The sequence below is a fragment of the Streptomyces sp. Edi2 genome (assembly GCF_040253635.1).
Classification (GTDB): Bacteria; Actinomycetota; Actinomycetes; order Streptomycetales; family Streptomycetaceae; genus Streptomyces.
Genome location: NZ_JBEJGX010000003.1, coordinates 7,389,033 through 7,446,703 on the forward strand (window position 1 = coordinate 7,389,033; position 57,671 = coordinate 7,446,703).

The window sequence follows — 57,671 nt, forward strand, 5'->3', positions numbered from 1 at the left end:
CTGGGGGGCTTGCGGCAAGGCCCCGGCCGTGGGGCAGAATCGCGGGCCGAGGTCAGAAACCTGAGGAAATGGGGGATACACGAAGTGCGTTTGTTTTTGTCGGTGTATGGGGTGTGCGGCGAGGTCGCGGCCCCGGACCGGAGCCGTTGAGATGAACCCTTTGACCACCAGCGCGTTCGACCTTCCCGACCGCCTTGCCGCCAAGGCCGATCCGGCGCTGACCGACGGCGACGAGCGGCACTTCGCGGCCCTCTCCGAGAGCCTTGACCAGGCGATCGCCGAACTCTCCGATCGCCTCGACGCCGCGCGCAGGGCACCTGGCGGCCTCGGCCGGGGCGCGATGGACCGGGACGCGGAGATCCACCGGCTGACCGGCCGGCTGCGTGCGCTGCGCCGCTTCGGACTGGACCTGTGCCTGGGCCATTTCGTCCGCACGGACCACCCCGAGCCCGTGTACATCGGACGTCTCGGCCTCACCGACAGCGCGGGGCGGCGGCTGCTGCTCGACTGGCGCTCCCCGGCGGCCGAGCCGTTCTTCGCGGCGACCCACGCCCGCCCGATGGGCCTGGCGAGCCGCCGCAGGTACCGCTGGACCCGTGGCCGGATCAGCGACTACTGGGACGAGGTGTTCACCACCGACGGGCGCGAGGGGCACGCCGCGCTCGACGACCAGTCCGCGTTCATCGCCGCCCTGGGCAGCAGCCGGTCGGCCCGGATGCGCGATGTGCTCGCCACCCTCCAGGCCGACCAGGACGCCGTGATCCGCACGGGGTCCCGCGGCGCTCTCGTCGTCGACGGCGGCCCGGGGACGGGCAAGACCGTCGTCGCGCTGCACCGCGCCGCCCACCTCCTCTACTCCGACCCCCGCCTCGGTCACCGTCGCGGCGGTGTGCTGTTCGTCGGTCCGAGCCGGCCCTACCTGTCCTACGTCGCCGATGTCCTGCCCAGCCTCGGCGAGGAGGGCGTGCAGACCTGCACCCTGCGCGACCTCGTCACCGAGGGCGCCGCAGCGGCGAGTGAAGCCGATCCGGACGTGGCCCGGCTGAAGTCGTCCGCCGGCCTGGTGAAGGCGATCGAGCCGGCCGTCGGCATCTACGAGGAGCCGCCCACCGAGGGGATGACGGTCTCGACCCACTGGTCCGACATCTGGCTGAGCGCCGAGGACTGGGCGGCGGCGTTCGCAGCAGTGGAACCGGGCACCCCGCACAACGAGGCGCGCGACCAGATCCGGGAGGAACTGTTCACGATCCTGATCGACAAGGACGACAGCGATGCCCCGCCCGAGCTGTTGCGGAGGTCGCTGCTGCAGGACCGGGAGCTGATCCGGACCCTCCACCGCGCCTGGCCGATGCTCGACGCGAGTGACCTCGTCGGAGACCTGTGGTCGGTGCCCGCCTATCTGCGCAAGTGCGCGCCCTGGCTCGGTCCCGACGAGATCCGGCGGCTGCAGCGCACGGACGCCCGGGCCTGGACGGTGTCGGACCTGCCGCTCCTGGACGCGGCACGGCAGCGGCTCGGCGACCCGGAGGCGTCCGTACGCACGCGCCGGCACGCTGCGGCCGTCGCCGCCGAACGGGCGCGCCGGGCGGATGTCATCGACGGCATCCTGGCGGCCGATGACGACGGCGAGGGCGCGGTGACGATGCTGCGCGGACAGGACCTGCAGGACACCCTGATCGACGAGGGGGCGCTGCCCGGCGCCGAACCGGACCTGCTCGCCGGCCCGTTCGCCCACATCGTCGTGGACGAGGCCCAGGAACTGACCGACGCCGAGTGGCAGATGCTGCTGCTGCGCTGCCCGTCCCGGAGCTTCACCATCGTCGGTGACCGCGCCCAGGCCAGGCACGGGTTCACCGAGTCGTGGCAGGAACGGCTCGAAAGGGCCGGGCTCGACCGGATCTCCGTGGCCTCCCTGAACATCAACTACCGCACACCGGAAGAGATCATGGCGGAGGCCGAGCCGGTCATCCGCGCGGTCCTCCCGGACGCCAATGTGCCGGCCTCCCTCCGCAGCAGCGGCATCCCCGTCGTCCACGGATCCGTCGCGGACCGGGACGCGGTGCTCGATGCCTGGCTCGCCGCGCATGCCGACGGAATCGCCTGCGTCATCGGCGATCCCACGTTCCGGGCGACACCCCGCGTCCGGTCGCTGACACCGGAGCTGTCGAAGGGGCTCGAATTCGATCTGGTCGTCCTGATCGACCCGGAGACGTTCGGCAAGGGCATCGAAGGAGCCGTGGACCGCTATGTCGCGATGACCCGCGCGACCCGGCAACTCGTCATCCTCACCAGCCCCTGACGCCGGCCGCACTCCCGCCTCGGTGACCTCCGGGCGTCTTCGGGGCGGCTCTACCATGGCGTGCGTGACAAGCGATCCGGACAGTGCGCAGCGGCCCTCGAGTGCGCGGGCGCGCGGAGTGCAACAGCGGTGGGTGTCCACCCTCCGTCCCTTACGCGGGGAGCTCCTGGACTTCTCCTCCCGTCCGCTGCCGACTCTCCACCGGGCGCGCAACCGGGTGCTCCGCCAGCTCCCGCTCGTCCTCGCGGGGCTGTTCACGCTCTATCTCGTCGTGCCGGGAGCGGACGTGGTCGCCGAGCGGCTGCAGATGCCCTGGCCCGTACCGGTGCTGCTCGCGTGCCTCCAGGCGGCGTCCGTGCCGCTGAGCCTGGCCCGGCCGGTGGCCGCCTGGTGGCTGTCGCTCGTGGCCATGGTGCCGTTCCCGCTGCTGCTGGTGGCGCTCGGTGCCCCGCCCGCCCGGGACACGCCCTGGCCGTGGACGGAGCCGGGGTTCCTGGCGCACCTGGTCGTGACGCTGATCGTCGCCTGGCGGGTCAGCGCCCGGCTGTTCGTCACCCAGTGGCTGCTGACCCTGCTCGTCAGCGGCGTGCTCGCGGTGGTGCTGCGGCCCCAGGGCGCGGGGCAGGGGATGTACGCCTTCGGGATACTGTCCGGCGTCGGACTGCTGCTGCTGGCCGCCGTGCGCGGACGCAGGGAAGCGCAGCGGCAGCTGCGACGGCAGGAAAAGCTCACCGAGATCGAACGGTTCCGCCGGACGCTGCTGGAGGAACGGGCCCGCATCGCGCGGGAACTGCACGATGTCGTGGCGCACCACATGTCCGTCGTCGCCGTACAGGCGGAAGCCGCGCCGTATCTGGTCGCCGATCCGCCGGAGGCGATGCGCGAGAGCTTCGGCAGCATCCGGCACAATGCGCTGGCCGCCCTGACCGAACTCCGCCACATCCTGGGCATGATGCGGTCCGACGGCCCCGGTGCGCAGGGCGAGGACGGCAAATATGTGCCGCAGCCGACCCTGGACAACCTCGGCGAACTGGTCGGCAATGTACGGGCGGCCGGACTGACCGTCGAGACGGACATAACCGGCACCCCGCGGACCCTGCCCCACCACGTCGAACTCTCGGCGTTCCGGATCACTCAGGAAGCGCTGAGCAATGTGCTGCGCCACGCCCCGGGCGCACAGGTCAGGGTCGAGCTGACCTATGGGGACGCCGAGCTCGGGGTGCAGGTGACCAACAGCCCGGTCACCGTCACCGCGCAGCGCCAGAGCGGCACGGGACACGGTGTTCTCGGTATGCAGGAGCGGGCCTCCATGCTCGGCGGCACCCTGCATGTGGGGCGTACGAGGGACGGATGGTTCGAGGTACGGGCCTTGCTGCCCACCGGCCGGAGTGAGGACTCATGACGATTCGCGTGCTGATCGCCGACGACCAGGCGATGATCCGGGGGAGCTTCGCGATCCTGCTCAACGCGCAGCCGGACATCGAGGTCGTGGGGGAGGCGGACAACGGCGCGGAGGCCGTCCGTCAGGTGGCCGAACGCGCCCCGGACGTCGTGCTGATGGACATCCGGATGCCGGAGCTCGACGGCCTGGAGGCCACCCGCCGCATCACCGGCAGCGGCAGCCTCACCAAGATCCTCATGCTCACCACCTTCGATCTGGACGAGTATGTGTACGAGGCACTGCGCGCCGGGGCCAGCGGGTTCCTGCTCAAGGACTCCTCGGCCCACGAACTCGCCGCCGCCGTACGCACCATCGCCACCGGCGGCGCCCTGCTCGCCCCGACCGTCACCAAGCGGCTGATCGAGGAGTTCTCCAAGCGGGGCGCACCCCGCGCGCCCCGCCGGGACCGGGTGGCGGATCTGACCGAACGCGAGACCGAGGTGCTCCGCCTGATCGCCCAGGGACTGTCCAACGCCGAGCTCGCCGAGCAGCTGGTCATCGCCGAGCAGACCGTGAAGACCCATGTCGGGCGCATTCTGGTCAAGTTGCAGCTGCGTGACCGTACGCAGGCCGCGGTATACGCGTACGAAGCGGGGCTGGTGGTCGCCGGGGAGTGACCGCCCGGCCCCCCGCGGCCCTGCGGCGCGGCGCCTCCGGCGCCCCGCGAGGTCCCCCGGGGGCGGTCGTCGTCCCGTTCGTACGGCGCCGGGCGGAGCGATAACCCCGGGGTTCCAAACCAATATCTCGCCAATAATGCGGCGTCCTAGCGTCGTTACCGGCCATTGCACAGATGCTGAAGAACGTCCGGCCGGACGTTCGCGATGGAAGGTAACGCGAGTGAAGGTTCGGCAGGACGGGCAGCACAGCCGGCCCGCACCGGGGCACACGACTGCCGACCCGGTGACGGACCGGGAATTCTGGCAGCGGGTGCTCGCCGAGGGCGGCTACACGCCCATACCCCGGTGGGCCGGCGAGTACGCCGAACCGGGCGCCGTCGCCGAACACCGGACGGCCCTGCCGGCCGCGGCGGCACAGGCGGTGCGGCGGCAGGCGGACGACCTCGCCACGGACCCCGGCACCCTGCTCCTGGCCGCCTGCGCACGGGTGCTGGCCGCGCTGACCTCCGACTCCGCCGTCGTGGTCGGCTACCTGAGCGGCGACGGCCCGGCGCCGCAGGCGCTGCCCTGCCCGGTACCGGTGGCCGACGGCCCCTGGCGGGCCCTGCTGCACACCGCCGCCCGCGCCGCCGCGGCGGTGACCGGCCGGCCGGCCGCGGCCCTTGCGGAACTGCGCGCCGAGACCGAGGACCCCCAAGCCCTCTTCGACACGCTCGTGGTCGCGGGCCGGGCCCCGCGCGCGGACGACCTGGCCCCCGAGACCGTGCTCGCCGTGGGCCTGGACACGACCGGCCCGCAGCCGGAACTCGTCCTCGGCCACCGCCCGTGCGCGCTCGACGCCGACCAGGCCGGGCGGATCTCCGGCTATCTGCTGGCGGCCCTGGACGCGCTCGCCTGCCGGCCCGAGGAAGGCCACCACGACTGGAGCCCGGTCTCCAAGCAGGAGACCGCCCACCAGCTCGACGGGCTGGCCGGCCCGCAGCGCGACCTGCCCGACCGCCGGGTCCACCAGCTCTTCGAGGAGCAGGTCCGGCTGCGTCCGCAGGACATCGCCGCCGAGCAGGGCGAACGCTCCTGGACCTACCGCGAACTCAACGCCCGCGCCAACCGCATCGCCCACGCCCTGCGCGCCCAGGGCCTGCGCGACGAGAACGCCGTCGCCGTGGTCAGCGAGCGCACCCTGGAATGGCTCGCGGCCGTGCTCGGCGTCCTCAAGGCGGGCGGCGTCTACCTCCCGGTGGAGCCGCACTTCCCCGCGGGCCGGATCGCCGACATGCTCACCCGCAGCGAGTGCCGCCACGTACTCGCCGAGCGCGATGCCTGCGCCGGGCTGCCCGAGGCGTTGCGCGCCGCCCCCGGTGCCGTCGCGCACCACCTCGACGACGTGCTCGCCGCGGACCACCCCGACACCGACCCCGGACTGCCCGTCGCCGCCTCGCAGGGCGCGTACATCTACTTCACCTCCGGCTCCACCGGCAAGCCCAAGGGCGCCCTGTGCGAGCACGACGGATTCCTCAACCACCTCCTCGCCAAGATCGAGGACTTCGGGGTCCGCGAGGGCGGGGTGGTGGCGCAGAGCGCACCGCAGTGCTTCGACATCTCGCTGTGGCAGCTGGTCGCCGCCCTCGCCGTCGGCGGCCGCACCCGCATCATCGAGCAGACCGCCGTCCTGGACGTGGCGCGCTTCGTCGAGACGCTGGAGCGCGCCCGCGTCGAGGTCGTCCAGGTCGTCCCCTCCTACCTGGAGGTGGTGCTGACCGAACTGGAGCGCCACCCCCGCGAACTGCCCCACCTGCGCTGTGTCTCGGCGACCGGCGAGGCCCTGAAGAAGGATCTGGTGGCACGCTGGTTCGCCGCCTTCCCCGACGTCGCGCTGGCCAACGCCTACGGCCTGACCGAGACCTCCGACGACACCAACCACGAAGTCATGCGCGGGGTGCCCGAGCAGGCGTCGGTGCCGCTGGGCCGTCCGATCGCCGGCGTGCGGATCTACGTCGTCGACGAACTGCTGCGTCCGGTGCCGCTCGGCTCGTCCGGCGAGATCGTCTTCTCCGGCGTCTGCGTCGGCCGCGGCTATGTCAACGACGAGGAGCGCACCCGCGCCGCGTTCGTCCCCGACCCGCACCACCCCGGCGCCCGGATGTACCGCTCCGGTGACTTCGGCCGCTGGCTGCCGGACGGGCGGCTGGAGTTCCTGGGCCGCCGTGACGCCCAGGTGAAGATCAGCGGGTTCCGCATCGAGATCGGCGAGGTGGAAAACCAGCTGCTGCGGGTGTCCGGAGTGCGCGACAGCGCCGTCGTCATCACCGGCGAGGGCGAGCACAAGCAACTGGTGGCCTTCTACTCCGCCGCCCAGGAGCTGCCCGCGCAGACCGTCGGCAAGGAGCTGGGCACCGCCCTGCCCGCGTACATGGTCCCCGGCCGTATCCACTACCTGCCCGCCCTGCCGCTCACCGCCAACGGCAAGATCGACCGCAAGGCACTGACCCGTACGGCGGACGAACTCGGCGCTTCTGAAGGGGAGTTCCAGCAACCCCGCACGGACCACGAGCGCAAGCTCGCCGCGCTGTGGGCGGCCGCCCTCAAGCTCCCCGCCGGCACCGTCGGCAGGGACACCCACTTCTTCGAGGCCGGCGGCACCTCGCTGGCCCTGCTGCGGCTCGCGGTCGCCCTGGACCGCACGGTGACGCCCGCGGAGCTGATGAACCGGCCGGTGCTCGCCGACCTCGCCGCCCTGCTGGACGAGCGGGCCGCAGGGAACACCACCGTCGCCTGACACCACCGGGCGCCCGCCCCTCCCGTACCGGCCCCGGCGGCCGGACCCACCACCTCCTGCGTACCGGCGGCCCGCCCCTGCCCGTACGCCGCCAGACCGCCCAGAAAGGCAACCCGATGACGGTCACGACCGACAGCACCACGACCGGCGCGGCACTCCCCGACGGCCGCGAGCCGATCCTCGAAGCGGGCCGCACCCCCCTGCTGGAGGTCCCCGGCGCGGACTTCGGGACGCTGCCAGGACAGGCGGTCAGGGACCTGGTCGCCCGGCACGGTGCCCTGCTCGTGCGGGGTCTCGGCCTGGCCGCCCCCACGGACCTGGCGCGGGCCGCGCGGTGGCTCGGGGTGACCCCGATGACCGAGCGCGAGGGCTTCACCAGCCGCACCGACCACGGCGACGGCGTCTACTCCGCCTCCCAGTGGCCGGCCGACGAACCGATGTGCATGCACCACGAGTTGAGCTACGCCGTCGAGGTGCCCTCCCTCGCCCTGTTCGGCTGCCTGACCGCGCCCGTCTCCGGCGGCGCCACCGCGGTCGCCGACGCCCGGACGCTGCTGGGCACCCTGCCCGCCGACCTCGTCGAGCGCTTCGAGCGCGAGGGCTGGCTGCTGGACCGCGACTACCGCGAGGTGGGCGTCAGCCTGCTCGAATCCTTCGGCTCCGACGACCGTGTCGAGGCGGCCGCGTACTGCGCCGGCCACGCCATCGAGCACCAGTGGCCTGCGGACGGCGCGCTGCGCACCCGCCAGCGGCGAGCCGCGGTGGTGGCCCACCCCGTCACCGGCGAGCGACTGTGGTTCAACCAGATCGCCTTCCTCAACGAGCTGACCCTGGACCCGGCCGTCCGGGAGTACCTGACCTCCTTCTACGGCCCGGACTCGCTGCCCTTCAACACCCGCTTCGGCAAGGGCGACGCCATCACCGAGGACATCATCGAAACCATCAACGCCGCCTACACCGCGGCCACTTCGCGCGAACCCTGGCAGGACGGCGACCTTCTGGTTGTCGACAACCTGCGGATGGCGCACAGCCGCGAGGCCTACCAGGGCGACCGCGAGGTCGTGGCGCTCTTCGCCGATCCGGTGCGCCTCACCGGTCACGTACGCACCGATGTACCGGTCCGCCCCACGGGCGTCTGACCGTCCACCCCCGCACTTCTCCACGGAGCTCTTCATGTCCCAGCAACACCCGGCGCCCTCCTTTGCGGTGATCCCCGGAGCGCAGGTCAGTCAGGTTCTCGACGGCCGCGGCCAGGAGGTGGTGGACCTGATCGAGGCCGCCTACCGCCTGCACGGCGAGGGCGACACCGTCAACCCGCCCTCGTACTTCCTGCGCTTCCCCGAGAAGCCGTCCTCGCGGATCATCGCGCTGCCCGCCTCCATCGGCGGCCGGATCCGCACCGACGGAGTGAAGTGGATCTCCAGCTTCCCGGAGAACGTGGCGGCCGGCATCCCCCGGGCCTCCGCCGTCCTCATCCTCAACGACCACGAGACCGGGTACCCGTTCGCCTGCCTGGAGAGCTCCATCATCAGCGCGGTGCGCACCGCCGCCTCCGCCGCGCTGGCCGCCGACCGGATCGCTGCCACCCGCACCCGCCCGGCCCGGATCGGCTTCTTCGGCGTCGGCCTCATCGCCCGCTTCATCCACCGCCTGCTGCACGACACCGGCTGGCGGTTCGACGAGGTCGGCGTGCACGACCTGTCCGCCGAGCACGCGGCCGGTTTCACCGCGTACCTCGACCAGTCCGGTGAGACCGGCAGTGTCACCGTCCACGACACTCCCGAGGACCTGATCCGCTCCTCGGACCTCGTCGTCTTCGCCACCATCGCCGGCACCCCGCACGTCACCGACCCGGGCCTGTTCGCCCACAACCCGCTGGTGCTGCATGTCTCGTTGCGCGACCTGGCGCCCGAGGTCGTGCTGACCGGCACCAACATCGTCGACGACGTCGAGCACTGCCTGAAGGCCAACACCTCTCTCCACCTCGCCGAACAGCAGCTGGGGCACCGCGACTTCGTCCACGGCACGCTCCATGACGTGCTGACCGGGAAGCTGAGCCCGGCCGCCGACCGCCCGGTGTTCTTCTCCCCCTTCGGCCTGGGCGTCCTCGATCTCGCACTCGGCAAGCACGTCTACGACGCCGTCCGCGCCCTGGGACAGCTGAACGTCGTCGACGACTTCTTCCATGAGATGCAGCGCTACGGCTGACGCAGTCCACCGCATCAACGCCCGGCCAGGCAGGGAGGTCTCGTGCCGATCATTTCGGCGCCCCATGAGTTCAACGAGGAAGACCTGTACGTCGACCTCGACGCGGTGCTCGGCATCCCGCTGCACCTGAAGTGCGAGGGGTTCAACTTCACCGGCTCCGTCAAGCAGAAGGCCGCCGTCGCCATGGTGGAGGCCGCGGAGGAGTCGGGGCAGCTCGCCCCCGGATCGATCCTGGTGGAGTCCTCCTCGGGGAACCTGGGCGTCGCCCTCAGCGTCATCGCGGCAAGCAAGGGCTACGGCTTCGTCTGCGTCACCGACGCGCGGTGCAACCTCGCCGCCAAACGGCTGATGGAGGCCCTCGGCGCCGTGGTGCACACCATCACCGAACCGGCGCACGAGGGCGGATTCCTGGCCGCGCGGATCGCACACGTCCAGGCGCTGTGCGAGCAGGACGAGCGGTACGTCTGGCTCAACCAGTACACCAACCACGCCAACTGGCAGGCCCACCACCGCCGCACTGCGCCCGCCATCGCCCGCAGCCACCCCGGCCTGGACGTCCTGTTCGTCGGCGCGGGCACCACCGGAACGCTGATGGGCTGCGCCCGCTGGTTCAAGGAGCACCGCCCCGGCGTCCGCGTGGTGGCCGTGGACAGCGTCGGCTCGGTCACCTTCGGCCACCCGCCGGCCCCGCGCATGATCCCGGGCCTGGGCACCGGAGTGCGCCCGTCGCTGCTGGACGAGTCCTTCGTCGACGACGTGGTGATGGTGCCCGAACCCGACACCCTCCGGATGTGCCACCGGCTCGCCGCCCGCGGCTTCCTGTTCGGCGGCTCCACCGGAACGGTCGTCAGCGGAGCCGCCCGCTGGCTGGCCGAACACGCGGGCGGCGCGCGGCGCGAAGCCGTGGCGCTCGCCCCCGACCTGGGGGAGCGCTACCTGGACACCGTCTACCTCACCAACTGGGTGCAGGGCGTCTACGGGCCGGGCGTGCTCGGTGCCGGTGCGGATGCCGGTGCCGATTCCGGTGCCGGTGCAGACTCCGACATCGGTGCCGGTGCCGGTGCTGGTGCCGACCCCGCACCCCTCCCCTTGACCGCGCTGTCCTAGCGCCAGGGCCTGTCTTCAGACCCTGGCCGGGCCGCCGCCCACCCCACGACAGCCAAACCACCACCAAGAACCCGGAAAGAGGCGCACGACAATGAGCACCAACCCGTTCGAGGACAACGACGCCCGCTACCTCGCCCTCGTCAACGACGAGGGCCAGTACTCCCTGTGGCCCGTCTTCGCCGACGTGCCGGCCGGCTGGCGCCCCGCCCGTGAAGAGGGCAGCCGCGAGGACATCCTCGCTTTCATCTCCGAGCAGTGGACCGACATGCGCCCGCTGAGCCTGGTCCGCGCCATGGAGAGCGCCGGCTGACCGCGCGGCGCCGCCGCCGGCCCGTGACGGCAGCCGTCAGGGCCCGTACACCTACACGTTCCACCAGAAGGTGAAGCTCGATGACTGTGGTACTGGAGACCGGCGCACAGGCGACGGTCGTGACGATAGCGGGCGACGACGCCACGCAGACCGATGTGGTCGCCCGACGGTTGCACCGGGCCGCGGACGGCAAGGTCGACAGCCACGAGTGGGTCGACGCCGCCCGCCGGGAGTGGAACGAGCTCCCCGCCGGGCTGCGCGCGCCACTGGGCGAGTTCCGCAGGGACTCCGGCCCCAGCGGTGTCCTGCTGGTCCGCGGCCTGCCCGTGGGCGGCGCGACGCTGCCTGCCACCCCGTCCACCGCCCACTCGGTGCAGCAGGAGGCCAGCATCTCCGCGGCGGTGCTGATGATGGTCGCCTGCGGCCTCGGCGACCCCGCCGCGTTCCGCCCGGAGAAGACCGGCGCGCTGGTCCAGGACGTGGTTCCGGTCCCCGGCAAGGAGGACTTCCAGGGCAACGCCGGCTCGGTCCTGCTGACCTTCCACACCGAGAACGCCTTCCACCCGCACCGGCCCGACTACGTCATGCTGCTGTGCCTGCGCGCCGACCACGAAAGGGTCGCCGGCCTGCGCACCGCGGGCATCCGCGCGGCACTGCCGCTGCTGAGCGACCAGACCCAAGAGGTCCTGCGCAGCGCGGAGTTCCGTACCGCCCCGCCGCCCTCCTTCGGCGGTTCGGGCGGCGTCCCCACCGAGCCGCGGCCGGTCCTGAGCGGCGCGCCCGACGATCCCGACCTGTGCATCGACTTCGCCGCCACCGAGCCGCTCACCCCGCGAGCGGCCGACGCGATGGCCGAGCTCCAGGACGCGTTCGACCGGACCTCCCTGAGCACCGTGCTCGCCCCCGGCGACCTGGCGATCGTCGACAACCGCATCACCACGCACGGCCGTTCGGCCTTCATCCCGCGCTACGACGGCAAGGACCGCTGGCTGCAGCGCACCTTCGTCGTCAACGACCTGCGCCGCTCCCGCGGCATGCGGGTGCAGGACGGCTACGTCCTCGACTGAGCAGCCGCCCGGCACCGCCCGGCGCTGTTTTTCGCCGCCGCCCGGCACCGTCCGCCGCTGTCCGGCACCACCCGGCACTGCCCGCGGCCGTCCGCCGCGAGCGGCCGGCGCCGGGCGGCCGGCGCGAACCACTACGGAAAGAACCAGGACCTCATGACTCCTGCCCTCCTCATCGAGGATCTGGCCAAGAGCTACGGCGGCAATCCGGTGGTCAGGGGGGTGAGCCTCGAGGTACCCGCCGGCCACGTGCTCGGACTGCTCGGCCCCAACGGCGCGGGCAAGACCACGACGGTCAAAATGGTCTCCACCCTGATCAAGCCCGACAGCGGGCGGGCCCTGGTGTGCGGCTACGACGTGGTGCGCCAGGCCCGCGAGGTCCGCGCACTGATCGGGCTCACCGGCCAGTACGCCTCGGTGGACGAGGACATCTCCGGCCGGGAGAACCTTTACGTCATCTCCCGGCTGTTCAACCTCCCCCGCCGCACCGCCAGGGCGCGGGCCGACGAGATGCTGGAGCGCTTCGGCCTCACCGAAGCCGGTGCGCGGCCGGTCGGCGGCTACTCCGGCGGAATGCGCCGCCGCCTCGACCTGGCCGCCAGCCTGGTGGGCGAGCCCCGGGTGCTGTGCCTGGACGAGCCGACCACCGGACTCGACCCGCACAGCCGCAACGCCCTGTGGGCCGAGGTGCGCCGGCTGGCCGGCCAGGGCACCACCGTGCTGCTCACCACCCAGTACATGGAGGAGGCCGAGGCGCTGGCCGACTCGCTGGTCGTCATCGACCGTGGCCGGGTCATCGCCCGCGGCAGGACCGAGGAGCTGCGCTCGCGTCTGGGCGGCCAGGTGCTGTGCGTCCGGCCCGAGCAGGTGAGGGACGCGGCCGCGCTGCGGCGGGCCCTGGAGGTCCAAGGGCACCCCACCACCGCGCCCGACGAGGAGACCGGGCAGATTCAGCTGCCCCTGTCCGGCGACGGCGCCCAGCTGAGTGAGGTCGTCCGGACGGTCGGGCAGACCGGCATCCCGCTCGCCGGGCTGACGGTGCACATGCCCAGCCTGGACGAGGTATTCCTGACGCTGACCGGGGCCGACCGGGCCCCGCAGGCGCAGGCCGGAGCACTGTCGGCGAGGAGCGCGGCATGAGTTCACCGACCATGGCGCCGGGCGCCGCGACACGGACCTCCCAGGGGCGGGGAGTGCGCCCGCTGGTGCGTCACTCGCTGGCGCTCAGCCGCCGCAATCTGCGCAAGGCGGCGGCCAGCCCGGGCCAGATCATCGACGCCACCCTGATGCCGGTGACGCTGTCGCTGGTCTTCATCTACGGCTTCGGCGGCGCGATCGCCGGGGACAGCGCGCAGTACCGGCAGTACCTGATGCCCGGCATCATGGCGCTGACCCTCACCACCACCTGCCGTACCTCGGGCATCGCCCTCAACATGGACTTCGCCAGCGGGGTGATGGACCGCTACCGGTCGATGCCGGTGGCCCGTTCGGCGGTGCTCATCGGCCGTATCCTCGCCGACGCGGTCCGCGTCCTGGCCGGTCTGCTGATGGTGCTGGCCTTCGGGTTCCTCATCGGCTTCCGGGTGCACACCTCCGTCGCCGCCACGGTCGCGGCAGTCGGGGTGCTGCTGCTGTACGGGGTCGCCCTGTGCCTGCTGCAGGCGTTCATCGGCCTGGCAGCACGGGGGATGGAGACCGTCCAGAGCGTGAGCACGCTGGCGATGGTGCCACTGCAGTTCGGCAGTTCCATCTTCGTCGCCCCGGACACCATGCCGTCCTGGCTCCGGGTCTTCGTCGAGAACAACCCGATGACCATGGTCGTGGACGCCGCCCGCAATCTGATGGTCGGCGGCCCGGTCGCCCACTCGGCGATGATGGCCGTGGCATGGAGCGTCGGATTCATCGCGGTGTTCACGCCCCTGTGCGTGGCGAAGTACCGTACACGCGCCTGACGATGACGCTGCGGCAGCAACGCCGTTGGCAGTGGTGCTGCGATGCTGATGACCTTCCGGCAAGGGCCGGCGGGCGGGAGCTGGTATCCCTCCCGCCGGCCCTTGCCGGTGGCGTCTCAGATCGCCTGGACGCTGCGGATGTAGAAGAGCATGCCCCAGCTCTCGCTGGCCCGGTACGTCGCGCCCGGCTCGACCACGGCGTCCGCCGTGCCCTTGCAGTCGGTGCCGACGAAGACCTTGACCTTGCGGTCGGTCTTGTTGGTGACCAGGAGCCGGCCGTCGTTGTACCCGTTGGAGACGTTGTAGCACTTGCCGTTCTCCGGGTTGGAGACGTTCCGTTCGCCCTGGTACATGTGGACGTCTATGACGCCGGTGGCAGCCTGGGCGGGGCCGGTGCCGGCGAGCAGGGCGACCGCGGAAAAGGCAGCGAGGACGGGAGCGCGGTGACGGGTCTTGCGCATGGGTTTTCCCTTCGGCGGATCGGTCTCGGCTGATGAGTCTCGGCTGAGCGCTCGGGAATCCGAGCCGTCCGCCACCGTAGCCAGAGCCGTTATTCCCGCGTTATTTCGCGATTGTCGCCAAGTTGTCTGTCCCACTGGGACGGGAGTGCCTGCACCGTACCTTCGGGCCCTCCGGCGCGCCTCCCTCGAAATAGCCAGTACCGGCCCCCCTTCCGGGGGCTCCGAATTCCCCCGTAGCAGCGATGCGCAGGAGCACCGTCGCCTGAGAACGTTCACGACAGAAAAGTTCCCGAGCCGGCGCCTGAAAGGCCATGATGAAAACGAGATCCGCGTCGCACTCCGAATTCCGCACCTCCGTGATCACAAGGATCGGCGCCGCGGCATGGATTGTTGCCGTCGTGCAGTTCGTCGTCGTGCAGTTGGCCGTGGAGTCAGGCTGGCGCACTCCCTACAGCTGGGCGGAGAACAACATCAGCGATCTCGGCAATGTCAGCTGCCGGATGTGGGATGACTCCCGGCCTCGGTATGTGTGCTCGCCGCTGCACGAGGCCATGAACGCCGGCTTCGCCGTCCACGGTGGTCTACTGCTCGCCGGCATGCTGCTGACCGGACCCTGCTGGGGCCGCGGTGGGATATCGGCAAGTTCCCGCATTCTGCTGGCCGTCGGTGCCGTTGGGTGGATTGTGGTCGGCCTTGTTCCCGCAGACGTCGACGAGAACCTTCATGTCGGGGGCGCGCTTCTCATCATGGGGCTGGGAAATCTCGGGCTCCTCCTCGCCGGATTTTCCTCCCGAGATTCCCTCTTCGGCAGGCGGCGAAGCGTAACCCTCTCCCTGGCTGTCGCCGCGGTGCTTGCGGCATGGATGTTCTTCGGTCAGCACGATCCCGGAATCGGGCTGGGCAGCCTGGAACGTATCGCCGCCTGCGCGCTGGACGCGTGGAGCGTCGTCATGGCCCTTGCCATACTCCGTGCCCGCCGGCCGGACAACTCGGGCGGGATAACGACCCTTCGAAGCCATCACGCGCCGCGCTATGGGTGACGACGCGTTGGGGGGCGTGCACTGAAGAGGCCATCTCGTGGCGCTGGGACAGGTGCTTGTCGGTCGTGGTGGGTGGAGCGTGGAGCTGTTGGTGCCCGATGAGCTGTGGGAGTGGCCGGCCGGGGGCCGGGGAGGACGTCTCTCGCGAGGGAACCAAGGGGGCGGCTTGCGGGCTCTCCTCCCATGAGCCACACCTACGTTGGGGGACCGAGGAATGAGTTCACGTACGGGCGACAGCCCTTTACTCCGGCGCATGGCGGTTGCCGTAACGGTGGCCGTGGGATGCGTGGCGGTATCGGCGTGCGGCCCGGACGGCATACCAGCCTCCGGCGGCGCACCGACCTCCGACGGCACACGCACATCAAGCCCGGCCGGCGAACGTCCCACAGCCTTACCCGACTTCAGGAAGGCCTATGAGGCGGGGTACGCGGCAGGTCAAAAGCTCTATGGCGCGGGCGGCAAAGGCGCTGCGGTACGCGAGGTGGTGGGGGGTGGCTGTGCTCGTCGCGCCCTTGAGGCGGGAGCCGAGGCCGAACGGGACCGTGGGGCCTGGGTGAACGGCTGCCATGACGGGATCGGCGACGCCCCGCGGCACCCCCCGGCCCATCCCCTCACCAAGCGGGAGTCGAACCCGCGGCTCCTCAAAGACTTCCGCGCGTGGGCCCGGCCCGAGGGTGATGCAGCGACCGCCCGTCATGCCGGCCGCGTCTTCACCGTCGAACTCACCGGCCACGACTATGACGTGGAAGTCTCCACCGACTACAACTCGCGAGCTGAGGCCGCAGAGTTCGCCGCCGCCTTCGTGGAGTGGTGGGACGCCGACGACGGGCCCGCGGTGGCGAGGAACCTCGTCATTCTCGACGCCCGCGACCATCGCCTCGCCACCAAGCGCCTGTGAAGACGGAAGACCGCACATCACGGCCTCGGACCCATCAGATGTCCCCTAAGGGCGGCCCCCGTCATACTTGAGAGCTACCCGGGCAGTGAGCTCTTGAGGGTGACGCGCGAAGCGGGCGCGGGAAATAGCGTCTTTCCTGTCATCGAAGTGAGCAGGAAGGCGGGTCTCGTGCGAGCATCCGTGGTGCGCCGTGCGTTCGCGGTCTGCGTGGCCGCCGGTGCGATGGTCTTCTCCGTCGCCGCGGCTTCTGGTTCGGCGGCCAACGCCATGCCCGCCCCGCCGCGGCTGCCCGCCGTCCAGGCGGACACCCTGGCCGAGCGGTACCAGGCCAACCACGACTTCATCGTGCGGTCCGAGCGCGCCGCGCGCCGGATGGGCGACACCTCCAGGGCGGGCCATCTGGCCGGACTCGCCGCGCACGGACGGACGTTCCTCTCCTTCGCCACCCGTGATGACGGCCTGGCCGTGGAGGTGCTGGGCGACCTGGCGCATGCGGACCGTGTGGTCGTGGTGGTGCCCGGTTCGGACACCACCATCGACACCTTCGACGAGCTCGGTACCCGCCAGGCCGCACTGGCCGGCGGGGCCCGTGCGGTGCGGGCGGAGATGCGCCGGCTCGCCCCGGACACCGATGTCGCGGTGGTGGCCTGGCTCGGCTACCACGCGCCGCGCACCCTCAGCCGTGATGTGGTCACCACCGCCCGCGCCCGGGCCGGCGGCAACCAACTGCGCACGTTCGTCACCGAGTTGAAGAGGGTCAATCCGGCCGCTCCGGTCACCCTCCTGTGCCACTCCTATGGCTCGGCGGTCTGCGGCAGTGCCGTCGCGAGCCCGACGGACGCGGCCGCCCCGATGGACAACCTCGCCGGGATCGCCGTCGTCGGCAGCCCCGGTATGGGCCTTCGGTCCGTCTCCGATGTCGCCGTGCGGGTGCCGGTGTGGGCGGGCCGGGGTGCGCAGGACTGGATCGCCGGTGTGCCGCACACCAGCGTCAGCGTCCCCGGCGCCACGATCGGGTTCGGTACGGACCCGGTCAGCCGCACCTTCGGGGCCCGCGCGTTCGACGCGGGCCGCGGCGGCCACAGCGACTACTTCAAGCCCGGCGGCCTCGCCGTGCGCAACCTCGCGATGATCGGCCTCGGCCGTGGTGCGGCGGTGTCCCATGGCTGATCTTCAGACGCGCTCCGAGGCGAGCCCGGTCCGTCCGGCGCGGCCGGCCGCCGACGCCAAGCCGGTCACCGACGCCAAGCCGGCCACCGACCCCGCTCGTGCGGCCCCCGTCCGTACGGCCCCCGCCCATACGACACCAGCCCGTACAGCCCTCGACCGGCTGCACGCGGCGGTCCTGCGGATCGACGCGGCCACCCCGGACGGACGGGACCGGGCGCTCGACGTCCTGCGGGTCCTGGCGGTGACCGGTGTGGTGCTGGGGCACTGGCTGGTCAGCGCGGTGGTGCTGCGCGCGGACGGGCATCTGCTGGGGGACAGCCCGCTGGCCCATATGCCCGGGCTTACCCCGCTGTCGTGGGTACTCCAGACGTTGGCGGTCTTCTTCCTCGTCGGCGGGCGGGTCGCGGCCCAGGGCTACGACTCCGCGAGGGCGCGCGGTGTCGGCTACGGCGCGTGGCTGCGGCAGCGGCTGCGCCGGCTGGCCGGACCGGTGGGTGCCTTGCTGGGGATGTGGCTTCTGGTGCTGGCCGGCCTGGTCGTGGCCGACACCGCCCACGAGACGATCCACACGCTGCTCAACCTGGTGCTGTCCCCCCTGTGGTTCCTGCTGGTCTTCGCCCTGCTGACGGCCCTCACGCCGCTGGTGCGCCGGGCGGGCGTGACGGCGGCGGTCCTGGGCGGCGGCTATGTGGCGGTGACGGACGGCGCCCGGATGGTGTTCGGCGACGCCGGCTGGGTCGACACGGCCCGTCAGGGCAACGTCCTCGCGGGCTGGTTGGTGCCCTTCGCCCTGGGCGCGGCCTGGGCCGCGGGCGGATTCGCCCGGCGACGGTACGCCGTGGTGCTGCTGGCCGCCGGCGCCGTGAGTACGGCAGGGCTGATCCTGTGGTGCGGCTACCCCGCGAGCATGGTGGGCGTCCCCGGCTCGCAGCTCTCCAATCTCAACCCCGTCACCCTGGCCGCCGTCACCTTCGGGCTCGCCCAGTGCGGTGCCGCGGTGCTGCTGTGCGGTCCGCTGCGGCGCCTGGTGGGCCGGCCGCCTGCCGGCTCGACACGTGCCCTGCCGGGGAAGGAACTGCGGGCCTGCCCGGGGCAATTCGCCTGGGCAGGAGTGACCGTGATAAACCTTTCGGCGATCACGATCTTTCTCTGGCATCAGACGGCCATGCTCACGGTCACGGTGACCTCCCTCGGAACGGGGCGGCCGTTGTTCGGATTGCACACCAATCCCGATCACCCGCTGTGGGCGCCGGCCCGTATCGGCTGGGTACCGGTATTCGCGATCGTGCTCGTGGTGCTGTGCATCGCCTTCCGTGAGGCGGAGAACATGTCCCGGACCGGGCGCGGGCGTACCGCTCGCAAGCCGTCGGGCCGGCCCGTCTGAACGTCACGGAAGCGGCTGGAGCGGCCCTTCCGGTATTCCTTGGAGGAGCAATGGAAGCACTCTCTCTCGATTCGCTGCGCACGCTGTACACCAAATACGAGGCCGACTTGAGGAAGGTCAAGGACGCCCAGCGCAGTCTCCTGAGGGAGCGCGGCAAGGCCATGAAGGCCCAGCTGGATGACGTGGAGGCGGAGATCTCCTACATGCGTCTGCGGGAGCTGCGGCCCGCGAAGGTGGTGGAGATCGGTACCTTCTACGGCTGGTCCACCATCTGGCAGCTGAGCGCGCTGCGCGACAACGGCACCGGACACCTGTACTCGTTCGACATCGTGGACCACGTGGTGCGCAACGTGCCGGGCGAACTGACCGGCCAGTGGACCTTCACCAAGGGCGATGTCCGCGAGAACCTGGACAGCATTCCGCAGGATGTCGACTACCTCTTCATCGACGCCGACCACGGTGCGCGCTTTGCCCGCTGGTACATAGAGAACCTTTTCCCGGCCGTGCCCGGCGGCACGCCCACCAGCGTGCACGACGTCTACCACGGCCGTCGCCCCAAGCCCTTCAGTGAGGGTTCCGTCATCGTCAAGTGGCTGGCCGACAACAACGTGGAGTTCTTCACGCCGTCCCCGGCCAAGTCCCCGGCGGAGTACGCGGAGATAGCCGAGATCAAGAAGGGGCTCGGGCTGGACGAGCCGGTGCGCGACAGCCGCCACAACCCCATGATCTTCTTCGATCTGCCCAGCCTGTAACCCTGGCCCGAAACCCCGGGCTGTAACCCTGGCCCGAAATCGTGGCCTGTAGCCCTGGCCTGAAACCCCCGGTCCACCTCCCTGCGGCGCCCATCCCCCGCGCCCCGCGCCGCCCGTGCGGCGCGGGGCGGGGCGCCGCCCTCTTGGGAGGCGTGGCGAGAGTTCACGCCACTACGGGCACACCGCGGGCGGAAAGCATCAAGAAAGAGTCAACCTACGGTCGGATCCGGACAGATATGCCGCGCACCGCAACCCTCCCATACCGCCGCCCCGAAGCTGACCGGTGGCGATCCGCACGGTGACGACCACTACGTACCCAGCGGAATGTTCATTCCGTTTTACCCGCTTAAAGAGGGGATCAGCGAAACATTTCGGCCAGTCCCGCGATCTTGGCGAAGATTCTGCTCTAGGGTGACTCGGCCGTACGTTCGGTGCGGCAGGAGGCATGGGGGTATGCCGTGGGGGAGCGGTCACAGGGTGACTGGGTTGCGTTTACCTTGCTGGGGTCGCTGTCGGCGAGAGCCGGCGACGAGGCCGTCATCATCGGAGGGCCCCGGCAGCGGATCATCGTTGCCGCACTGGCGCTGGCCTGGGGGCGGGTGGTCTCCGTCGATGCGCTGATCGACGCGGTCTGGGGCGATGAACCACCGGCCTCGGCACGCACTCAAGTCGCCATCTGTGTGGGCGCCTTGCGCAAGGCATTCAAGGCCGCCGGGCGGCAGGCCCCGGTGATCGTGACCGCCCACCCCGGATACCGCCTGAACACCGAGTGCAGCTCCCTCGATGTCCGCGAGTTCGAGAAGCTGGTGGCCGAGGCGGGGGACAGAGCCCGCAAAGGCTTCCTGGAGGACGCCAGCCGGCTCTGCAAACAGGCCCTGGACCTCTGGAGCGGCCGGCCGCTGAGCGGTGTGGGCGGGCAGCTCGCGGAGGACGCGGAGACGCGCCTGGAGGCCAAGCGGCTGGCGGCGTACGAAGTATGGACCGGCGTCGAACTCGAGCTGGGACGGCACCAGGAACTCATCCCGGTGCTGTCCGCCGTGGTGAACGACTACCCCCAGCACGAACAGTTCCGGCACAACCTGATGCTGGCCCAGTTCCGCTCCGGGCGGCGGGTCGAGGCCGCCGAGGGCTTCCGCGCCTGGCGGAACGAGCTCGTCGAGGAGCTGGGCCTGGAGCCGAGCTTGTCGATCCAGCAGCTGCACCACGCCATCCTCCGCGACGAGCCCGGAGCGGACCGCGCCGAGGAGAGCGAGCGCCCGCCGGCGGCCCCGGCCGCCCGCACCGTACCGGCCGAACTCCCGCCGGACGTGCCCTCCTTCATCGGCCGGGAGGCGGAGCTGCGACGGCTGGACGCCCTGCTGGCCGGCGACACCCTCGGGACGGTGCCGCCCACCGGCTTCGTCACCGGCATGGCCGGCGTCGGCAAGACCAGCCTCGTGGTGCACTGGGCACACCGCGTCGCCGACCGCTTCCCCGACGGGCAGCTCCATGTGGACGTCTCCCAGCACGACCGGGGGAAGGGTCCTGACACCGCTCACGCGCTGCTCGGGCGCCTGTTGCGGGCCCTGGGCGTGCCCGGCGGGCAGATCCCCGACGATCCCTGGGAACGGATCTCGCTCCACCGCAGCATCCTCGCCGACCGCCGCGTCCTGGTGCTGCTGGACAACGTCCGCACCGTCGACCAGGTCCAGTCGCTGCTGCCCGGCAGCGGCCGCAGCTGTGTGGTGGTGACCAGCAGGGAGCAACAGGAGCACATGGCGGCGCTCCACGGCATGGTGCATATCGCCCTCGGCCTGCTGTCCGCCCGGCAGGCGTCCGTACTGGTCCGGCGGATCGCGGGCGAGGGCCGCGAGGCCACCGACCTCGCGGCGGTGGACACCCTGTGCGCCCTGTGCGACGGACTGCCCCTGGCGCTGCGGATCGCCGCCACCCGCCTGGCCGCCAAGCCGCACTGGTCCGTCCGCCACCTGGTCGACCGCCTCGCCGAGGAGCCGCGGCGGCTGGACGAACTCTGCGCGGGCGGCCTGGAGATGCGCTCCGCCTTCGCCGCCGCCTACCGCGCCCTGCCCGTGGACCTGGCCCGGATGTTCCGCAGGCTGTCCCTGCTGGAGGTGCCGGACTTCGCCGCCTGGGTCGGCGGCGCCCTGCTCGATCTGCCCACCGCCGAGGCCGAAAAGCTCATCGAGCAGCTGGTCGATGTCAACCTGCTCACCGTCGTCGGTATCGACGGCGCCGGCGCCGTCCGCTACGGCTTCCACAGCCTGCTGAAGCTGTACGCGCGGGAGCGGGCGGGCGCGGAGGAGCCGGAGCGGGAGCGGCGGGCGGCCCGCGAGCGTGCCTGGCAGGGCTGGCTCACCCTCGCCGGGGAGGCGCACCGCCGGGAGTTCGGCGACAACTTCACCATGCTGCTCGGCAGCACCCCGCGCCGCCCCCTCGAACCGGACCTGGCCGGAAGGCTGCTGGAGTCCCCGCTCGCCTGGTTCGACGCCGAGCGGGCCTCGGTGGTCGCCGTGGTCCGGCAGCTCTCCCGGCTCGGCGAGGATGAACTCGCCTGGGAAATGGTGATGTCCACCGCGGCACTCTTCGAGGCCCGCAACGCCTGCGACGACTGGCGGGCGGTCACCGAGAGCGCGCTGGTGGCCGTGCGGCGGGCCGGGAACCGCCGCGGAGAGGCGGCCATGACCCTGGAGCTGGCCTCGGTGGAGATGCGCCGGCACCGCTACGACCGCGCCAGGGACCTGCTCGGGACCGCGCTGCGCCTCTTCACCGACCTCGGCGAGACCTATGGCCGGGCGCTGGCGCTGTGCGGGATGGCCGCCCTCGACCGGGTCGGGGACGACCTGCTTCCCGCGGTGGGCCGTCCCGGGCAGCCGGCTGCCGCGCTCGGCGCGGGGGAGGCCCGCGTGGCCGCCGGGCTGGTCGACAATGCTTCCGCCCTGCTGTTCCAGTCCCTGGCGATCGCCTGACGGGCCGGCGCCCTCGCGCCGTTCGCCTGAGGGGGGCGGCCGTTGCGGCCGCCCCCCTTCCCTGCCGTGCGGGGTCAGGCGGTCGAGGAAGCAGCCGCGGCCGCCTCTCCGGTGCGCGCGGCGGCCCCCGGCGCCCGTCCGATCCGCGGCGCGACAATCCGCGCGATCTGCTCGGCGGGGCCCGGATCCATCATCTGGGAGTGCTCGCAGTCCACCTCGGCGATCTCCATCCGGCCTGCCAGGAACTCCTCCCACGCCTCGGGCACCACGGCCTCCAGGCGTTTGCGGGTGGCCAGCACCAGCAGCAGGTCGGCGCGCAGCACATCCGGCCGCCGTTCCGCCGCCAGGTAGGCGTTGTTGATGCTGACCTCCAGTGCGGCGGCCCGGTGCTCGCGGCCCAGGTAGCGCAGCTCGCTGCTGCCCTCCCCGTACCACTCGACGATCTGGGCGCGCATCCGGTCCGCGGTCGGCTCCTCGGGTGCACCCTCCGGAATGCCGTAGATCTTGCCGTAGCCCTCGTACATCTGGGTGAGGATTTCCTCGCGCGTTCCGGTCCCCTGGCTTCCGGGCTCGGGCGGTGAGGTGTCCAGCACCGCCAGCAGCCCGATCTGCTGTCCGTCCGCCTCCAGCGCGGTGGCCACGGCCTGCGCCATGATCCCTCCCAGCGACCAGCCCAGGAGGTGGTACGGGCCTTCGGGCTGTACCGCGCGGATCTGCCGGGCGTAGTCCGTGGCCAGCTCGTCCATGGAAGCGGGCAGCGGCTCCGTCCCGTCCAGGCCTCTGGCCTGCACCGCGTACACCGGGTGATCGGCGCTGAGCGCGCTCAGCAGCGTCGAGTAGCGCCAGCTGAGGCCGGCGATGGGATGGACGCAGAACAGCGGGGCCGCGCTGCCGGAGGTGCGCAGCGGAAGGATCACCTCGAAGGCGCTGCCGCCGTCCCCGTCGAGCTGTTCGCACAGCCGGGCCGGGGTGGGCGCGGCGAAGATGTCCCGCAGCTCCAGCGGGCGGCCCAGGGCCTGCCCGATGCGGTGTGTCAGCCGGGTGGCGAGCAGGGAGTGCCCCCCGAGCTCGAAGAAGCTGTCGTCCACGCCGACCCGCTCCACGCCGAGCACGTCGCCGAACAGCCGGCAGACCAGCTCCTCCTGGGGGGAGCGCGGCGGCCGGTACGTGCCTGCGGCGGGCTGCGCGGGCGCGGGCAGCGCCCGGTGGTCCAGCTTGGCGTTGGGGGTCAGCGGCCACTCGTCCACGACGACGAAGGCACCCGGCACCATATAGGCGGGCAGCCGCTCGGCGACCTCGGAGCGCAGCGCCCGCGCCGTCAACTCTCCGTATTCGCAGGCGGTTTCGACGTAGGCCACCAGGCGCTGGTCGCCGGGACGGTCCTCGCGGACCATCACCACGGCCCGCTCGACCCCGGCGCAGCCCGCGACCACGGCCTCCACCTCACCCAGCTCCACCCGGAATCCGCGCACCTTGACCTGGGTGTCGGCGCGGCCGCGGAACTGCAGCTGCCCGTCGGCGTTCCATGCCGCCAGGTCACCGGTGCGGTACATCCGGGTGCCCGGCGCGCCGTACGGGTCGGCGACGAAGCGCTCCGCGGTCATACCGGGACGGGCCAGGTAGCCGCGCGCCAGCCCGCCGCCGGAGAGGTACAACTCGCCCTCGACGCCCGGCGGTACCGGCCGCAGGGCCTGGTCCAGGACGTACATCCGGTTGCCGGCGATGGGCCGGCCGATGACCGACGCCGCGGCCGCGTCGGGGACCAGGCGCCGCGCGAAGCTCACGTCACAGGTGCCCTCGGTGGGGCCGTACGCGTTGATCAGCAGCCGGTCGCGGCCCCAGAACCCGGCCAGCTCGGGGGAGAGCGGTTCCGCGCCGGTGACCACGGTGCGCAGCTCGGGGAGCTCGGTCCGCGGTACCTGTGCCAGCGCCGAGGGGACGATGAGCAGGTGGGTGATGCGCCGCTCGGCGAGGAACGCGGCGAGCGGCGGTCCGGCCGGGGTGTCGGCGGGTACGACCAGGCACGCGCCGGACAGCAGGGCGAGGCAGAACTCCGCCACCGACACATCGAAGCTGGGCGAGGCGCACTGCAGCACCCGGCTCTCGGGACGCACGGCGTAGTGGGCCAGCTGATGGGCGGCCAGCGCACCGATCCCGGCATGGCTGACCATCACGCCCTTGGGGCGGCCGGTGGAGCCCGAGGTGAAGATGACATAGGCGGGGTGGGCGACCCGCAGCGGGGCCCGGCGGTCGGCGTCGCCCAGGTCCGTCCCCGGCAGCGCGGCCCGTTCGGCGGCGGTGGCCGCCTCGTCGGCCAGCAGCACGTCGAGGCCCCCGGGGTGCGGCAGCCGGCCCGCCAGCTCCGTGGTGGTCAGCAGCAGCGCGGGCGCGCTGTCCGCCAGCATCGCCGCCAGCCGCTCGGCCGGGTAGGCCGGGTCCAGCGGCAGATACCCCGCCCCGGCCTTCATGACGGCGAGCATGCCCTCCAGCATCTGCGCCGAGCGGGGCAGCGCCACCGCGACATAGCTCTCGGGGCCTGCGCCCCGGGCGACCAGCTGCCGGGCCAGGCGGTTGGCCCGCTCGTTGAGCTCGGCGTAGGTCACGGTGGCGGCCGCGGACTCCACGGCGGACTCCACCGCGGGCCGTTGCGGGGTGCGCCGCACCTGTGCCTCGAACAGCTCGGGGAAGGTGCCCACCGGGACCGGCCCGCCCGCGGCGGGCTCGTCGCTCTGCAGCAGCGCCCGCCGCTCGTCGGCGGAGAGGATCTCCAGCGCGGAGACCGCGGTGCCGGGGTCGGCGGTGGCGCTCTCCAGCAGCCGGCACAGGCGGTCGGCCAGCCGCTGCACGGTGTGCGGTGCGAACAGCTCGGCGGCGTACTCCACGAGACCGTCGATACCGGCCGGCGCGCCGTCCCCGGTGTGGTTCTCGCCCATGTTGAAGGCAAGGTCCACACGGGCGTTGCCGGTGGCCTCGCCCTCGAAGGAGACCCGCACCCCGGGCAGGTCCAGCGCGCCGCGCTCGTTGTTCTGGAAGACCAGGGTGACCTGGGTGAGCGGAGCGTGCGAGAGGGAGCGCCCGGGGTTGACGGCCTCCACGATCCGCTCGAAGGGCAGGTCCTGGTGGGCGTAGGCGCCCAGGTCCGTCTCCCGCACCCGGGCGAGCAGTTCGCGGAAGGCCGGGTCGCCGGACACATCCGTACGCAGCACCAGGGTGTTGACGAAGAACCCGATGAGGTCGTCCAGCGCCTCGTCGGTACGCCCCGCCAGCACCGCCCCGATCGGGATGTCGCTGCCCGCGCCCAGCCGTGCGAGCAGCGCCGCCAGCGCCGCCTGGACGACCATGAACACGGTGACGTCCGACTGCCTGGCCAGCTCGGTGATCCGGGTGTGCAGGGCGGCGTCCAGGGCGAAGCGCACGGTGGCACCGCGCCGGCCGGCCACCGCCGGGCGCGGATGGTCCAGAGGCAGCTGGAGAAGTTCCGGCACTCCGGCCAACTGCCGCTGCCAGTAATCGAGTTGGCGAGCGGCGACGCTGTCGGGGACCGACTCGGCGCCCAGCAGCTCCCGCTGCCACAGCGCGTAGTCCGCGTACTGCACCGGCAGCGGCTCCCACCGGGGGGTCCGGCCCGCTGTACGGGACCGGTAGGCGGCGGACAGGTCGCGGACCAGGGGGGCCAGCGACCAGCCGTCGCTGGCGATGTGGTGGGTGAGCAGATACAGCACATGCTCACGCTCGGACACCCGGAAGAGCGTGGCCCGCAAAGGAGCCTCGGTGGCCAGGTCGAAGGCGTGGCCCGCCGCCCCCGCCAGCGCGTCCGGCAGGTCCCCTTCGCCCGCCAGCTCGACGCACTCCAGCCGGATGTCTGCCTCTCGGGAACTCATGACGACCTGGCACGGCCGGCCCGCGAACTCGGCGAAGCGGGTGCGCAGCACCTCGTGCCGCTCCACCAGGTCCGCGAGCGCGGCGGCCAGCGCGGCCCGGTCCAGGTCGCCGGAGAGCCGCAGCGGCAGCGGGTTGTTGTACGTCACGCCGGGCCCGTTGAGCCGGAAGGCGAACCACAGGCCGCGCTGGGCGTAGGACATCGGCACCAGCTCGGGACGCTCCACGGCCACCAGCGGCGGCCGGGCCGTACCCGCCTGCGCCAGCTGCGCGGCCAGCCCGGCCACCGTCGGCGCCTCGAAGACCGCACGCACCGACAGCTCCACCCCGAAGGCGGCCCGGACCTGGCTCAGCAGCCGGATCGCGGTCAGCGACTGGCCGCCCAGCTCGAAGAAGCTCTCGTCCACCGAGGGGCAGGGCCGCCCCAGCACCTTCTCGAACAGTCCGCAGAGGATTTCCTCCACCGGCGTCTGCGGCGCCCTGGGACCCGGCGCGGCCGGGCCGTGGTCCCCGGCGTCCGCCCCGGTACCGTCCCCGGCGTCCGCCCCCGTACCGTCCCCGGCGGGTGCGGTGGCACGACGGAACGACGACGGCAGGGTGAACTCCACGTCCCCGGCGCTGCCGTCCGGAGCGGCCACGACCGCCTTCAGCACGTCGGTGAGCGCGGTGAGCACCACCTGTGCCTCGTCCTCGTCGATCAGGTCCGGCTGGTACTCCAGCTCGATCACCAGCCGCTGTCCGGCCAGCCCCGCGATGACCCGCAGCGGGTAGTGCGCGGCATCGTGGCCGCCGGCCACCTCGACCCCGACCCCCGCGTAGGACGGGCGGGCCGCTTCGTCGTCCGGGTAGTTCTCGAACACCATGAAGGTGTCGAAGAGGTCGCCGTGCCCGGCCATCCGCTGCAGCCGGCCCAGCCCCAGGTGGTGGTGGGGCAGCAGCGCCGCCTGCTCCCGGCGCAGCCGGTCGAGGTTCTTGAGCACCGACTCCGCCGGCTCCAGGCGCACCCGCACCGGAATGGTGTTGATGAACATCCCGATCATCGTCGCGATGCCGGGAATCTCCGGCGGGCGGCCGGAGACCAGCGTGCCGAACACCATGTCGTCCCGGCCGGTGAGCCGGGCCAGCACCATGGCCCAGGCGCCCTGCACGAGATGATTGGCCGTCAACCCGCGGTCGCGTACCAGCGCGTCCATGGCGGCGCCGAATTCGGCGGACAGCGAGGTCGTCACCCGCGCGGGCATGCCCGGCACCCGCGACGGATCGGCGGAGAACACCAGCGTCGGCCCCGCCAGCCCTTCCAGGGCACCGCGCCAGGCCCGCTCCGACTCCGCGTCGTCCTTCCCCGCCAGCCAGCTGAAGTAGCTCCGGTGCGCTACGGGCCGGGGCAGCGCCGAGTCGTCTCCCCCGCCCTCGTACAGCGTGAACAGCTCACGGATCAGCACGGGGGTGGACCAGCCGTCCAGCAGCATGTGGTGGCTGGTCATCACCAGCCGGTGCCGCCCGGCGCCCAGCCGCACCAGGGTGAAGCGCATCAGCGGCGGCCGGTCGAGCGGGAAGCGGCGCATCCGGTCGGCGGCCAGCAGCTCCGTCAGGCGCGCCTCGGCCTGTGCGACGTCGGCGGCCGACAGGTCGGCCTCCTCCCACGACAGCGGCACCTCGCGGTGGATGACCTGCATCGCCTGCCCGTTCTGCCGCTGCCGGAAGCCGGCGCGGAGGTTGGGGTGGCGGCGGATCAGCGCCGCGGCGGCGGTTTTGAGGACGTCCGGCCGCAGCGGGCCCTCCAGGTCGAGGACCATCTGGGTGTTGTAGAGGTCCACCGCGTCATCGTCGTAGAGGGAGTGGAAGAACATTCCCTCCTGGAGCGGGGTCAGCGGCAGCACGTCTTCGAGCGCGGGCCGGTTCATCAGAGCATCCTCAGTTCTGCTTCGAGTTCGTCGATCTCAGCCTGGGAAAGACCGAGGGAGAGATCGGAAGGGCTGTGGCCACCGGCACGGTCCCCCCGGGCGTGGGCGGTCAGGGCGTCCAGGGCGGCGAACCACAGCTCGGCCAGCTCGCGGACGTCCTCCTCCGGCAGGAGGTGGCCGGCCCAGGTCCAGGTGGCCCGCAGCCGCGGGCCGTCGGCCAGGTCTTGGGTGAGCGCGTTGAGTTCGACGGGATGCGCCAGCGGCATCCCGGCGTCCCACGGCGCGGGGGAGGGCAGTCCGCTGACCATCGTCCACGGCCGTCCCTCACCGGCTGCCGCGTCCGTCGCCTCGAACCGCCCGAGGTAGTTGAACCCCAGCTGCGGAGCGGGGAGCGTGGCGAGTACGGGGCCGAGGCGCGGATTGAGGTAGCGCAGCATGCCGTGGCCCACGCCGTTGCCGGGCAGCGCCCGCAGCCGCTCCTTGACCAGCTTGAGGGATTCGCCGACCGCCGGGCCGCCCGCCTGCACCTCGGTCCAGTCGGCGGCGGCCAGGGGCAGCCGCACCGGGTAGAGACTGGTGAACCAGCCCACCGTGCCCGACAGGTCGGCACCCGGCACGATGTCCTCGCGGCCGTGCCCCTCCAGGTCCACCAGCACCTCGTCCGCCGCCTCGCCGCGGCGCCGCCGCCATTCGCGCACCGCCAGCGCGAACCCGCTCAGCAGCACATCGCCCACGTTCGCGTGGAACGCCGCCGGAACGTCCGTCAGCAGCGGCCTGGCGCGCTCGGGCGGCAGGCTCAGCTCCAGCATCCGTACCGTCCCGGCGGTGTCCCGTCGTGGGTCCAACTGCCGCTCGCCCAAAGGCGCTTCGGCCGCCATCGCGCCGTCCGCGCCACCGGAGGCGGCCCGCGTCCACACGTCAAGACCCGCCTCCCACGCGGGCTCCTGCGCGGCCTCGGCGAGCCGCCGCGCCCACGCCCGGAAGGAGGTGGCCACCGGCGCGAACTCCGGGCCGCGCCCGGCGGCCACCGCCTCCCATGCCTCGCGCAGATCCGGCACCAGGATGCGCCAGGACACCCCGTCGACGGCCAGGTGGTGCGCCACGATCTGCAGCAGCCCCGGCGCCTGGGATCCGGCGTCATACCAGACCAGCTGGACCACCGAACCGTCCTGTGGGGACAGCCGCAGCCGCGCCTTCTCGCCCTCGTCGGCCATGGCGGCGTCCCGCGCCTCCGGCGGCAGCCCGGCGATGTCCACCCGGTGCAGCACCGCATCCGCGGCCACCGCTCCGCGCTCCGCCACGGCCGGCTCCCAGGAACCGTCCTCGGCAGTCGTCATACGCAGCCGCAGGATGTCGTGATGGTCCAGCCACCTCTGCACCGAGGTGGTCAGCCGCGCCAGGTCCGCACCGGCCGGAACACGCACCGTGGCCGACTGGTTGAAGCCCGCCACCGGGCCGTCCAGCTCACGGAGCCAGTGCATGATCGGCGTCATCGGGAAGGCGCCCACGCCGTCGTCCGCCGTGGCCCACGAGCCGGTGATCTCGGTGGCCACAGCGGCCAGTTCGGCGACCGTACGGTGCTGGAATACCTGCTGCACCGTCAGCGTCAGCCCCTCCTCCCGGGCCTGGGACACCACCCGCATCGAGCTGATGCTGTCGCCGCCCAGCTCGAAGAAGTTGTCGTCGATGGTGACGCTGTCGAGACCGAGGACGCCGGCGTAGATACCGGTCAGGATCTCTTCCCGGGGGGTGCGCGGGGCGCGTCCGGTGGTGGCGGAGCCGGTGAAGGCGGGAGCGGGCAGGGCCTTACGGTCGATCTTGCCGTTGGGGGTCAGGGGCCAGCGGTCGAGGACGACGATGGCGGCCGGGACCATGTAGTCCGGCAGGGTCGCGGCGAGGTGGGCGCGGAGGGCGGCGGGGTCGGGGGCCGGGGCGTCAGCGGTGACATAGCCGATCAGCCGCGGTCCGGCCGGGCCGTCTTGCCGCACCATCAGCAGGGCGTCGGTGACCCCGGTGGCCTGGGTGAGGGCGGTTTCGATTTCGCCGGGTTCGATGCGGAAGCCGCGGATTTTGATTTGGTTGTCGGTGCGGCCGAGGTATTCGAGGGTGTGGTGGGTGGTCCAGCGGGCGAGGTCGCCGGTGCGGTAGAGGCGGGTGCCGGGTGGGCCGTAGGGGTTGGCGATGAAGCGTTGGGCGGTGAGGTCGGGGCGGTTGTGGTAGCCGCGGGCGAGGGCGGGGCCGGTGGTGTAGAGCTCGCCGGGGACGCCGGGGGGTGTGGGGCGGAGTGCGGGGTCGAGGAGGTAGAGGTGGGTGTTGGTGATGGGGGTGCCGAGGGGTGGGGTGATGGTGCCGGTGAGGGGTGGGCTCATGGTGGTGCAGATGGTGGTTTCGGTGGGTCCGTAGGCGTTGATCATGTGTCGGCCGGTGGACCAGCGGCCGGTTTGTTCGGGTGGGCAGGCTTCTCCGGCGACGATGAGGGTCATGTCGGTGGGGAGGCTGTGGTCGGGGAGTGTGGTGAGGATGGCTGGGGGGAGGGTGGCGTGGGTGATGTGTTGTTGGTGGAGGAGGGTGGTGAGTTCGTCTCCGGTGAGGCGGGTGGGGGGTGCCATGACGAGGGTGGCGCCGTGGGTGAGGGCCATGATGATTTCCCAGGTGGCGGCGTCGAAGCTGAGGGAGGCGAACTGGAGGGTGCGGGAAGTGGGTTGTATGTGGAGGTGTTGGGTTTGTGCGGTGGCGAGTGAGGCGATGCCGGTGTGGGTGACGAGGACGCCTTTGGGGCGGCCGGTGGAGCCGGAGGTGTAGATGAGGTAGGCGGGGTGGTGCAGGTTGAGGGGGGCGTGTCGTTCGTCGTTGCTGAGCGGCCCGTCGGGCCGCTCCGTCAGCCGGGCGGTGGTGTTGGCGTCGTCGAGTACGACCTGTGGGCAGGGCACTTCGGGCAGGTGGTCGGCCGTCGCTGACGCCGTCAGCACACAGACCGGGTTGGCGTCCCGCAGCATGTAGGTGATGCGGTCGGTGGGGTAGTCGGGGTCGATGGGGAGGTAGGCTCCGCCGGCTTTGTGGATGGCGAGGGCGGCGGTGACCATGTCGGCGGAGCGGGGCATGGCGAGGGCGACGAGGCGTTCGGGTCCGACTCCGTGGGTGATCAGGAGGCGGGCGAGCTGGTTGGCGCGGCGGTCGAGTTCGCCGTAGGTGAGGACGGTGTCCTCGTAGACCACGGCCTCGGCGTGCGGGGTGCGGGCGGCGTGGGCCTCGAACAGTTCCGGCATCGTCAGCGCCGGAACCGACCGCCCCGTGGCATTACGGTCGTGGACCAGCTCCTGGTACTCCGTCGCCGTCAGGATCTCGGCGGCCCCCACGGCCTTGTCGGGCTCGGCCACGAGCGTCCGCAGGAGGCGTACGAACCTCTGGGCGACGGCCTCTGCGCTCGCGGGCTCGAAGAGGTCCGTGGCGTAGGTGAGCGTTCCGGTGAGACCGGCCGGTTCACCGGCTGCCGTGTGCTGCTCGCTCAGGCCGAAGACCAGCTCGGACTTGGCGGCATCCTGGCCTACGGGGTGGGATTCCACCCGCAGCCCCGGCAGGGCCGGCGCATCCGCTGCGCTCTCCTCAAGGTTGAGGGAGACCTGGAAGAACGGGGTGTGGGAGAGCGCACGGGCCACCCCCGCCGCCTCGACGACCCGCTCGAACGGGATGTCCTGGTGGGCGTAGGCGGTCAGGTCGGATTCGCGGACCCGGGCCAGGAGTTGGCGGAAGGTGGGGTCGCCGGAGACGTCGGTGCGCAGGACGAGGGTGTTGATGAAGAATCCGACGAGGTCGTCCAGGGCTTCGTCGGTACGGCCGGCCACTGCGGTGCCGATCGGGATGTCGGTGCCCGCGCCCAGGCGGGAGAGCAGGGCCGCGAGGCCGGCCTGCAGCACCATGAACACCGTGACATCGCCTGCGCGCGCCAACTCCACGAGCTGTGCGTGGAGTTCTGCGTCCAGCGTGAAGCGCTCCGTGGCGCCGCGGTGGCTGGCGACGGCCGGACGGGGCCGGTCCAGCGGTAGTTCCAGCAGCTCCGGGGCGCCGCTGAGTTCCTTGCGCCAGAAGTCGAGCTGTTGGGAGAGGACGCTGTCGGGGTCGTTCTCGTCGCCCAGCATGTCGCGTTGCCACAGGGCGTAGTCGGCGTACTGCACCGGCAGCGGTTCCCAGGCGGGGGCGTGGCCGTTGACGCGGGCGGTGTAGGCCTGGGACAGGTCGCGGGAGAGCGGGCCCATGGACCAGCCGTCGCCGGCGATGTGGTGCAGGAGGAGGAGCAGGACGTGCCGGTCCTCGGAGACCTTGAAGAGGGTGAGTTTGAGGGGGACGCCGGCGGTCAGGTCGAAGCCGTACGCGGCGGCGTCCGCCAACGCCGTCTCCAGCAGATCCGGAGCGTCCAGCTCGGTGAACTCCACCACGGGACGGGCCTGTTCACCGCTGAGCACCATCTGACACGGCTCGCCGGACTCCTCGGCGAAGCGGGTGCGCAGCGCCTCGTGCCGCTCCACCACATCGGCCAGCGCCGCTTCCAGCGCCGCACGGTCCAGAGCGCCGGTCAGGTGCAGGGCGACCGGGATGTTGTAGGTCGGGCTGGGGCCCTCCACCTGGAAGGCGAACCACAGCCGCCGCTGTGCGAAGGACATCGGCAGTGCGCCGGGGCGTGCCCTCGGCACCAGTGCCGCCCGCGTCGAACCCGCCTCGCCCAGCCGGGCGGCCAGCCTCGCGACGGTCGGTGCCTCGAACACCGCCCGGATCGACAGCTCCACGTCCAAAGCGGTGCGGATACGGCTGATCAGCCGGGTGGCCAGCAGTGAATGCCCGCCCCGTTCGAAGAAGTTGTCATCGGCGGTGACCGAGTCCACGCCCAGGATCTCGGCGAAGACACCGGCCAGGATCTCCTCCCGGGGGGTGCGCGGAGCGCGTCCGGCGGCACCCGCGCCCGCGAAGCCCGGGGCGGGCAGCGCCGTGCGGTCGATCTTGCCGTTGGGGGTCATCGGCCAGCGGTCGAGGACGACGAACGCGGCCGGGATCATGTGGTCGGGCAGCGTGGCGGCCAGATGGGCACGCAGCGCGGCGGGCTCGGGGGCCGCGCCGTCGATGGTGGTGACATAGCCGGCCAACTGCTGCCCGGCCGGGCCGTCGTGGCGCGACATCACCAGGGCGTCGGCGACGCCCGCCGCCTCGGAGAGCACCGCCTCGATCTCGCCGAGCTCGATACGGAAGCCGCGGATCTTGACCTGGTTGTCGGTGCGGCCGAGGTATTCGAGGGCGCCGTGGGTGGTCCAGCGGACGAGGTCGCCGGTGCGGTAGAGCCGGGAGCCGGGCGGGCCGAACGGGTCGGCGACAAAGCGTTCGGCGGTGAGCGCCGGACGGCGCAGGTAGCCACGGGCCAGACCGGGGCCGGCGGTGTACAGCTCACCGGCCACTCCGGGTGGCACCGGGCGCAGCGCGCAGTCCAGGACGTACACCCGCCCGTTGACCACCGGTCCGCCGATCGGCGGGATGCCCTCGCCGGTCAGCGGCTCGCTCATGGCGGCGACCACCGTGGCCTCGGTGGGGCCGTAGGAGTTGATCATTCGGTGCCGCTCGGACCAGCGGGCGGCCAGCTCGGTGCCGACCTTGTCGGCGCCGGTGGCCAGGGTCCGCAGGTGCGGCAGCTCGATCTCGGGAAGGGTGGCCAGCGCCGCGGGCAGCATCAGGGTGTGGCTGATCCGCTCGTCGGCCAGGACCCGGGCCAGCTCCTCGCCGACCAGCTGCCTGCCGTCCGGTACCACCAGGGTGGCGCCGTTCGTGAGCGCCATGACGGTCTCCAGCACCGAGGCGTCGAAGCTGGGCGAGGCCAGCTGGAGCACCCGGCTGTCCCGGTCCAGCAGATAGCGCTCCGTCACGCTCACCGACAGATCGCCCAGGCCGCGGTGGGTGACCACGACGCCCTTGGGGCGGCCGGTGGAGCCGGAGGTGTAGATGACATAGGCCGGGTGGTGGACCTCCAGCGGGGCGGTGCGCTCGGCGTCCGTCAGCGTGACATCGGACAGCTCCGCCAGCCGGGCGGTGGTGCCGTCGTCGTCCAGGACGACCTGCGGGCAGGGCACCTCGGGCAGGTGGCCGGCCGTCGCCGACTCCGTCAGCACGCACGTTGGCGCGGCGTCCGCCAGCATGTAGGCGATCCGGTCCACCGGATAGGCGGGGTCGACCGGGAGATAGGCGCCGCCCGCCTTCTGTACCGCCAGCGCGGCCACGACCAGTTCGGCGGACTTCGGCAGGGCCAGCGCCACGATGTGCTCGGGGCCGACGCCGCCCGCGATCAGCAGCCGGGCCAGCCGGTTGGCGCGCCCCTCCAGCTCCCGATAGGTGAGCGTACGGCCCTGGTGCGCCAGCGCCGGGGCGTCCGGCGCGGCCTGCGCCTGTGCCTCGACGAGCTGGGGCATCGTACGGGCCGGGCCGTTTCTGGCGGTGTCGTTCCAGCCGGTGAGCAGCAGCTCCCGCTCCCGGGCGGTGAGGATCTCCGCCCGGCTGACGGGGGCGTCCGCGTCGGCGACGACGGCGGCCAGCAGCCGCACCAGCCGGCCGGCCAGCGCCTGCGCGGTCTCCGGCTCGAACAGGTCGGTGGCGTACTGCACTTCGCCGCCGATGCCCGCCGGGGCGCCCTGGGGCGTGTGCCGCTCGCGCAGCGTGAAGGTCAGATCGACCTTGGCCACCCCGGTGTCCAGGTCGCTGACGGAAACCTCCAGCCCCGGCATGGTGCACCCGCCCTCGTCGGCGCTCTGCAGCGACAGCAGCGTCTGGAAGAGGGGGGCGTGGGACAGCGACCGGGCCGGGTTGACCGCCTCGACGACCCGTTCGAAGGGAATGTCCTGGTGGGCGTAGGCGGTCAGGTCGGTCTCCCGCACCCGGGCCACGAGTTGGCGGAAGCTGGGGTCACCGGAGACGTCGGTGCGCAGGACGAGGGTGTTGACGAAGAATCCGACGAGGTCGTCCAGGGCTTCGTCGGTACGGCCGGCCACGGCGGTGCCGATCGGGATGTCGGTGCCTGCGCCCAGGCGGGAGAGCAGCGCCGCGAGACCGGCCTGCAGCACCATGAACACCGTGCCATCGCACTCGCGCGCCAGCTCCACGACGCGGGTGTGCAGCTCGGCGTCCAGCTCGAAGCGGGCGCTGCCGCCGCGGTGGCCGGCGACGGCCGGGCGGGGCCGGTCCAGCGGCAGTTCCACCAGCTCCGGCGAGTCCGCCAACTCCTTCATCCAGAACGACAGTTGCTCGGCGGCCAGGCTGCCGGGGTCGTTCTCGTCGCCCAGTACGTCGCGTTGCCACAGGGCGTAGTCGGCGTACTGCACCGGCAGCGGTTCCCAGGCGGGGGCGTGGCCGTTGACGCGGGCGGTGTAGGCCTGGGACAGGTCGCGGGAGAGTGGCCCCATGGACCAGCCGTCGCCGGCGATGTGGTGCAGGAGGAGGAGCAGGACGTGCCGGTCCTCGGAGACCTTGAAGAGGGTGAGCTTGAGGGGGACGCCGGCGGTCAGGTCGAAGCCGTACGCGGCGGCGTCCGCCAACGCCGTCTCCAGTTGCCCTGGTCCGTCCAGCTCGACGAACTCCATTACCGGCCGGGCCTGTTCGCCGCTGAGCACCACCTGGCACAGCTCGCCCGATTCCTCCTCGGCGAAGCGGGTGCGCAGTACCTCGTGCCGCTCCACCACATCGGCCAGCGCCGCCTCCAGCGCCGCACGGTCCAGGGCGCCGGTCAGGTGCAGGGCGACCGGGATGTTGTAGGTCGGGCTGGGGCCCTCCACCTGGAAAGCGAACCACAACCGCCGCTGCGCGAACGACACCGGGTACATGGCGGAACTCCTCTTGGAACGGAAATACGAGCGGTGCGGGAAGGAGAGGTCAGGAGCTGCGCATACGGCGGAGCGAGGGCCGGGCCCGGCGGGCCGTGCCGATCTCCTCGGCCAGCCCGGCGACGGTCGGCTTCTCGAAGACCGTCCGGACCGGCAGTTCGGCGCCCAGCGCCGTCCGCACCCGGCTGATCAGCCGGGTCACCAGCAGCGAGTGGCCGCCCAGCTGGAAGAAGCTGTCGTCGATGCTCACCGAGGCCGCCCCCAGCAGCTCCCCGAAGATCCCGCACAGGGTCTCCTCCTGCGGAGTGCGCGGGGCCCGGCCGTCGGCGGACCCGGTCGGCTGCTCCGGGGCGGGCAGGGCCTCGCGGTCCACCTTCCCGTTCGGCGTCAGCGGCCACTCCTGAAGGACCACGACCGCCGACGGCACCATGTACGCGGGCAGTTGCCCGGCACACCGCCCGAGCAGTTCCTCGACCAGCCGCGCCGCGGCGGACGCGTCGGCAGGACCTTCGACATAGGCCACGATCCGCTGCTCACCGGGACGGTCCGTACGCACCAGCGCCAACGCCCGGCCGACCTGCGGATGGTCCGCGAGCGCGGTTTCGATTTCGCCGGGTTCGATGCGGAAGCCGCGGATTTTGATTTGGTTGTCGGTGCGGCCGAGGTATTCGAGGGTGTGGTGGGTGGTCCAGCGGGCGAGGTCGCCGGTGCGGTAGAGGCGGGTGCCGGGTGGGCCGTAGGGGTTGGCGATGAAGCGTTGGGCGGTGAGGTCGGGGCGGTTGTGGTAGCCGCGGGCGAGGGCGGGGCCGGTGGTGTAGAGCTCGCCGGGGACGCCGGGGGGTGTGGGGCGGAGTGCGGGGTCGAGGAGGTAGAGGTGGGTGTTGGTGATGGGGGTGCCGAGGGGTGGGGTGATGGTGCCGGTGAGGGGTGGGCTCATGGTGGTGCAGATGGTGGTTTCGGTGGGTCCGTAGGCGTTGATCATGTGTCGGCCGGTGGACCAGCGGCCGGTTTGTTCGGGTGGGCAGGCTTCTCCGGCGACGATGAGGGTCATGTCGGTGGGGAGGCTGTGGTCGGGGAGTGTGGTGAGGATGGCTGGGGGGAGGGTGGCGTGGGTGATGTGTTGTTGGTGGAGGAGGGTGGTGAGTTCGTCTCCGGTGAGGCGGGTGGGGGGTGCCATGACGAGGGTGGCGCCGTGGGTGAGGGCCATGATGATTTCCCAGGTGGCGGCGTCGAAGCTGAGGGAGGCGAACTGGAGGGTGCGGGAAGTGGGTTGTATGTGGAGGTGTTGGGTTTGTGCGGTGGCGAGTGAGGCGATGCCGGTGTGGGTGACGAGGACGCCTTTGGGGCGGCCGGTGGAGCCGGAGGTGTAGATGAGGTAGGCGGGGTGGTGCAGGTTGAGGGGGGCGTGTCGTTCGTCGTTGCTGAGCGGCCCGTCGGGCCGCTCCGTCAGCCGGGCGGTGGTGTTGGCGTCGTCGAGTACGACCTGTGGGCAGGGCACTTCGGGCAGGTGGTCGGCCGTCGCTGACGCCGTCAGCACACAGACCGGGTTGGCGTCCCGCAGCATGTAGGTGATGCGGTCGGTGGGGTAGTCGGGGTCGATGGGGAGGTAGGCTCCGCCGGCTTTGTGGATGGCGAGGGCGGCGGTGACCATGTCGGCGGAGCGGGGCATGGCGAGGGCGACGAGGCGTTCGGGTCCGACTCCGTGGGTGATCAGGAGGCGGGCGAGCTGGTTGGCGCGGCGGTCGAGTTCGCCGTAGGTGAGGACGGTGTCCTCGTAGACCACGGCCTCGGCGTGCGGGGTGCGGGCGGCGTGGGCCTCGAACAGTTCCGGCATCGTCAGCGCCGGAACCGACCGCCCCGTGGCATTACGGTCGACGAGCAGTTCCCGCCGCTCCTCCTCGGTAAGGATCTCGGCACTGCCCACCGTGCGGTCCGGATCGGCCACGATGGTCCGCAGCATCCCGATCAGTCGCCCGGCCAGGGCCTCGGCGCTGATGCGCTCGAAGAGGTCCGTGGCGTAGTTGAGTTCACCGGTCAGACCGGCCGGCTCACCGGCTGCCGTGTGCTGCTCGCTCAGGCCGAAGACCAGCTCGGACTTGGCGGCCGGGACGCCGACCGGCTCGGGCCGGACCTGGAGGCCGGGCAGGTCCGGGGTGATGGCGGTGCCGTCCTCCAGGTTCAACGAGACCTGGAAGAGCGGCGTGTGCGAGAGCACTCGGGTGACCTGAGCGGCTTCCACCGCACGCTCGAAGGGGGTGTCCTGGTGGGCGTAGGCGGCGAGGTCGGTCTCGCGGACCCGGGCCAGGAGTTGGCGGAAGGTGGGGTCGCCGGAGACGTCGGTGCGCAGGACGAGGGTGTTGACGAAGAATCCGACGAGGTCGTCCAGGGCTTCGTCGGTACGGCCGGCCACGGCGGTGCCGATCGGGATGTCGGTGCCCGCGCCCATACGGGACAGCAGGGCCGCCACCGCCGAGTGCAGCACCATGAACAGCGTGGCGCCCGAGCCCTGGGCGAAGGACAGCAAGGCGCGGTGCAGCTCGGCGTCGATGTTCAGCTCCACCGTGGCGCCGCGGTGGCTGGCGACGGCGGGGCGGGGCCGGTCCAGTGGTAGCTCCAGCAGTTCGGGGGCGCCGCTGAGTTCCTTGCGCCAGAAGTCGAGCTGTTGGGAGAGGACGCTGTCGGGGTCGTTCTCGTCGCCCAGCATGTCGCGTTGCCACAGGGCGTAGTCGGCGTACTGCACCGGCAGCGGTTCCCAGGCGGGGGCGTGGCCGTTGACGCGGGCGGTGTAGGCCTGGGACAGGTCGCGGGAGAGCGGGCCCATGGACCAGCCGTCGCTGGCGATGTGGTGCAGGAGGAGGAGCAGGACGTGCCGGTCCTCGGAGACCTTGAAGAGGGTGAGCTTGAGGGGGACGCCGGCGGTCAGGTCGAAGCCGTACGCGGCGGCGTCCGCCAACGCCGTCTCCAGCAGATCCGGAGCGTCCAGCTCGACCCACTCGACCACCGGACGGGACGGTTCGCCACTGAGCACCATCTGACACGGCTCGCCGGACTCCTCGGCGAAGCGGGTGCGCAGCGCCTCGTGCCGCTCCACCACATCGGCCAGCGCCGCCTCCAGCGCCGCACGGTCCAGAGCACCGGTCAGCCGTACCGCGACGGGCACGTTGTACGTCGGGCTGGGACCCGCCAACTGGTGCAGGAACCACAGCCGTTGCTGTGCGGGGGACAGCGGCAGCCGCGCCGGACGCCCGCCCGCCACCAGCGGCGGACGGGCCGTGCCCGCGTCGGCCAGGCGCGCGGCGAGCCCGGCGACGGTCGGTGCCTCGAACACCGCGCGGATCGGCAGCTCCGCCCCCAGCGTCCGGCGCAGCCCGGCGATCAGCCGGGTCACCAGCAGCGAATGCCCGCCCAGCGCGAAGAAGTTGTCGTCCACGCCCACCCGTGGCAGGCCCAGTATCTCCGCGAACGCGCCGCACAGGATCTCCTCGTGCGCGGTGCGCGGCGCACGCCCCGAAACGCCGGCCGCGACGCCGTAGTCGGGCGTGGGCAGCGACTTGCGGTCCAGTTTGCGGTTCACCGTGAGCGGGAGCTCTTCGAGCAGCACGAAGACCGCGGGCACCATGTAGTCGGGCAGTTGCCCGGCCGCGTAGCGGCGCAGCTCGGCGGAGTCCACGCTCTGCCCGGGCGCGGGGACGGCGTAGCCGACCAGGCGCTTGTCACCGGGCTGGTCCTCGCGGACGATCACGGCCACCTGCGCCAGCTTCGGGTGCGCCCCGATGACGCCCTCGATCTCGCCCAGCTCGATACGGAAGCCGCGCAGCTTGACCTGGTCGTCGACGCGCGCGACGAACTCCATCTGGCCGTCCACCCGCCACCTGGCCAGGTCACCCGAGCGGTACATCCGGCTGCCCGGCGGCCCGTAAGGGTTGGCGACGAAGCGGCCCGAGGTCAGGTCGGGGCGCCGGTGGTAGCCGCGCGTCACCAGGTCACCGGCGATGTACACCTCGCCGGTGCTGCCGGTGGGCACCGGCTGCAGCCGGGCGTCCAGCACGAACATCTGGGTGTTCCAGATCGGCCGGCCGATGGTGACCACGCCCGCCGGGACGCTCTGGCCCGGCTCGATGCGGTACTCCGAGCAGCCGACGGTGGTCTCCGTCGGGCCGTACTCGTTGATGACGGTGGCACCGGGGTGCCGGCTCCGCCACTCGTCCAGCACCTCGCCCATCAGCGACTCGCCGCCGAGCACCAGCTGCTCCTTCGGCGAGTACTGCCCGGGCAGTTCGATGAGCAGCGGCAGGTGGCTGGGGGTGGCCTTGACGAAGGTGGGCTGCGGCCGTCCGTCCGCCGCTCGGGTCCGGCCGTCCAGCTCGACGAGCTCGACGCAGCCGCCGGAGGTCAGGGGCGCGAACAGGCCGGTGGCGGTGAGGTCGAAGGCCACCGGCGAGTGCACCAGGGCCCGTCCGGCCACACCCGGGTACGCCGTGCGGGTCCAGCTCAGGTAGGCGTCCAGCGAGCGGTGCTGCACGGTGACGCCCTTGGGGCGGCCGGTCGACCCGGAGGTGAAGATGACGAAGGCCGCGTTGTCCGCCAGCAGCGGCGCGTTGCGGTCGGCGTCGGTGAGGTCCGTGGAGTCCTGCGCGGTCAGTTCCGCGACGGCCTCGGGGTCGTCCAGGCGCAACGACGGGCACGGCGCGGGGACGTGGTCGAGCACGCCCCGGGCCGTGACGGCCAGCACGGGCGCCACGTCCTCCAGCATGAAGCCGAGCCGGTCCGCGGGGTAGGACGGGTCCAGCGGCAGATAGGCGCCACCGGCCTTGACGATGGCCAGGAGGGTCACCACCAGGTCCACCGAGCGGGGCAGCGCCACCGCGACATACCGCTCCGGACCGACACCGCGCCGGACCAGGAGCCGGGCCAGGCGGTTGGCGCGCGCGTTGAGCTCGGCGTAGGTCAGGCCGGTCTCCTCGTGGACGACCGCGGGAGCATCGGGTGCCCGCCGGGCCTGCTCCTCGATGAGGACGGGCAGCGTCTTCCCCGAGATCTCGTGCGGACGGCCCTGCCACTCCTCCAGCGCCTGCCGCCGCTCCTGCTCCGTCAGGATCTCCAGTTGGCCCACGGGGGCGTCGGGCCGGTCGGTGGACTCGCCCAGCAGCCGCACCAGACGGGCGGTCAGCGCCTCGACGGTGGCCCGGTCGAACAGGTCGGTGGAGTACTCCAGCGAGGCGTCGATGCCCGCGGGCCTACCGTCCCGCGCCGTCCTCTCCTTGGTGTGGAAGGAGAGGTCGAACTGCGCGACCCCCTTGGCCACGTCCTGCACCACCGCCTCCAGGCCCGGCAGCGCCATGCCCTCCTCGGGAGTGTTCTGCGAGGTCAGCATGGTCTGGAAGAGGGGGGCGTGGGACAGCGACCGGGTCGGGTTGACGGCCTCGACGACTCGTTCGAAGGGGGTGTCCTGGTGGGCGTAGGCGGCGAGGTCGGTCTCCCGCACCCGGGCCAGGAGCTGGCGGAAGGTCGGGTCGCCGGACACGTCCGTGCGCAGGACGAGGGTGTTGACGAAGAATCCGACGAGGTCGTCCAGGGCCTCGTCGGAGCGCCCGGCCACGGCGGTGCCGATCGGGATGTCGGTGCCCGCCCCCAGGCGGGAGAGCAGCGCCGCGAGACCGGCCTGCAGCACCATGAACACCGTGACGTCGCACTCGCGCGCCAACTCCGCCATACGGGAGTGAAGGCCGGCGTCGAAGGTGAAGTGGGTGAGGGCCCCGCGGTAGCCGGCGACGGACGGGCGGGGCCGGTCCAGCGGCAGCTCCAGCAGCTCCGGAGCGCCGTTCAACGCCTGCTTCCAGAAGGCCAGTTGCCTGGCCGCGGTGCTGGCCGGGTCGCTCTCGTCCCCCAGCATCTCGCGCTGCCACAGGGTGTAGTCCGCGTACTGCACCGGCAGCGGTTCCCAGGCGGGGGCGCGGCCGCCGGCGCGGGCGGTGTAGGCGGTGGACAGGTCGCGGGTGAGCGGGTCGCGGGACCAGCCGTCGGTGATGATGTGGTGCACCAGCAGGAGCAGGACGTGCTCGCGCTCGCCGAGCCGGTAAAGGGCGGCCTTCAGAGGCACTCCAGCGGTGAGGTCGAAGCCGTGCCCGGCCTGCGCGGCCAGCGCCCGCTGAAGCTGCTCGGCTCCGTCCACTTCGATGAACTCGACGGCCGGGGCGGCCTCTTCGGCGTCCAGGATCACCTGGTGGGGTTCGCCGTCGTGCTCGGCGAAGCGGGTGCGCAGCGCCTCGTGCCGCGCCGTCACATCACCCAGCGCCGCCTCCAGGGCGGTGCGGTCCAGCTCGCCGGTCAGCCGGACGGCGATCGGGATGTTGTAGGCCGGGCCGGGGCCCTCCAACCGGTGGAGGAACCACAGGCGCTGCTGGGCGGGGGAGAGCGGGATCCGCTCCGGGCGCCGGGCCGGCGCCAGGGCAGCGCGTGCCGCGCCGGCGCCGGCCAGGCGGTCCGCCAGCTCGGCGACGGTCGGTGCCTCGAACACCGCGCTCATCGGCAGCTCGGCGTCCAGGGCCGCGCGGATCCGGCTGGTCAGCCGGTTGGCCAGCAGCGAGTGACCGCCCAGAGCGAAGAAGTTGTCCTCGACGCCGACCGACTCCAGGCCCAGCACCTCGGCGGCCAGCCGGCACAGGGTCTCCTCCGTCGCGGTGCGCGGGGCGCTGCCGGCGCCGGTGCGGTACGCGGGGGCGGGCAGCGCCTTGCGGTCCACCTTCGCGTTCGGCGTCAGCGGCCACTCCTCGATGACGACGAAGGCCGACGGCACCATGTACCACGGCACGATCGATGCGGCATGGGCCCGCAGCGTTTCGGCGTCCGGCTCGGCGGCGCCCTCCGCGCAGCTCACATACGCCACGATCCGCTGGTCACCGGGGCGGTCCTCACGGACCAGCACCACGGCGCGCGAGACCTGCGGATGCTGCGTCAGCACGGCCTCGATCTCGCCCGGCTCGACGCGGAAGCCGCGGACCTTGACCTGGTGGTCGGCGCGTCCGCGGAACTCCAGCTGCCCGTCCTGCGTCCACCGGGCCAGGTCACCGGAGCGGTACATCCGCTCGCCCGGCGCCCCGAACGGGTCGGCGACGAACCTCTCGCCGGACAGCGCGGGCTGCCTGAAGTAGCCGCGCGCCAGCCCGGGGCCCGCGATGTAGAGCTCGCCGGTGACGCCCGGCGCCACCGGGCGCAGCCGGTCGTCCAGGACGTAGCCGCGCATGTTGTCCATCACGCGGCCCAGCGGCAGCACGCCGTCCGGGGTCGGCCGGCCCGGCTCCAGCCGGAACTGCGCCATGTTGACGGTGATTTCGGACGGGCCGTACACGTTGATGACGGTGGCCCCGGGGTGACGGCGGCGCCACTCGTCCAGAGTGGCGCCCAGCAGCGCCTCACCGCCGAGCATCAGCTCACCGGTGGGCGAGTAGCCGTCCGGGAGGAGATGGAGTATCGGCAGATGGCTCGGGGTGGCCTTCATGAAGGTGCAGGAGACGGCGCCGGCGTGCGCGTCCTCCTCCAGTGCGGCGGCCAGCACCCGCCCGCCGGACACCAGCGGCCCCCACAACTCCGAGACGGTCATGTCGAAGGACACCGGCGAGTGCCACAGCGAGGTGCCGCCCGGTCCCATGCTCGGGTAGTCCTTGCGGGCCCAGGCCAGATAGTCGGCCAGCGCGCGGTGCTCGATCACCACGGCCTTGGGCGTCCCGGTGGAGCCGGAGGTGTAGGTGACATACGCCGGGTTGGCCATGCGCAGCGGCCCGGTGCGCTCGGCGTCGGCCAGATCGGTGTCCGGCAGGCCGGGCAGCGCCTCGTCGACCGCCGGGTCGTCCAGCAGTACCAGCCGGTCGGTGAGCCCTTCCGCGGCGGGGGAGCCGGCAGTGGTGAGCAGGCAGACGGGGTCGGAGTGGCCGAGCATGTAGGCGATGCGGTCGGCCGGGTAGTCGACGTCCACCGGCAGGTAGGCGGCGCCGGTTTTGGTCACCGCCACCAGGGACACGATCTGGTGCAGCGAGCGCGGCATCAGCACGCCGACAACCTGCTCGGGGCCGGCGCCGCGCGCCACCAGCAGCCGGGCCAGCCGGTTGGCGCGCTCGTTCAGCTCGCGATAGCTGAGGGTCTGGCCGCGGAAGGTCGCGGCGGGGGCGTCGGGGGTGCGGCGCACCTGTGCTTCGAAGAGCTCGGGCAGCTTCAGGGCCGGGACGGCGGACGGTTCGCCCTGCCACCGTGCCGGGACACCTGCGAACAGTTCCTCCCGGGCACCGGACTCCGCCGCACCCGCAGTCTTCGCACCGCTCATTTTCCGAAACTCCTCGTGGCCCGACGACGGGCTTGTGCTCTCGACCTGGCGACGTGTCGGGGGCCGTGTGACTTGGGCAGAACAGGCATGACGTTCGTGCGCCGAGGCTATGCAGAGCTGATTTCGCCGCGTTATTGAAGCCATTTCGCAGGTGGGCGTGGCCGGATATCGGCTACGGGACACCCGCCGTCCTGCGCTGCACCGTCGCCGTCGGGACGGCGCAGACGTCACGTGGCCGCGGTGAGCCGCCTGATGCGCTCCTCGTCCCCGGTGCGCGGGCAGGTCACGCAGGTGTCCTCGGGGCGCAGTGTGTAGAACATGCAGCAGCTGGCACGGTCCCGGGTCGCCAGCGACTCGCCGCCCGGCCCGGCCAGTTCACGGAATCCCGCACTGCCCACGTACGGAGCGGTGGCACCCGGCAGCAGCAGCTCCAGCTCGGCCACCGCGCGCGGCTCCTCGCCCAGCAGGTGCCCCAGGTACCACAGGCCCTCCGCGATCTCGTCGGAGGCCATGCCCCACAGCGCCCGCGGCCCGCGCCGCATCCGGGTGCGGAAGCCTTCCAGAACGGGCCGGAGATGCTGGGCCACCGCCGCCCGTACCTCCGCCCGCAGGGCCTCCTCGTCCGGGACGACCCGGGCGCCGGGCAGTGCCGCGGCGGAGTCGTCCGGGAGGCAGCTGAAGGCGCTGACCCGCACCGCCATCCTGCCCAGCTCACGCTGGAAGGAGACGTCCTGCACGGGCAGCCGCGGGACCCGGCGGTGCAGGAACCAGGGGATGGTGATCAGCAGGCAGGCGGGCCAGGCGTAGCGGTGCAGGGCGAAGCTCGCGATGACGTCCGGCCGGGCGCGCTGTCCGTAATCCCGCACGATCTGCGCGTCGTCCCAGGCGAGGAAGGTGTCCAGGCTCTCGCCGCCGGCCGCGAGCCCGGCCGCGCACACCCAGCCGTCGCCGCTGGGCGGGGCCGCGTCCCACAGAGTCACCCGCAGGCCGGGGAAGACCGCGGAGAGCCGGGCGTAGGCCTCGGCGACGGGGTGGACGGCAGGCGGGGCGGCGGGGGCACGAGTCATGCGGGAGACCACCGAATCGCGAAAGTCTTCAGGTAAGGCTTACCTTACCTGAAGACTTACCCGTGCCCGCTGAACGCCAGTCCTGGCACCCCGCACGGCTTCCCGGCGACTTCCGGACGGCTCCCCGGATTTGAACTGGGGCGCGCGCCGCCTATGGTGCTGGAAACGTCAGGAGGAACCGTCATGGAGCAGGGCACAGCGGAACAGGAGCCGTGCGCCGGGGCGTGGGTGCCCGCGCAGGCCGGCCCCGCCGTGCCCCGGCGGCACTCCGTCCGCGGCCAGGTACTGACCGCGCTGCGCCATGCGCTGGTCGCCGGGGAGCTGGCCCCGGGCGAGGTCTACTCCGCGCCCGCGCTCGCCGAGTGCTACGGGGTCTCCGCGACCCCGGTCAGGGAGGCCATGCAGCAGCTCGCGGGGGAAGGCGCCGTCGAGGTCGTGCCCAACCGTGGCTTCCGGGTCGCCGAGCGCAGCCCCCGTGACCTCGCCGAGCTGGCCGAGGTCCGGGCGATGCTGGAGGTGCCCGCGGTCGTCCGGCTGGCCCGGGCGCTGCCCCCCGAGCGCTGGGAGGAGCTGCGCCCGCTCGCCGATGCGGGCGTCGCGGCCGCCGCCCGCGGTGACCGCATCGGCTACGCCGAGGCCGACCACGCCTTCCACGACGCCCTGATGTCGCTCACCGGCAACCGCAGGCTCACCGAGGTCACCGGCGATCTGCTCCGCCGCGCCCAGTGGCCCCCGGCCGGCGGCCCCCGGCGGCGTACGGCCGAGCTGCTGGCCGACGCCTCCGAGCACACGGCGCTGCTCGACGCCCTGGTCGCCCAGGAGTACGCGGTGGCCGAGCGGATCACCCGCGAGCATGTGTCGGTGGCGCGCCACCCGCACTGAGCGAGTCCGCCGACGGACCGGCCGGGCGCCGGGGCGCGGCTAGCCGGGCAGCAACTCCTCCAGTGGCAGCGCCGCGACATCGGCGGCGGGCCGGGAGAGATAGAGATCGGCGTGGTAGAAGCCGTCGGCTTCCTTGCTCGCGGTGGACAGGCCGCGGGCGGCCAGCGCCTCGTACGCCGCCTGCCGTTCGTTGCCGTCGGCGAACTGCCGCTGACGGAACGTGCGGGTGGTAAGTCTCTCCGTCACCAGTCCTGCCCGGGCCAGCAGGGCGGAGATCGGCCGGTAGGACACCTCGCGCAGCACGAACGCGGCCACCCAGGGTGGCGAGGACACGCAGTCGAAGAGCCGGCCGAAGGTACGGGCGGAGATATAGCCGACGCCGCCGGTGACGGTGATCAGGTCGGTGCCGGCCAGCACCTTCCGCAGCTCCGGGCTCGGGTCGTCGAGTTCCAGGTTCTCCGCGAAGCCGTGGTCGAGCAGACCGACCGCCCGGGCGTAGCCGACCGCACGGTCCGCCGCGTCGATGCCGGTCACCCGGAGGGGTTCGGCACGCCGCCGGGTGGCGAAGAACGTGCGGTCCTCTTCCAGGAGTTGGGCGGTGGGCGGCAGCGCCTTGCCGTTCACGGCATAGCGGCTGTAGAGGTCGGTGAGGGAGAGCTGGTGGTTGAGCAGTGCGGCGTTGACCCCGTACGAGCAGCAGAGGTCGACGACGTTCAGGGGCGGGCGGTCGCTGCGGTGCCGCTGCAGGGTCTCGGCCACGGCACGGAACACCGCTTGGCCGTGGTGCGGAATCTGGTAGTCCAGGGGGTGCAGTGTGGTGAAGTACCGACGGGGATCCGGGCAGTTGTAGATCGCCTCGAAATCTGCCTTGCCCCAGTCGGTTGCAGCGGTCGTGTTGGTCACTCCTGCTGTCATGTGGCCTCCTGAAAGGCTGTGCCAGTGGGTGGGGCCGGCTCTGGTCCCGGACCAGCATCCATACCCCGCTGCCGCCTCACAGTGCGACTTGCGGCCATTCTCGGGGCCTGTGGGGCGTCGTGAGACATCCCTGCCCCGGGCCTTCGGCTCATAGTCCCACCTCAGGGTTCGCCCGGCCCGTCGGCGGCCGCCCGGGCCCGCAACCATCGCGGCCCAGCCGATCCCTCGCGGGGACCGCCTGGATCCGGCCAATCGTCGAAGGATCCGGCATGGCCGGTGTTGAGGGGTTGACGACGACGCAACGAGCGGGGCACGGGCGGGGGATCGAGCGGGGGAGGGCGACAGCGAACGACGGCGGCCGGCCCTCCACGGAAGGTGAAGGGCCGGGCGCCGTCGGTGAGCGCGGCGGACATCCGCCGGGGAGACACCCCCTGGGGCTAGGTCGCCGTGACGCCGGTGGTCAGATGGTCGGCGAGCCAGGTGGGGACGCAGCCCATCAGGCGGAAGAGCCGGGCCGCCTCGGCGCGCAGCCGGGCCGCGTCGGCGTCCGGGGCGGCGTCGGCCAGTGCCACGAGGGCCGGCGCGGTGCCGACCAGAAAGCCCAGCTCCTCGCGGATCCGCAGCGACTCGGCGAAACCGTGCCGGGCCTCCGCCAATTCGCCGTCGCGCAGCGCGAGCCCGGCCAGGTGGCGCCAGGTGAAGGACAGCAGCAGGGTGTCGCCGTGCGCGGTGGCGCCGGCGTGCGCACGGCGGTAGGCGGCCCGCGCCGAGTCCGGGCTGTCGGCGACATGCTCGGCCATCAGCCCGCGGCGGAAGTCCAACAGCGGCCGGCCGGCCGCGGTGGGCGCCAGCAGCGCGGCGGCCCGGCCGAGTGCCGAGCGGGCCTCGTCGGCGCGGTCACGGACGCCCAGGACCGTGGCGGCGTACGCGAGATGGCCGCGTTCGCAGGCTGCGCCGCCCCGCTCGTCGTCGTCGCCCGCCAGCGCCTCGGCGGCGCGCAGCGCGTCCTCGGCCTCTGCCCAGCCGGCGGCCGTGAACATGCACCGTTCGACCAGCAGCGCGGCGCGACGCAGCGCGGACGGCGCGTGCCGGGCGGAGTGCGGTTCCAGCAGGGCGGCCGCATCGTCCCAGCAGCCGCGGGAGCGCAGACGCCAAACGGCACGGTCCAGGGGGTCGTCCCCCTCGACCGTGCCGAGTGATCCTGTCTCCGGTGCGGATGCCGGTGCCGGTACCGCGAGGGGTACCACAACCCTGGAACCGGCTGACTCCGCGGAATCCGCGGATTCCGGCATGGCGGTATCCGCCACATTGCCCTCCCCGAGCGCGCCATTGAGCTGGAAGTGAAGCAGTGGGCGAATCTCAGCACGGATTCCGCTGCCCGGCCAAGGGGGTGGGTGAATGAATTCACAATCCCCGGGCGGGCGGTCCGGGCCTCCCGCGCGGCCCTGATCGGGCACATCGCCGCACCGTGTGGCAGGCCCGGGGCACCACGACGTGCCGCGCGATGCCGCCCGATCGAGTTACCCCGAATGGCGTAATCGGGCCCTGCCGGTGCGAGCGGCGGGCCCCGATCAGGCTGCGGGCGGCGGCAGGCGCTTCACGAGACACCGCGACGCGAGACGGACACCGTGACGCGGGACGACACCGCGACGCGAGACGACACCGTGACGCCGGACCGCGCCCTCAGCTCATCCGCAGCGCCAGGAAGAAGTCGAGCTTGTCCTCCAGGCGGGCCAGATCGCGGCCGGTCAGCTGCTCGATGCGGCCCACCCGGTAGCGGAGGGTGTTGACGTGCAGGTGGAGGCGGCTGGCGCAGCGGGTCCAGGAGCCGTCGCAGTCCAAGAACGCCTCCAGGGTGGGGATCAGCTCGGCGCGGTGCTTGCGGTCGTAGTCGCGCAGCGGGTCCAGGAGGCGGGCGGTGAAGGCCCGTCGGACGTCGTCCGGCACGAAGGGCAGTAGCAGGACGTGCGAGGCCAGCTCCTCGTGCCCGGCGGCGCAGACCCGGCCCGGGCGGGCCGCGGCGACCCTGCGGGCGTGCCGGGCCTCCTCCAGGGCGCCGCGCAGCCCCTCGGCGGAGTGGACCGCGGCGCTCACCCCGACCGTCAGCCGCCCGTCGTCCGCCAGACCGCGGCCGAGCGGCTGCCGGACGGCGGACAGCAGCTCACCGGCGTGCAGACCGGCCGCCGAGGCGGCACCGGGCTCGTCCGGGACGGGCAGCGGCACCAGTGCCACCGCCTCGTCGCCGGTGTGTGCCACCGCGATGCGGTCGGAGGGCTCCGGGCCGAAGGTGCCGGGGTCGACCAGCATTTCCTCCAGCAGGCTCTGCGCCACCGGACCGCCGGGCACCTCGCCGTCCTCCCACTCGACCCTGGCCACCACGATCTGCCAGTGCGGTGCGGCGCCCAGGCCGGGCAGCAGCACCGGGGCCGCCACCCGCAGCCGGGCCGCGATTTCGGCGGGCGGTGCACCGGTCTGGACGAGCTCCAGCACCTCCTGGGCGAGCCGGCGGCGCACCGTACGGGCGGCGTCGCGCCGGTCGCGTTCCACGACGATCAGCTGGGTGACCCCGTGCAGCAGGTCAAGGCGTTCTTCGGACCAGTCTCCGGCGTCCGCCTCGACGGCCAGCAGCCAGTCGCTCAGCAGCGTCCGGCGCAGATCACGGCCCTCGTGGCGGATCGGGAAGAGGGAGAAGGTGGAGCTGGCCGGCCCGTCGCCGGGACGCCGTCCCTCACCGGGCTTCCCCCGGACCTCGTCCGCAGCCCCTGTCGCGGCGCTCTCGACCGTGACGCGGTGCGGGCCCCGGCGGCCGGAACGGGCCGCCGCCAGATGCTCGCCCGCGAGCCGGGCGGCCAGTTCACCGGAGAGTTCGGGCCCGGAGTCCGCCAGCGTGGAGCCCGCGATCTGCCGGCCCGTGGGGGAGAGCACCCAGGCCCGCAGATCCAGGTCGGAGCCGAGCAGGTCCAGGACCACCTCGGGGCCGCCGCCCGTGGGGCCCGACGTCATCAGCCGCCGGTGGCGGTCCACCACGGCCGCCAGATCGCCGGCCCGTTCGCTGGAGACCTGGCGGACGACATGCTCGGTGATGGAGGCGAACGAGACGTCCTCGACGACGGAGAACAGCGGCAGCCGGTGGCGGAGGCAGGCCTGTACGAGGTCGTCGGGGACCGAGCCGAGTTCCGCCTCGCCCGCCGCGAGCCCGGCGACTCCCGCGGTGGCCAGGATGCGCACGAATCGTTCGGAGTCCTCCGGTTCACGGCGCCACGCCAGGCCCGTCAGCACCAGTTCGCCGCCGGAGAGGTAGCGGCTGGGGTCGCGCAGGTCGGTGGTCATCACGCCGCGTACCGTGCGGTCCAGCTCTTCCTCGCCCCCGAGCAGCCGGAGGCCAAGGGTGTGGGTGTCCAGGAGTGCGCGGAGCCGCATGACCTCGCCCGCCGTTCTTTGCTGTCTGGGTGTTGCCGGTGGAATGCCGCGAGGTTTCCGAGCCTCGTCTTTCGTTCGAATCTACAAGACATGTGGTGTGGCCAGCCAACCGCTTCATGGTTTCGGTGACTGCACCGGGTGGGCCCCGGGCGCGTTCACTGAAGCCATCTCCATGAACAAGACATGAATGAACGACTCCGTGGCGATGCCGGCGCAGCGTCCTCACCATGAGTAGCGAACGACCCGATTTCGTAGAATTCGTAGAAGAGGCCAACGATGGACTTCCTTCGCCCCGCCAGCTGGGAGGAGGCGCTCGCCGCCAAGGCCGAGCACCCTACCGCTGTGCCCATCGCGGGCGGCACGGACGTGATGGTCGAGATCAATTTCGACCACCGCCGCCCCGAGTACCTGCTCGACCTGAACCGCATCGGTGACCTGAACGAGTGGGAGGTCGGCGAGAAGACCGTACGCCTGGGTGCCTCCGTCCCGTACACGCAGATCATGGAGAACCTGCGGGCCGAACTCCCGGGCCTGGCCCTGGCCTCGCACACGGTGGCCTCCCCGCAGATCCGCAACCGCGGCGGCGTCGGCGGCAACCTCGGCACCGCCTCCCCGGCAGGCGACGCGCACCCCGCGCTGCTCGCGGCCGGCTGCGAGGTCGAGGTGGAATCCGTGCGCGGCCGCCGCATGATCCCGATCGACGACTTCTACACCGGGGTCAAGCGCAACGCCATGGAGCCCGACGAGCTGATCCGTTCGGTGCATCTGCCCAAGGCGGACGGCCCGCAGCAGTTCTCCAAGGTCGGCACCCGCAACGCCATGGTCATCGCGGTCTGCGCCTTCGGTATCGCGCTGCACCCCGAGACCCGCACGGTGCGCACCGGCATCGGCTCCGCCGCACCCACCCCCGTACGGGCCCGTGCGGCCGAGGACTTCCTCGCCGCGGCGCTGGAGGAGGGCGGCTTCTGGGAGTCGGGCGGGCCCCTCCCGCCGTCCCTCGCCAAGCAGTTCGCGCAGCTCGCCTCCGGCGCCTGCAACCCGATCGACGATGTGCGCGGCAGCGCCAAGTACCGACGCCATGCGGTCGGCATCATGGCGCGCCGCACCCTCGGCTGGACCTGGGAGTCCTACCGGGGCAAGGAGAGGAGCGCACAGTGCGCGTGACATTCACCGTCAACGGCCGCCGGCAGGAAGCCGACGACGTCTGGGAAGGCGAGAGCCTGCTGTACGTCCTCCGTGAGCGGATGGGCCTGCCGGGCTCCAAGAACGCCTGTGAGCAGGGCGAATGCGGGTCCTGCACGGTCCGTCTGGACGGTGTGCCGGTGTGCTCCTGCCTGGTCGCCGCAGGCCAGGCCGAGGGCCGCGAGGTGGTGACCGTCGAGGGCCTGGCGGACTTCGCCAGGCAGCGCGCCGAGAGCGGCGGCTGTGCCTCCGGCGCCTGCGGTACGAGCATCGACGAGGCCCAGCGGTGGCAGGCCCGTCCGGCGGATTCGCAGACCGGCGAGGGGGCTGAACTCTCCCCGATCCAGCAGGCGTTCATCGACGCCGGCGCGGTCCAGTGCGGCTTCTGCACCCCGGGCCTGCTGGTCGCCGCCGATGAGCTGCTGGAGCGCAACGACTCCCCGTCGGACGCCGATATCCGTGAGGCGCTGTCGGGCAACCTGTGCCGCTGCACGGGCTACGAGAAGATCCTCGACGCGGTCCGGCTGGCGGCCGCCCGCGGCGAGCACCGGACCGCCGGACAGGGGGCCTGATCGCCATGGCAGGTAAGGAGACCCGCCTCGCGACGGCTCCGGGCCGCACGCCCACGAGCCTCACCCAGGGCGGCCAGACCAAGGCCGGCATCGGTGAGTCCACGCTGCGGCCCGACGGCACCCTCAAGGTGACCGGCGAGTTCGCCTACTCCTCGGACATGTGGCACGAGGACATGCTGTGGGGCTACACCCTGCGTTCCACCACGGCGCACGCCGAGATCAGGTCGATCGACACGTCCGAGGCGCTGGCGACCTCCGGGGTCTACGCCGTCCTGACCTACGACGACCTGCCCACCGACGTGAAGAACTACGGCCTGGAGATCCAGGACACGCCGGTGCTCGCGCACGGCAAGGTACGCCACCACGGGGAGCCGGTCGCGCTGGTCGCCGCCGACCATCCGGAGACCGCGCGCCGCGCCGCCGCCAAAATCAAGATCGACTACGCCGAGCTGCCGGTCGTCACCGACGAGGCCTCCGCCACCGCCGAGGGCGCCCCGCTGGTCCACGAGAACCGCGACGACCACCACGTGGGCCATGTCCCGCACCCGAACATCGTCCACCGCCAGCCGATCGTCCGCGGCAACGCCGCCGAGGCCGCCGAGAAGGCCGACGTCATCGTCTCCGGCGAGTACGTCTTCGGCATGCAGGACCAGGCCTTCCTCGGCCCGGAGTCCGGCCTCGCGGTGCCCGGCGAGGACGGCGGCGTCGATCTGTACGTCGCGACCCAGTGGCTGCACTCCGACCTGCGCCAGATCGCCCCCGTCCTCGGCCTGCCGCCGGAGAAGGTGCGGATGACGCTCTCCGGCGTCGGCGGCGCGTTCGGCGGCCGCGAGGACCTGTCGATGCAGATCCACGCCTGCCTCCTGGCGCTGCGCACCGGCAAGCCCGTCAAGATCGTCTACAACCGGTTCGAGTCCTTCTTCGGACACGTCCACCGGCACCCGGCGAAGCTCTGGTACGAGCACGGCGCCACCAAGGACGGCAAGCTCACCCACCTCAAGTGCCGCATCGTGCTGGACGGCGGCGCCTATGCCTCCGCCTCCCCGGCCGTCGTCGGCAACGCCTCCTCGCTCGCCGTGGGCCCGTACGTGGTCGACGACGTCGACATCGAGGCCATCGCGCTGTACTCCAACAACCCGCCCTGCGGCGCGATGCGCGGCTTCGGCGCCGTCCAGGCCTGCTTCGCCTACGAGGCGCAGATGGACAAGGTCGCCAAGAAGCTGGGCATGGACCCGGTCGAGTTCCGGCAGCTCAACGCCATGGAGCAGGGCACGATCATGCCCACGGGCCAGCCCGTCGACTCCCCGGCCCCGGTCGCCGAACTCCTGCGCCGCGTCAAGGCGATGCCGCTCCCGCCGGAGCAGCAGTGGCTGACGGCCGGGGCGGGCGCCGATGTCCGGGCGCTGCCCGGCGGGCTGTCCAACACCACCCACGGCGAGGACGTGGTCCGCGGCATCGGCTACGCCGTCGGCATCAAGAACGTCGGCTTCTCCGAGGGCTTCGACGACTACTCCACCGCCCGGGTGCGGATGGAGGTCGTCGGCGGGGTGCCGGTCGCCACCGTCCACACCGCGATGGCGGAGGTCGGCCAGGGCGGTGTCACCGTCCATGCCCAGATCGCCCGTACGGAGCTGGGGGTCCAGCAGGTCACCATCCAGCCGGCCGACACCCGGGTCGGCTCGGCCGGTTCGACGTCCGCCTCCCGCCAGACCTATGTCACCGGCGGCGCGGTCAAGAACACCTGTGAGCACGTCCGCGAGCAGGTCCTCGACATCGGCCGGCGCAAGTTCGGCACCTACCACCCGGCGTGGGCGACCGCCGAACTCCTGCTGGAGGGCGGCAAGGTCGTCACCGACGGCGGTGAGGTGCTGGCCAACCTGGCGGACGTCCTGGAGGACGAGGCGGTCGACCTGGAGCTGGAGTGGCGGCACCGCCCGACCGAGCCCTTCGACCTGCACACCGGCCAGGGCAACGGCCACGTCCAGTACTCCTTCGCGGCCCACCGCGCGGTCGTCGAGGTGGACACCGGACTCGGCCTGGTCAAGGTCATCGAGCTGGCCTGCGCCCAGGACGTCGGCAAGGCGCTCAACCCGCTGTCCGTGGTCGGCCAGATCCAGGGCGGGACCACCCAGGGGCTGGGCGTGGCGGTCATGGAGGAGATCATCGTCGACCCCAAGACCGCGAAGGTGCGCAACCCCTCCTTCACGGACTACCTGATCCCCACGATTCTCGACACCCCGACCATCCCGGTCGATGTGCTCGAACTCGCCGACGAGCACGCGCCGTACGGGCTGCGTGGCATCGGTGAGGCCCCCACCCTGTCGTCCACCCCGGCCGTCCTCGCGGCGATCCGGAACGCGACCGGGCTGGAGCTCAACAAGACGCCGGTGCGGCCCGAACACCTCACCGGCACGTAGAGAGCCGTCCGGGGGCGACCCCGGACGCCGGTCTCCGGGCGGTGGGTGTCAGGGGGGTCCCTGTCCGTCCTCCGCCGAGCACCGCCCGGAGTCCCACCACGCACCACGCACCACGCACCACGCAGTCGCTGCTCCGCTCCGGCGGAGCCAGTACCCCCCGTTCGCCTCGGGCCGTCCCCCGGGTCGTGCAGCCGGAATCCATCCCAAATCTCGCACCTCGCGGCGAGTGCCCCTGTGAACCTTGGGAGTAAGGCACCATGACCCAGCAGTCCACCGAGCCGAGGACCACGGCGGAAGACGCGGGCGCCGGCTCGTGCCAGCCCGCCGGCCGGTCCTGGCTCGACCGGTACTTCCACATCTCCGACAGAGGATCGACGCTTGCGCAAGAGGTGCGCGGCGGCATCACCACCTTCATGGCGATGTGCTACATCCTCCTGCTCAACCCGCTGATCCTGTCGACCCCGGACGTGGAGAAGAACACCCTCGCGCATGCGGGAGTGGTCACCGCGACCGCGCTGGCCGCGGCCCTCTCCACGCTGCTGATGGGCTTCATCGGCAAGGTACCGCTGGCCCTGGCGGCCGGCCTGAACGTCTCCGCCGCGCTGACCGCGCAGGTCGTCCCGCACATGACCTGGCCACAGGCAATGGGCATGTGTGTGGTCTACGGCGTGGTGATCTGCCTCCTGGTGGTCACCGGCCTCCGCGAGATGATCATGAACGCCATCCCGCTGGCGCTCAAGCACGCCATCACCATGGGCATCGGTACCTTCGTCGCCCTGCTGGGGCTGGTGAAGGCCGGTTTCGTGGGCAAGGGCGAGGGCGGCCCCGTCACCCTCGGCCTCAACGGGCAGCTGTCCGGCTGGCCGGTGCTGTTCTTCTGCGTCACCCTGCTGCTGATCTTCATGCTGCAGGCCCGCAAGGTGTCCGGCGCGATCCTCATCGGCATCGTGGCCGGCAGCGTGCTGTCCATCGCTGTGACCAGGATCGGCGGCCTCACGGCCAAGGACTGGGGCGGTACGCCGCCGCAGCTGGGCGGCGGCGCGGTCGCGATGCCCGACTTCGGCCTCTTCGGCCATGTCGAATTCGGCGGCTGGGGCTCGATCGGCGCGCTCAGCGTCGGCATGATCGTCTTCACCCTGGTGCTGGCCGGTTTCTTCGACGCCATGGCCACCATCATCGGCGTCGGTACCGAGGCCGGGCTGGCCGACGACAAGGGCCGGATGCCGGGCCTGTCCAAGGCGCTGTTCGTGGACGGCGCGGGCGGGGCGATCGGCGGGGTGGCCGGAGCCTCCGGCCAGACGGTATTCATCGAATCGGCGAGCGGTGTCGGCGAGGGAGCCCGCACCGGCCTGTCGTCCGTGGTCACCGGCCTGCTCTTCGCGGCCTGCCTGTTCTTCACCCCGGTCACCCAGCTCGTACCGGCCCAGGTCGCCTCGGCCGCCCTGGTCGTCATCGGCTCGATGATGATGAGCGCCGCCGGCCACGTGGACTGGCGCGACCGCTCGGTGTCCATCCCGGTCTTCCTGACCGTGGTCCTGATGCCGTTCACCTACAGCATCACCGCAGGTGTGGGCGCGGGCGTCATCGCCTACGTTGCCATTAAGGCGGCACAGGGCAAATGGCGCGAGGTCGGCGGCTTCATGTGGGTGCTGACCGCGATCTTCGTCCTCTACTTCTCGCTCCATCCGATCGAGCAGTGGCTGGGCGTCAAGTAACCGCCCGCCCTCTCCCCCCGTCCGTAAGGAGACCGACATGCTGGACATCGCCGAAGAGCTGCACCGGTGGGTCAAGCAGGGACGCGACTTCGCGGTGGCCACCGTGGTGGCCACCCACGGCAGCGCGCCCCGCCGCCCCGGAGCCGCCCTGGCCGTCGACAGTGACGGCACGGCGATCGGGTCGGTCTCCGGCGGATGCGTGGAGGGGGCGGTGTACGCACTGTGCCAGGAGGCGCTGCAGACCGGCGAGCCGGTCCTGGAGCGCTTCGGCTACAGCGACGAGGATGCCTTCGCCGTGGGCCTGACCTGCGGCGGAGTCATCGACATCCTCGTCCAGCCGGTACGCACGGGCGTCCGGAGCCCGGCGGGCGGCCACGTGCCGGGGGAGCCGGTCGGCGGCCTCGCGCCGGGCGAGTCGGCGGGCGGCCACGCGCCGGGCGAGCCGGTGGACGGCACCGCCCGGACGCTCGCCACCGGGCTGGCCGCCGCCGCCACCGGGGAGGCGGCGGCCCTCGCCCGGATCATCGACGGTCCCGCCGAGCTCCGCGGCCGTGCCCTGCTGGTCCGCCCCGACGGCAGCCACACCGGCACCCTCGGCGGCCACCCCGCCCTCGACCGCACCGCGACCGCCCTCACCCGCGCCCTGCTGGACGCCGGGCGCACCACGACCATCGAGATCGGGGCGGGCACGGCGACCGAGGACGGCGCCCGGGGCGAAGGCCCGGGGCAGCCGGGCGGGGAGCAGCGCGAAGGCGCAGGGCAGCCGGGCGGGGAGCAGCCGAGTGGAGAGCAGTGCGGCAGGCCCGTCCTCCTCCTCGTCGAATCCTCCGTCCCCGCGCCCCGCATGATCGTCTTCGGTGCCATCGACTTCGCCGCCGCACTGGTCAAGGTCGGCAAGTTCCTCAACTACCACGTCACGGTCTGCGACGCCCGCCCCGTCTTCGCCACCCGCACCCGCTTCCCGGACGCCGACGAGATCGTTGTCGACTGGCCGCACCGCTACCTGGACTCCCAGGACCTCGACCCCCGCACGGTGCTGTGCGTGCTGACCCACGACGCCAAGTTCGACGTACCGCTGCTGGAGCGGGCGCTCAAGCTCCCGGTCGCCT

31 protein-coding genes (1 of these 31 only partly in view) are annotated in these 57,671 nt (G+C 72.1%); 23 read left to right on the forward strand and 8 right to left on the reverse strand.

The genetic code is table 11. The features are described 5' to 3' along the window. Positions 1-151 precede the first annotated feature (151 nt). The 11 genes from helR (at position 152) to ABR737_RS35855 (ending at position 13,774) form a co-directional block, all read left to right on the forward strand. A complete protein-coding gene (gene helR / locus ABR737_RS35805) occupies positions 152-2,299 on the forward strand; it encodes an RNA polymerase recycling motor ATPase HelR (protein WP_350255249.1) in 2,148 nt (715 codons plus the stop codon). 133 nt (positions 2,300-2,432) lie between these two features. Further along, positions 2,433-3,701 (forward strand): sensor histidine kinase, encoded by a 1,269-nt coding sequence (locus tag ABR737_RS35810; RefSeq protein ID WP_350255251.1) that lies wholly within the window; start codon positions 2,433-2,435, stop codon positions 3,699-3,701. Continuing rightward, positions 3,698-4,357, forward strand: coding sequence for a response regulator (locus tag ABR737_RS35815; protein WP_350255252.1), 660 nt, complete (start codon positions 3,698-3,700; stop codon positions 4,355-4,357). The genes ABR737_RS35810 and ABR737_RS35815 overlap by 4 nt, the downstream gene beginning before the upstream one ends. Before the next feature lie 220 nt (positions 4,358-4,577). Beyond that, positions 4,578-7,133: an amino acid adenylation domain-containing protein gene (locus ABR737_RS35820; protein WP_350255254.1), complete on the forward strand. Its 2,556-nt coding sequence runs from the start codon at positions 4,578-4,580 to the stop codon at positions 7,131-7,133. A 116-nt stretch (positions 7,134-7,249) separates the two neighbouring features. Then, positions 7,250-8,272, forward strand: a complete 1,023-nt coding sequence (locus tag ABR737_RS35825) for a TauD/TfdA family dioxygenase (protein ID WP_350255256.1) — start codon at positions 7,250-7,252, stop codon at positions 8,270-8,272. Between the two features lie 34 nt (positions 8,273-8,306). Then, the gene (gene sbnB, locus ABR737_RS35830) at positions 8,307-9,341 is read left to right on the forward strand and encodes a 2,3-diaminopropionate biosynthesis protein SbnB (protein WP_350255257.1); all 1,035 of its coding nucleotides are present in this window, start codon (positions 8,307-8,309) and stop codon (positions 9,339-9,341) included. 42 nt (positions 9,342-9,383) lie between these two features. Next, complete coding sequence (gene sbnA, locus ABR737_RS35835; protein WP_350255259.1) at positions 9,384-10,448, forward strand: 2,3-diaminopropionate biosynthesis protein SbnA; 1,065 nt, start codon at positions 9,384-9,386, stop codon at positions 10,446-10,448. 91 nt (positions 10,449-10,539) lie between these two features. Next, positions 10,540-10,758 carry an MbtH family protein gene (locus tag ABR737_RS35840; RefSeq protein ID WP_350255260.1) on the forward strand — a complete coding sequence of 73 codons (219 nt, stop codon included), beginning with the start codon at positions 10,540-10,542 and terminating at the stop codon, positions 10,756-10,758. 80 nt (positions 10,759-10,838) lie between these two features. Beyond that, on the forward strand, positions 10,839-11,825 hold the full coding sequence (locus ABR737_RS35845) for a TauD/TfdA family dioxygenase (protein ID WP_350255262.1): 987 nt from the start codon (positions 10,839-10,841) through the stop codon (positions 11,823-11,825). Between the two features lie 153 nt (positions 11,826-11,978). Further along, complete coding sequence (locus ABR737_RS35850; protein WP_350255264.1) at positions 11,979-12,962, forward strand: ATP-binding cassette domain-containing protein; 984 nt, start codon at positions 11,979-11,981, stop codon at positions 12,960-12,962. Continuing rightward, positions 12,959-13,774: an ABC transporter permease gene (locus tag ABR737_RS35855; protein WP_350255265.1), complete on the forward strand. Its 816-nt coding sequence runs from the start codon at positions 12,959-12,961 to the stop codon at positions 13,772-13,774. The genes ABR737_RS35850 and ABR737_RS35855 overlap by 4 nt, the downstream gene beginning before the upstream one ends. A gap of 116 nt (positions 13,775-13,890) precedes the next feature. On the opposite strand, the gene ABR737_RS35860 is transcribed toward ABR737_RS35855, so the two are convergent. Next, positions 13,891-14,235 (reverse strand): hypothetical protein, encoded by a 345-nt coding sequence (locus ABR737_RS35860; protein ID WP_350255266.1) that lies wholly within the window; start codon positions 14,233-14,235, stop codon positions 13,891-13,893. A 356-nt stretch (positions 14,236-14,591) separates the two neighbouring features. Here ABR737_RS35860 and ABR737_RS35865 point away from each other — a divergent pair, with 356 nt between their 5' ends. The 6 genes from ABR737_RS35865 (at position 14,592) to ABR737_RS35890 (ending at position 22,445) form a co-directional block, all read left to right on the forward strand. Further along, complete coding sequence (locus tag ABR737_RS35865) at positions 14,592-15,275, forward strand: DUF998 domain-containing protein (RefSeq protein ID WP_350255268.1); 684 nt, start codon at positions 14,592-14,594, stop codon at positions 15,273-15,275. A gap of 553 nt (positions 15,276-15,828) precedes the next feature. Beyond that, positions 15,829-16,173: a hypothetical protein gene (locus ABR737_RS35870; protein WP_350255269.1), complete on the forward strand. Its 345-nt coding sequence runs from the start codon at positions 15,829-15,831 to the stop codon at positions 16,171-16,173. A 168-nt stretch (positions 16,174-16,341) separates the two neighbouring features. Continuing rightward, positions 16,342-17,343, forward strand: a complete 1,002-nt coding sequence (locus tag ABR737_RS35875) for an alpha/beta hydrolase (RefSeq protein ID WP_350255270.1) — start codon at positions 16,342-16,344, stop codon at positions 17,341-17,343. Next, complete coding sequence (locus tag ABR737_RS35880; protein WP_350255271.1) at positions 17,336-18,727, forward strand: acyltransferase family protein; 1,392 nt, start codon at positions 17,336-17,338, stop codon at positions 18,725-18,727. The genes ABR737_RS35875 and ABR737_RS35880 overlap by 8 nt, the downstream gene beginning before the upstream one ends. 50 nt (positions 18,728-18,777) lie before the next feature. After that, positions 18,778-19,479 carry a class I SAM-dependent methyltransferase gene (locus ABR737_RS35885; protein WP_350255273.1) on the forward strand — a complete coding sequence of 234 codons (702 nt, stop codon included), beginning with the start codon at positions 18,778-18,780 and terminating at the stop codon, positions 19,477-19,479. Positions 19,480-19,976: 497 nt separating this feature from the next. Beyond that, positions 19,977-22,445 (forward strand): AfsR/SARP family transcriptional regulator, encoded by a 2,469-nt coding sequence (locus tag ABR737_RS35890; protein WP_350255274.1) that lies wholly within the window; start codon positions 19,977-19,979, stop codon positions 22,443-22,445. A gap of 74 nt (positions 22,446-22,519) precedes the next feature. On the opposite strand, the gene ABR737_RS35895 is transcribed toward ABR737_RS35890, so the two are convergent. The 4 genes from ABR737_RS35895 to ABR737_RS35910 form a co-directional block, all read right to left on the reverse strand. Next, positions 22,520-28,228 (reverse strand): non-ribosomal peptide synthetase, encoded by a 5,709-nt coding sequence (locus ABR737_RS35895; RefSeq protein WP_350255276.1) that lies wholly within the window; start codon positions 28,226-28,228, stop codon positions 22,520-22,522. Beyond that, complete coding sequence (locus ABR737_RS35900; protein ID WP_350255277.1) at positions 28,228-36,075, reverse strand: non-ribosomal peptide synthetase; 7,848 nt, start codon at positions 36,073-36,075, stop codon at positions 28,228-28,230. The genes ABR737_RS35895 and ABR737_RS35900 overlap by 1 nt, the downstream gene beginning before the upstream one ends. A 49-nt stretch (positions 36,076-36,124) precedes the next feature. Then, positions 36,125-44,392, reverse strand: a complete 8,268-nt coding sequence (locus ABR737_RS35905; protein ID WP_350255278.1) for a non-ribosomal peptide synthetase — start codon at positions 44,390-44,392, stop codon at positions 36,125-36,127. Between the two features lie 227 nt (positions 44,393-44,619). Beyond that, complete coding sequence (locus ABR737_RS35910) at positions 44,620-45,459, reverse strand: (2Fe-2S)-binding protein (protein WP_350255280.1); 840 nt, start codon at positions 45,457-45,459, stop codon at positions 44,620-44,622. A 183-nt stretch (positions 45,460-45,642) separates the two neighbouring features. Between ABR737_RS35910 and ABR737_RS35915 the strand changes: the two genes are divergently transcribed. Further along, entirely contained in the window at positions 45,643-46,341 is a 699-nt protein-coding gene (locus tag ABR737_RS35915) for a GntR family transcriptional regulator (RefSeq protein WP_350255281.1), read from the forward strand. A gap of 39 nt (positions 46,342-46,380) precedes the next feature. Here the strand turns inward: ABR737_RS35915 and ABR737_RS35920 are convergent, their stop codons facing one another. The 3 genes from ABR737_RS35920 to ABR737_RS35930 all read right to left on the reverse strand — a co-directional run bounded on the left by ABR737_RS35920 (position 46,381) and on the right by ABR737_RS35930 (position 50,676). Then, on the reverse strand, positions 46,381-47,256 hold the full coding sequence (locus ABR737_RS35920) for a hypothetical protein (RefSeq protein WP_350255283.1): 876 nt from the start codon (positions 47,254-47,256) through the stop codon (positions 46,381-46,383). 437 nt (positions 47,257-47,693) lie between these two features. After that, positions 47,694-48,548 (reverse strand): hypothetical protein, encoded by an 855-nt coding sequence (locus ABR737_RS35925; protein ID WP_502964529.1) that lies wholly within the window; start codon positions 48,546-48,548, stop codon positions 47,694-47,696. Between the two features lie 391 nt (positions 48,549-48,939). Then, positions 48,940-50,676 carry a PucR family transcriptional regulator gene (locus ABR737_RS35930; protein ID WP_350255286.1) on the reverse strand — a complete coding sequence of 579 codons (1,737 nt, stop codon included), beginning with the start codon at positions 50,674-50,676 and terminating at the stop codon, positions 48,940-48,942. Positions 50,677-50,952: 276 nt separating this feature from the next. Between ABR737_RS35930 and ABR737_RS35935 the strand changes: the two genes are divergently transcribed. From ABR737_RS35935 to ABR737_RS35955, 5 genes are all read left to right on the forward strand, one after another. Further along, a complete protein-coding gene (locus ABR737_RS35935) occupies positions 50,953-51,840 on the forward strand; it encodes an FAD binding domain-containing protein (RefSeq protein ID WP_350255287.1) in 888 nt (295 codons plus the stop codon). After that, positions 51,831-52,430: a (2Fe-2S)-binding protein gene (locus tag ABR737_RS35940; protein ID WP_350255289.1), complete on the forward strand. Its 600-nt coding sequence runs from the start codon at positions 51,831-51,833 to the stop codon at positions 52,428-52,430. Before ABR737_RS35935 ends, ABR737_RS35940 begins: the two co-directional genes overlap by 10 nt. A 5-nt stretch (positions 52,431-52,435) precedes the next feature. Beyond that, complete coding sequence (locus ABR737_RS35945; RefSeq protein ID WP_350255291.1) at positions 52,436-54,847, forward strand: xanthine dehydrogenase family protein molybdopterin-binding subunit; 2,412 nt, start codon at positions 52,436-52,438, stop codon at positions 54,845-54,847. Between the two features lie 257 nt (positions 54,848-55,104). Beyond that, on the forward strand, positions 55,105-56,562 hold the full coding sequence (locus ABR737_RS35950) for an NCS2 family permease (protein WP_350255293.1): 1,458 nt from the start codon (positions 55,105-55,107) through the stop codon (positions 56,560-56,562). A gap of 37 nt (positions 56,563-56,599) precedes the next feature. After that, on the forward strand, positions 56,600-57,671 hold the 5' portion of the coding sequence (locus ABR737_RS35955) for an XdhC family protein (RefSeq protein ID WP_350255295.1). 269 nt of this gene lie beyond the right edge of the window; 1,072 of the gene's 1,341 nt are visible here — the first part of the coding sequence; the start codon lies at positions 56,600-56,602; its stop codon lies beyond the right edge, outside the window.

What these genes read in the sequence shown, in the direction of transcription:
- helR (WP_350255249.1), top strand. Translation starts at nt 152, where the DNA reads ATGAACCCTTTGACCACCAGCGCGTTCGACCTTCCCGACCGCCTTGCC.
- ABR737_RS35815 (WP_350255252.1), top strand. Translation starts at nt 3,698, where the DNA reads ATGACGATTCGCGTGCTGATCGCCGACGACCAGGCGATGATCCGGGGG.
- ABR737_RS35825 (WP_350255256.1), top strand. Translation starts at nt 7,250, where the DNA reads ATGACGGTCACGACCGACAGCACCACGACCGGCGCGGCACTCCCCGAC.
- sbnB (WP_350255257.1), top strand. Translation starts at nt 8,307, where the DNA reads ATGTCCCAGCAACACCCGGCGCCCTCCTTTGCGGTGATCCCCGGAGCG.
- ABR737_RS35840 (WP_350255260.1), top strand. Translation starts at nt 10,540, where the DNA reads ATGAGCACCAACCCGTTCGAGGACAACGACGCCCGCTACCTCGCCCTC.
- ABR737_RS35845 (WP_350255262.1), top strand. Translation starts at nt 10,839, where the DNA reads ATGACTGTGGTACTGGAGACCGGCGCACAGGCGACGGTCGTGACGATA.
- ABR737_RS35850 (WP_350255264.1), top strand. Translation starts at nt 11,979, where the DNA reads ATGACTCCTGCCCTCCTCATCGAGGATCTGGCCAAGAGCTACGGCGGC.
- ABR737_RS35855 (WP_350255265.1), top strand. Translation starts at nt 12,959, where the DNA reads ATGAGTTCACCGACCATGGCGCCGGGCGCCGCGACACGGACCTCCCAG.
- ABR737_RS35860 (WP_350255266.1), bottom strand. Translation starts at nt 14,235, where the DNA reads ATGCGCAAGACCCGTCACCGCGCTCCCGTCCTCGCTGCCTTTTCCGCG.
- ABR737_RS35880 (WP_350255271.1), top strand. Translation starts at nt 17,336, where the DNA reads ATGGCTGATCTTCAGACGCGCTCCGAGGCGAGCCCGGTCCGTCCGGCG.
- ABR737_RS35885 (WP_350255273.1), top strand. Translation starts at nt 18,778, where the DNA reads ATGGAAGCACTCTCTCTCGATTCGCTGCGCACGCTGTACACCAAATAC.
- ABR737_RS35895 (WP_350255276.1), bottom strand. Translation starts at nt 28,228, where the DNA reads ATGAACCGGCCCGCGCTCGAAGACGTGCTGCCGCTGACCCCGCTCCAG.
- ABR737_RS35900 (WP_350255277.1), bottom strand. Translation starts at nt 36,075, where the DNA reads ATGTACCCGGTGTCGTTCGCGCAGCGGCGGTTGTGGTTCGCTTTCCAG.
- ABR737_RS35905 (WP_350255278.1), bottom strand. Translation starts at nt 44,392, where the DNA reads ATGAGCGGTGCGAAGACTGCGGGTGCGGCGGAGTCCGGTGCCCGGGAG.
- ABR737_RS35910 (WP_350255280.1), bottom strand. Translation starts at nt 45,459, where the DNA reads ATGACTCGTGCCCCCGCCGCCCCGCCTGCCGTCCACCCCGTCGCCGAG.
- ABR737_RS35915 (WP_350255281.1), top strand. Translation starts at nt 45,643, where the DNA reads ATGGAGCAGGGCACAGCGGAACAGGAGCCGTGCGCCGGGGCGTGGGTG.
- ABR737_RS35920 (WP_350255283.1), bottom strand. Translation starts at nt 47,256, where the DNA reads ATGACAGCAGGAGTGACCAACACGACCGCTGCAACCGACTGGGGCAAG.
- ABR737_RS35925 (WP_502964529.1), bottom strand. Translation starts at nt 48,548, where the DNA reads ATGCCGGAATCCGCGGATTCCGCGGAGTCAGCCGGTTCCAGGGTTGTG.
- ABR737_RS35930 (WP_350255286.1), bottom strand. Translation starts at nt 50,676, where the DNA reads ATGCGGCTCCGCGCACTCCTGGACACCCACACCCTTGGCCTCCGGCTG.
- ABR737_RS35935 (WP_350255287.1), top strand. Translation starts at nt 50,953, where the DNA reads ATGGACTTCCTTCGCCCCGCCAGCTGGGAGGAGGCGCTCGCCGCCAAG.
- ABR737_RS35945 (WP_350255291.1), top strand. Translation starts at nt 52,436, where the DNA reads ATGGCAGGTAAGGAGACCCGCCTCGCGACGGCTCCGGGCCGCACGCCC.
- ABR737_RS35950 (WP_350255293.1), top strand. Translation starts at nt 55,105, where the DNA reads ATGACCCAGCAGTCCACCGAGCCGAGGACCACGGCGGAAGACGCGGGC.